The sequence below is a fragment of the Mesorhizobium sp. M0991 genome, assembly GCF_040318915.1.
In the GTDB taxonomy this organism is placed as follows: domain Bacteria; phylum Pseudomonadota; class Alphaproteobacteria; order Rhizobiales; family Rhizobiaceae; genus Mesorhizobium.
The window spans coordinates 57,341-109,271 of the sequence record NZ_JAMYNE010000022.1 but is presented as its reverse complement, the minus strand read 5'-3'; the positions used below and the strand labels follow the sequence as shown (position 1 = coordinate 109,271).

46 protein-coding genes and 3 pseudogenes (1 of these 49 only partly in view) are annotated in these 51,931 nt (G+C 59.2%); 33 read left to right on the top strand and 16 right to left on the bottom strand.

Annotated elements, in window-relative coordinates:
- Positions 1-48 precede the first annotated feature (48 nt).
- Complete coding sequence (locus NKH70_RS26215) at positions 49-2,301, bottom strand: DUF4011 domain-containing protein (protein ID WP_353026416.1); 2,253 nt, start codon at positions 2,299-2,301, stop codon at positions 49-51.
- Positions 2,302-2,836: 535 nt separating this feature from the next.
- Here NKH70_RS26215 and NKH70_RS26210 point away from each other — a divergent pair.
- On the top strand, positions 2,837-3,664 hold the full coding sequence (locus NKH70_RS26210) for a thermonuclease family protein (protein WP_353026414.1): 828 nt from the start codon (positions 2,837-2,839) through the stop codon (positions 3,662-3,664).
- Positions 3,665-3,693: 29 nt separating this feature from the next.
- Here the strand turns inward: NKH70_RS26210 and NKH70_RS26205 are convergent, their stop codons facing one another.
- The 10 genes from NKH70_RS26205 to NKH70_RS26155 all read right to left on the bottom strand — a co-directional run bounded on the left by NKH70_RS26205 (position 3,694) and on the right by NKH70_RS26155 (position 14,664).
- Positions 3,694-4,332, bottom strand: a complete 639-nt coding sequence (locus NKH70_RS26205) for a hypothetical protein (protein ID WP_353026413.1) — start codon at positions 4,330-4,332, stop codon at positions 3,694-3,696.
- Positions 4,333-4,334: 2 nt separating this feature from the next.
- Positions 4,335-4,844, bottom strand: coding sequence for a DUF4236 domain-containing protein (locus NKH70_RS35860; RefSeq protein WP_502908399.1), 510 nt, complete (start codon positions 4,842-4,844; stop codon positions 4,335-4,337).
- Between the two features lie 58 nt (positions 4,845-4,902).
- Positions 4,903-5,943 carry an OmpA family protein gene (locus tag NKH70_RS26190; RefSeq protein WP_352979427.1) on the bottom strand — a complete coding sequence of 347 codons (1,041 nt, stop codon included), beginning with the start codon at positions 5,941-5,943 and terminating at the stop codon, positions 4,903-4,905.
- Complete coding sequence (locus NKH70_RS26185) at positions 5,940-7,253, bottom strand: coiled-coil domain-containing protein (protein ID WP_353026411.1); 1,314 nt, start codon at positions 7,251-7,253, stop codon at positions 5,940-5,942. The genes NKH70_RS26190 and NKH70_RS26185 overlap by 4 nt, the downstream gene beginning before the upstream one ends.
- Positions 7,253-8,071 (bottom strand): hypothetical protein, encoded by an 819-nt coding sequence (locus tag NKH70_RS26180; protein WP_352517088.1) that lies wholly within the window; start codon positions 8,069-8,071, stop codon positions 7,253-7,255. The genes NKH70_RS26185 and NKH70_RS26180 overlap by 1 nt, the downstream gene beginning before the upstream one ends.
- Positions 8,064-9,497, bottom strand: coding sequence for a hypothetical protein (locus NKH70_RS26175; protein WP_353026419.1), 1,434 nt, complete (start codon positions 9,495-9,497; stop codon positions 8,064-8,066). Before NKH70_RS26175 ends, NKH70_RS26180 begins: the two co-directional genes overlap by 8 nt.
- Positions 9,498-10,351: 854 nt before the next feature.
- Positions 10,352-10,963, bottom strand: coding sequence for a nitrogen fixation protein NifQ (locus NKH70_RS26170; protein ID WP_353026418.1), 612 nt, complete (start codon positions 10,961-10,963; stop codon positions 10,352-10,354).
- Positions 10,964-11,286: 323 nt separating this feature from the next.
- Positions 11,287-11,487 carry a ferredoxin gene (locus NKH70_RS26165; protein ID WP_352491466.1) on the bottom strand — a complete coding sequence of 67 codons (201 nt, stop codon included), beginning with the start codon at positions 11,485-11,487 and terminating at the stop codon, positions 11,287-11,289.
- Positions 11,488-11,527: 40 nt separating this feature from the next.
- Entirely contained in the window at positions 11,528-12,745 is a 1,218-nt protein-coding gene (locus tag NKH70_RS26160; RefSeq protein WP_353026409.1) for a cytochrome P450, read from the bottom strand.
- A gap of 851 nt (positions 12,746-13,596) precedes the next feature.
- A complete protein-coding gene (locus tag NKH70_RS26155; protein ID WP_352591396.1) occupies positions 13,597-14,664 on the bottom strand; it encodes a hemin-degrading factor in 1,068 nt (355 codons plus the stop codon).
- 721 nt (positions 14,665-15,385) lie between these two features.
- Between NKH70_RS26155 and NKH70_RS26150 the strand changes: the two genes are divergently transcribed.
- The 18 genes from NKH70_RS26150 to NKH70_RS26065 all read left to right on the top strand — a co-directional run bounded on the left by NKH70_RS26150 (position 15,386) and on the right by NKH70_RS26065 (position 32,425).
- The gene (locus NKH70_RS26150; protein WP_023678237.1) at positions 15,386-15,706 is read left to right on the top strand and encodes a HesB/IscA family protein; all 321 of its coding nucleotides are present in this window, start codon (positions 15,386-15,388) and stop codon (positions 15,704-15,706) included.
- A gap of 264 nt (positions 15,707-15,970) precedes the next feature.
- On the top strand, positions 15,971-16,216 hold the full coding sequence (locus NKH70_RS26145; RefSeq protein ID WP_352472419.1) for a NifU family protein: 246 nt from the start codon (positions 15,971-15,973) through the stop codon (positions 16,214-16,216).
- Positions 16,167-17,384 carry a cysteine desulfurase NifS gene (nifS, locus tag NKH70_RS26140; protein WP_353026408.1) on the top strand — a complete coding sequence of 406 codons (1,218 nt, stop codon included), beginning with the start codon at positions 16,167-16,169 and terminating at the stop codon, positions 17,382-17,384. The genes NKH70_RS26145 and nifS overlap by 50 nt, the downstream gene beginning before the upstream one ends.
- On the top strand, positions 17,381-18,589 hold the full coding sequence (gene nifV / locus NKH70_RS26135; RefSeq protein ID WP_353026407.1) for a homocitrate synthase: 1,209 nt from the start codon (positions 17,381-17,383) through the stop codon (positions 18,587-18,589). Before nifS ends, nifV begins: the two co-directional genes overlap by 4 nt.
- Complete coding sequence (gene nifW / locus NKH70_RS26130; RefSeq protein WP_353026406.1) at positions 18,586-18,966, top strand: nitrogenase stabilizing/protective protein NifW; 381 nt, start codon at positions 18,586-18,588, stop codon at positions 18,964-18,966. Before nifV ends, nifW begins: the two co-directional genes overlap by 4 nt.
- Positions 18,967-19,156: 190 nt before the next feature.
- Entirely contained in the window at positions 19,157-20,008 is an 852-nt protein-coding gene (locus NKH70_RS26125; RefSeq protein WP_352466656.1) for an electron transfer flavoprotein subunit beta/FixA family protein, read from the top strand.
- A gap of 18 nt (positions 20,009-20,026) precedes the next feature.
- The gene (locus NKH70_RS26120; RefSeq protein ID WP_352776721.1) at positions 20,027-21,136 is read left to right on the top strand and encodes an electron transfer flavoprotein subunit alpha/FixB family protein; all 1,110 of its coding nucleotides are present in this window, start codon (positions 20,027-20,029) and stop codon (positions 21,134-21,136) included.
- Positions 21,137-21,145: 9 nt separating this feature from the next.
- Positions 21,146-22,453: an FAD-binding protein gene (locus tag NKH70_RS26115; protein ID WP_352591524.1), complete on the top strand. Its 1,308-nt coding sequence runs from the start codon at positions 21,146-21,148 to the stop codon at positions 22,451-22,453.
- Between the two features lie 11 nt (positions 22,454-22,464).
- Positions 22,465-22,764: a ferredoxin family protein gene (locus NKH70_RS26110; protein WP_023678245.1), complete on the top strand. Its 300-nt coding sequence runs from the start codon at positions 22,465-22,467 to the stop codon at positions 22,762-22,764.
- Between the two features lie 181 nt (positions 22,765-22,945).
- A complete protein-coding gene (gene nifA / locus NKH70_RS26105) occupies positions 22,946-24,709 on the top strand; it encodes a nif-specific transcriptional activator NifA (RefSeq protein WP_036238852.1) in 1,764 nt (587 codons plus the stop codon).
- 238 nt (positions 24,710-24,947) lie between these two features.
- The gene (gene nifB, locus NKH70_RS26100) at positions 24,948-26,426 is read left to right on the top strand and encodes a nitrogenase cofactor biosynthesis protein NifB (RefSeq protein ID WP_353026404.1); all 1,479 of its coding nucleotides are present in this window, start codon (positions 24,948-24,950) and stop codon (positions 26,424-26,426) included.
- A gap of 32 nt (positions 26,427-26,458) precedes the next feature.
- A complete protein-coding gene (locus tag NKH70_RS26095) occupies positions 26,459-26,653 on the top strand; it encodes a 4Fe-4S dicluster domain-containing protein (RefSeq protein WP_023678248.1) in 195 nt (64 codons plus the stop codon).
- 99 nt (positions 26,654-26,752) lie between these two features.
- On the top strand, positions 26,753-27,073 hold the full coding sequence (locus NKH70_RS26090) for a nitrogen fixation protein NifZ (protein WP_352450751.1): 321 nt from the start codon (positions 26,753-26,755) through the stop codon (positions 27,071-27,073).
- Positions 27,070-27,282: a putative nitrogen fixation protein NifT gene (gene nifT, locus NKH70_RS26085; protein WP_023678250.1), complete on the top strand. Its 213-nt coding sequence runs from the start codon at positions 27,070-27,072 to the stop codon at positions 27,280-27,282. Before NKH70_RS26090 ends, nifT begins: the two co-directional genes overlap by 4 nt.
- Positions 27,283-27,320: 38 nt before the next feature.
- A complete protein-coding gene (locus NKH70_RS26080; RefSeq protein ID WP_353026402.1) occupies positions 27,321-28,226 on the top strand; it encodes an SIR2 family NAD-dependent protein deacylase in 906 nt (301 codons plus the stop codon).
- A 72-nt stretch (positions 28,227-28,298) separates the two neighbouring features.
- On the top strand, positions 28,299-30,167 hold the full coding sequence (locus tag NKH70_RS26075; RefSeq protein WP_353026401.1) for an ABC transporter ATP-binding protein: 1,869 nt from the start codon (positions 28,299-28,301) through the stop codon (positions 30,165-30,167).
- Positions 30,167-32,062: an ABC transporter ATP-binding protein gene (locus tag NKH70_RS26070; protein WP_352752967.1), complete on the top strand. Its 1,896-nt coding sequence runs from the start codon at positions 30,167-30,169 to the stop codon at positions 32,060-32,062. Before NKH70_RS26075 ends, NKH70_RS26070 begins: the two co-directional genes overlap by 1 nt.
- A 159-nt stretch (positions 32,063-32,221) precedes the next feature.
- Positions 32,222-32,425, top strand: a complete 204-nt coding sequence (locus NKH70_RS26065) for a hypothetical protein (RefSeq protein WP_353026399.1) — start codon at positions 32,222-32,224, stop codon at positions 32,423-32,425.
- A gap of 253 nt (positions 32,426-32,678) precedes the next feature.
- Here the strand turns inward: NKH70_RS26065 and NKH70_RS26060 are convergent, their stop codons facing one another.
- The 3 genes from NKH70_RS26060 to nifA (NKH70_RS26050) all read right to left on the bottom strand — a co-directional run bounded on the left by NKH70_RS26060 (position 32,679) and on the right by nifA (NKH70_RS26050) (position 36,960).
- Positions 32,679-33,719 (bottom strand): LLM class flavin-dependent oxidoreductase, encoded by a 1,041-nt coding sequence (locus NKH70_RS26060; RefSeq protein ID WP_353026397.1) that lies wholly within the window; start codon positions 33,717-33,719, stop codon positions 32,679-32,681.
- Between the two features lie 91 nt (positions 33,720-33,810).
- A complete protein-coding gene (gene hisC, locus NKH70_RS26055; RefSeq protein ID WP_353026396.1) occupies positions 33,811-34,950 on the bottom strand; it encodes a histidinol-phosphate transaminase in 1,140 nt (379 codons plus the stop codon).
- 237 nt (positions 34,951-35,187) lie between these two features.
- The gene (nifA, locus tag NKH70_RS26050; protein WP_352615324.1) at positions 35,188-36,960 is read right to left on the bottom strand and encodes a nif-specific transcriptional activator NifA; all 1,773 of its coding nucleotides are present in this window, start codon (positions 36,958-36,960) and stop codon (positions 35,188-35,190) included.
- 997 nt (positions 36,961-37,957) lie between these two features.
- Here nifA (NKH70_RS26050) and NKH70_RS26045 point away from each other — a divergent pair.
- From NKH70_RS26045 to NKH70_RS35855, 3 genes and pseudogenes are all read left to right on the top strand, one after another.
- Positions 37,958-39,286, top strand: a complete 1,329-nt coding sequence (locus NKH70_RS26045) for a dicarboxylate/amino acid:cation symporter (protein WP_352615322.1) — start codon at positions 37,958-37,960, stop codon at positions 39,284-39,286.
- A 302-nt stretch (positions 39,287-39,588) separates the two neighbouring features.
- A complete protein-coding gene (locus tag NKH70_RS26040) occupies positions 39,589-40,620 on the top strand; it encodes a LacI family DNA-binding transcriptional regulator (RefSeq protein ID WP_352466665.1) in 1,032 nt (343 codons plus the stop codon).
- A 445-nt stretch (positions 40,621-41,065) separates the two neighbouring features.
- Positions 41,066-41,303: pseudogene (locus NKH70_RS35855) on the top strand (IS1634 family transposase); the annotation flags it as partial.
- A 117-nt stretch (positions 41,304-41,420) separates the two neighbouring features.
- Here NKH70_RS35855 and NKH70_RS26035 read toward each other — a convergent pair.
- Entirely contained in the window at positions 41,421-42,350 is a 930-nt protein-coding gene (locus NKH70_RS26035; protein WP_352457033.1) for a LysR family transcriptional regulator, read from the bottom strand.
- Between the two features lie 268 nt (positions 42,351-42,618).
- On the opposite strand from NKH70_RS26035, the gene NKH70_RS26030 reads away from it, so the two are divergent.
- The 9 genes and pseudogenes from NKH70_RS26030 to NKH70_RS25990 form a co-directional block, all read left to right on the top strand.
- On the top strand, positions 42,619-43,212 hold the full coding sequence (locus tag NKH70_RS26030; protein WP_352457034.1) for a NodA family N-acyltransferase: 594 nt from the start codon (positions 42,619-42,621) through the stop codon (positions 43,210-43,212).
- Positions 43,209-43,868, top strand: coding sequence for a chitooligosaccharide deacetylase NodB (gene nodB, locus NKH70_RS26025; protein ID WP_352466666.1), 660 nt, complete (start codon positions 43,209-43,211; stop codon positions 43,866-43,868). Before NKH70_RS26030 ends, nodB begins: the two co-directional genes overlap by 4 nt.
- Before the next feature lie 14 nt (positions 43,869-43,882).
- A complete protein-coding gene (gene nodC, locus NKH70_RS26020; RefSeq protein ID WP_352466667.1) occupies positions 43,883-45,208 on the top strand; it encodes a chitooligosaccharide synthase NodC in 1,326 nt (441 codons plus the stop codon).
- An 80-nt stretch (positions 45,209-45,288) separates the two neighbouring features.
- On the top strand, positions 45,289-45,885 hold the full coding sequence (nodS, locus tag NKH70_RS26015) for a nodulation methyltransferase NodS (protein WP_352466712.1): 597 nt from the start codon (positions 45,289-45,291) through the stop codon (positions 45,883-45,885).
- A 35-nt stretch (positions 45,886-45,920) separates the two neighbouring features.
- A pseudogene (locus NKH70_RS26010) lies at positions 45,921-46,166 on the top strand (carbamoyltransferase N-terminal domain-containing protein); the annotation flags it as partial.
- A 43-nt stretch (positions 46,167-46,209) separates the two neighbouring features.
- Positions 46,210-47,121, top strand: coding sequence for a nodulation factor ABC transporter ATP-binding protein NodI (nodI, locus tag NKH70_RS26005; RefSeq protein ID WP_023719311.1), 912 nt, complete (start codon positions 46,210-46,212; stop codon positions 47,119-47,121).
- A 3-nt stretch (positions 47,122-47,124) separates the two neighbouring features.
- Positions 47,125-47,913, top strand: a complete 789-nt coding sequence (locus NKH70_RS26000; RefSeq protein WP_352483783.1) for an ABC transporter permease — start codon at positions 47,125-47,127, stop codon at positions 47,911-47,913.
- 67 nt (positions 47,914-47,980) lie between these two features.
- Positions 47,981-48,943, top strand: a complete 963-nt coding sequence (locus tag NKH70_RS25995; RefSeq protein ID WP_352516375.1) for a LysR family transcriptional regulator — start codon at positions 47,981-47,983, stop codon at positions 48,941-48,943.
- 8 nt (positions 48,944-48,951) lie between these two features.
- Positions 48,952-49,214, top strand: a pseudogene (locus NKH70_RS25990) (hypothetical protein); the annotation flags it as partial.
- Between the two features lie 99 nt (positions 49,215-49,313).
- On the opposite strand, the gene NKH70_RS25985 reads toward NKH70_RS25990, so the two are convergent.
- Positions 49,314-49,547, bottom strand: coding sequence for a hypothetical protein (locus NKH70_RS25985; protein ID WP_352491482.1), 234 nt, complete (start codon positions 49,545-49,547; stop codon positions 49,314-49,316).
- 545 nt (positions 49,548-50,092) lie between these two features.
- On the opposite strand from NKH70_RS25985, the gene NKH70_RS25980 reads away from it, so the two are divergent.
- On the top strand, positions 50,093-50,884 hold the full coding sequence (locus tag NKH70_RS25980) for a calcium-binding protein (protein WP_352450736.1): 792 nt from the start codon (positions 50,093-50,095) through the stop codon (positions 50,882-50,884).
- A gap of 396 nt (positions 50,885-51,280) precedes the next feature.
- Positions 51,281-51,931 carry the 5' end (the start) of a type I secretion system permease/ATPase gene (locus NKH70_RS25975; protein ID WP_353026417.1) on the top strand. It continues 1,119 nt past the right edge of the window, so only the first 651 of its 1,770 coding nucleotides appear in the window; its start codon is at positions 51,281-51,283; its stop codon lies beyond the right edge, outside the window.

Sequence of the window (51,931 nt, the reverse complement as noted above, 5' to 3'; positions counted from 1 at the left end):
CGCTTGAATATGCAACCCGATCCGTCAAGGATCACAACGTGAACAGGGCTAACTTATAGACGCGGACAAAACGGGGAGCACGTCACTGCCCTGAAGCTCGGCTCTAGCAGTCTCTAGCGTTGCTACGCTGTCGGCAAGGTCACCAGCCTGTTCCAGCCCGGAGTCCCAAACTGTGGCTGCGAATGCCTCAGGGCTCGCATCGGGGGCTGCCGCAACTCTCTCGCCGGTCATCACTAGCCTGAGGAGTCCTGCAAGCGTGTCCGGTAAAACCGTAGACCCCAGTTCTTGATTTAGCCGCTCAGCTTCTTCCCGTAAGCGTGGGAGCAACACGGTTAGCTGGCGCGCACGAACGAAACCATCTTTCGGAAAGTCTGAAGGAAGCTTAGCAAGCTCTGTCTCGAGACCTTCGATTGGCGTGTCGATAGCCGTCGCCACCAACTGCTCCGACAGTTCCTCGGATTTGCGGTTGAAATCCGTTCCTGACCAGAGAAGCGATGAAGTGTCTTTCGGACGCTCATCCCATACCGGCGAGACGAGCGCCTCGGCAGGAAGCCCAGGCGCGGACGCAAGAAGTTCAGCGCGATCTTCTATCTCACCGCTGTCGCTGAGAATTTGCGGAGGCTCGGCCTCGATCCGCTCAGCAATATCGACCAGTTTGGCGTGCAGCGCCTTGGCTTGATCCAGCAACGCCGCGATGCGTGGGACGAGCCTCTCAATGGTCGTTGGAAGAACGACATCCAGGCCAACTCCCCTCCATGGGTGGTGGATGGGCAAGCCGATCTCGTTGATCCGTTGAGAGACCTCATCGAGCAATTTGCGACGTTGCGAAACGCCATCATTTGTCCAGCTTGTGGCGTCCGTAAGTTCGATGTCCACGGGTTTCTGACCGGCCTGCCTTAGGCGGGTCAGCTGACCTAGAACCTGATAAGCGGTGAGTTCGGAGGCTCCATACGGAACATGCATCCTTGTAGCATGTGCATTGAGTTTATCCCTAGCCTCCAGCAGGCGTTCAGTCAGGGAAGAAGGAAGCTGTCCCCTAGGCGATCCGAGTTGCCAGGTGCGCCGCAGCTCCTCCAGCATCATGCGCTTGTTCGCCTTGTTACTATGGAGCTCGAGGCAGGCGTCCCCCACTCCGGCAGTATCAAGCCGTCGCTTCACGACTTCCAGCGCAGCCATTTTTTCGGCCACGAACAGCACGGTCTTTCCGTCGGCAACGGCCGACCCGATAATGTTTGCGATCGTCTGCGATTTTCCTGTCCCAGGCGGACCTTGGATAACGAGGTCGCGACCTTTTCTTGCATCATGGATCGCCAGCGTCTGAGAACTGTCACTGTCGACGATATGCAACATTTCGGCAGGCGCAATATGCGGATCAATCGCATTGTCGTCCGACATCAGCGGTTCGCGTGCTTCGAAACCATCTGAAAGAAGCGAGCGGATCTTCGGTTGTTCGATAATCTTTGCGCCATCCGGCCAGAGATCCGGATCCAGGTCACGGTACATCAAGAACTTAGCGAACGAGAAGAAGCCGAGCACCATATCATCGGCAAGCACCTGCCAACCCTCTTTCGTCGACACTGCTTCGGCAACGGCATCGAGATAGGCCGAGACGTCGAAGTCGTCTCCCACTTCAAAACGCGGCAGGGCGAGCTTGCGGATGCGGTCGAGATAGAGTTCCAAGGAGAGGTTTGCGGTAAGATCTTCCGGACGAGCTCGCAGCCGAAACTTTTCTCCAGCGGCCCCTCGCTCAAGCCGTACCGGCACCAAAATGAGAGGAGCCTGACGGATGTTTTCTTTGTTGTTCGGGTCAATCCACTTCAGCATGCCAAGGGCCAGAAAGAGGATATTGACGCCCTGCTCTTCCTCAAGTGTGCGGGCATCGTGGTAGAGATCAAGGAGCCGGCGCTGCAGCCCCGTTGGGGTCATCCTCGTCTGAAGCTTGGTGTCAGAATGTCGCGCAGATACCCCTCTATCGTCGAATCCTTCGTCCTCAGGCTGAGCAAGAGCAACGGGGGAATAGTCGATTTCCTCGTCTGGAGGGCTGCTTTCAACCTGGCCTGCCTTCGGCCGATCCGGCTTGCCGGCCAGGAAGGTAAAAGCCTTTCCTTCGCTCACCAGCAATCGATAGATCTCAGACGACCTCTCGTCGACAATATCGATCGTCTTCGCGCTCTTTGAAAACCGTGGCACATTCAAAAGTCGGTTGCGAGCAGAAAGGTCGAGCAATTCCATCCTGGCTCGCTCGAGCTTTTCCTTTAAAGGCAGATCGCTTTGGAAGACCGATTTTTCAACTTCCGACACTCACACCCCCCTGATAGGCTGGACACATAGAGCCTACACAAGGGCTGTCCGCAACATAAAATGCTCGTTTTTCAACTTCGAATGGCTGCCACCAACACTTCAATCGTTTTAGTATTGTGAGCACCGCGGCTTAGTGGAAAATTGCGGATGTTTGTTTAATGTTCCGGACACTTCGCATCCCCACCTTGATCTCGAGGTTCCCTTTCGGACAAAATGCCATCATACCTCTGGACGAGGTGTTGGCAGCTCTGGCATCTGCCTCGCCGGCCACGACCAACTGGCGCAAGCCGACTTCTTTTTCAATCGGCCCTCCTAATTGCATTCCGAGAAAACTTGTAGGCTCCAGCGCGGAAAGATGGTCGTGTTCACGAAAAGGGCAACTACAAAGTCGTGACTTCGGGCTGATCTGCGAAGGCACCATGGTGTTCAAAGCGCCGAACTACAAGGCAAACCAGCGCCAGCGAAAAAGGCGCCTACGAAGCGTGCAGAGGCACGTTAGAAATCATGCAGCCTGCGTTTCGCAAAGGATCGGAAATTGAATAACAATCGCTATTCTCATCGTCGCCGCGCGCGACCAAGGCGCGGCGCGGAACCAATCGTCCGCAGACGTTTCTTTCCAGATGTGCCCTTGCCTCTGATCCTGGTGATGGTGGTGGCCTTGGCTGCTTACGCGACCCACTATTTTACAGGCTCGGGCGACCAGTTACGCGGTCTGGATATAGCAAACTCGACCGGGTCGAGACCGGCGCCGATTGTAGGCATAGCATCGGTGATTGATGGAGACACGATAGAGATCCACGGGCAGCGCGTCCGCTTCAACGGCATCGATGCACCCGAAAGCCGCCAATACTGCAATGACGCTAGCGCACATCAATACCCCTGCGGGCGCCAGGCGGCCGAAGCACTGGCGAATTTCCTTGCGGCTTCGCAGCCTGTCCAATGCACATTTGTTTCATGGGATCGGTACCGTCGCTTCGTCGGTGATTGTCGGCGCGCGGACGGTGTCAGCGTCGCGTCCTGGATGGTCGAACATGGCCGAGCCTTGGACTGGCCCCGCTATAGCTACGGCGCCTATGCGCAACAGCAAACTAATGCTGAAACCGCAAAGGTTGGAATCTGGATTGGGACTTTTGACAACCCTTGGGATTGGCGCGAACAACATGCCGAATCTGCGAGCCCAACCAAAAGCCCCCTTGGGCTTGTCAGCCGTCGCCAAGTAGCACAGAGCTACTCATGCCAACCTCGCCGCTTTTGCACGGAGATCTCATCTTGCGAAGAAGCGCGTTGGTATCTCGCCAACTGCTCATGGGGGAGCAAGTTGGATCGAGATAGCGATGGGATTCCATGCGAAGGCGTTTGCTGACCTGGCCATGCTTTGAGCCATCGCCACTATCAGTCCCTTGAGTGCGCGTTCAGCGTTATGGATTGGCGGTCGGAGCTTCGATGCAATTGCGCGAGTGCCGATAGAGCCTGGCAAAAGGGCTGGCTGACGTTTGTCTTGGAAAATTCCACCAGCTCGTTAAGTCCGGACGGGCTAGAAAACCGCAACGCTTCGTAGCGGCAGACAGGGATCTGCCGATTGTCTTTGAAGCGCTTGTCGGGCCCGCCGTTTTTGTTTGGGTGAGCCCAGGTGTAGCTCACGATCTCCGCATCAGATGGAACTTTGCCGGTCTCGATGAAATTACTCGGGGCGAATTGGGTCTGCAGATCGGCATATCCGACTGCGCCGTATCGGTTTCCGTCCTTCACCAAGACGAGGTCTGGCATGAAATAAAGGACTTGCCGGCCGACATGGAGCGAAGGTGGAGTGACGTTGCTACGAACAATTTTAGGCAAGGAGCTTTCAAGCGTGGTCGGCTTTTTGTCGACCAACATCGTCGCGCCCGCATTTCGCTTCCAAGCCGTCAGTTCCTCTATTTTGCCGCCGGCGGCGACATGCCATTTCCCTGCGCAGCCAGTGAGAGTTTCGAACGCGCCGACAAGTCGCCCGTAGGCAGCCTCCGCGTCTTTTTCCAGATCGTAATAGAGCACGCTTACCCGGCGGTAGCTGTCAAACTGCCAATGAGCATACCCGGCACAACGGCACCGACGCCCAGCGCCGGTGCGGCACCTCCGAGCTTGGTCCCCACAAGGAAACCTGCAATCCCGAACAGAACCGCGAGTGCTACGGACAGCCGCGTCTGCGATTGCCTTGCATTGATTTCATCGAGCACATTGGCAAATGTCTCATCAAGCATCTCCACCACATCGCGGGACTCGATTTCCCTCATTACGACGCCGTCAGAGACGTACTCCGGGGGCGACGATTGTGGACGGGGTTGCGGCGCGGATGGGGTTTGAGAGAGCTGGACTACCTTCTTGGCGCTAGCCTTGCCTAAAGTGCCACGATAGTAGAGCCCACCGACGCCGGCGTGGATGTAGTGACCTCGTGGCCCAGTGCCGATGCGGAGGCCCTTCACGCCAACGGAAGCGCCAACCCCGCCGGACGAAAAGTTAAAGCGGAATGGTCCCGCACTGATCGATTTTCGAACGTAAAACCCCATAGCCCAATCCCCCAACTCAACTGCCGTACCGGCTAAGGCGCCAGTCTCTCGTCCCCATTCATGGCTTGGCGCCACCAACCGGCGCCAATTTTGATCGCTGCCTCACCCTAATCTCGATGCGCCTTCGAGCCCGCACATCGCCCATCTGCGCTCCGTCGGTGAGATGATCGCCGGGCAGGATGAGCTGACCACCAGACATCGGCAAAATCGTAAACCCCTTTAATGCGGGCATGTCACTGAGCACACTTGTAACTGAAATCGCGCGCGCCAGCCCAAGGCCGGCATTGTCGGCGGGATGGAGTGAGCCGATTTCCACTTTCCCTGACAGGACCGGTTGGAGCCCCTTGTCCATGTTGGAGGATTCGCCCGCCATTGCCTGTTCGTCCGTGTGTCCAATCACCTCAATCACGTCGACACCGTAAGAGGTCGCAGTGCCGGCGATTGTCTTCGCAAGATCGCGCAACTTTGTTTTGAACGGATCCGAAAGCTCTGCGCTTCCGGTATCGAAATTATAGCCATCCAGTTCGCTAAGACTAATTATCGGCGGCCAGTCGTGAGGTTTTGCTGCTTGCGTCTGCTCTGCAGCCTTCTTGAGCGCGTCAGTCAGATCCTGCAGCCCTTTGTCGGAGCCGATGTAACCAAATTCTTTCAAGACCTTCGCCGCATCTATCATGGCCTTAGCCTGGTCAACGCTTATGTCGTTGTTCGCAAGGACCTTCGCGACAGGGGCATTTCGCACGACCTCCTCCAGGGAAATACCTGCTTCCTTGACCGACCTAACAGCATCCTTGGCCAGGACCAGCTCGCGCCATTCTTCGTCGGGAACGGTTCCTCCGCTCGCGGGCTGAAACACCGCTTTTATCTGAGCCAGAAGCCGCTTGTTTTCGGCTTCGAGCCTCTGCACGTTTTCCTTGTTTGATTGAGCGGCTCGGAGTGCCTCATCGGTCTCTCTCTGCTTTTTCGTGATGATAGCACCGGCTGCTAGCAGCAGGCAGAACACCAAAAGCAGCATCGTCTCGGCCATGGTCAGGCCCAGTATCAAACCGCGGCCGTAACCCTTGCGCTCGAAGGCGACCGAAGTCCCACCAGCGTCGCTCACCTGCCCCACCAACTGGTTCGCTTACGCGGTTCCGTTCGTTCGGCGGGAGGCTCGCTTCCCAGAGATTGGAAAGCGTCTGGTTCGGGCGCAGGCTCGACCCTAATCGGTGCGCTCTCGACGGTGTCATTTGCGACCAGATCTGCCAGGTGCTGTTCGATCGCGATAGGAGCGTTGAGAGGGGGAACAGGCCTCGGCGCGTGAAGGGTTCTTCCTGCCAAGGTTGCGACAAGGTCTCCGGTGTCCTTGCTTTGCTTTTGCACCACTGCAGCAAGCGCCTGGGTCAAGCGCTGTTGTGCCTGAACGCTCTCCGCTGTTTGCTCTGCGGCTGCCACAGCCCTTTCCACACCTGCGGCCACTTTAGCCACAGCATCCACGATGCCAGCCATGCGGCCTTGCTGTTCCTGCGAAGCCGTCTCTGTTTTGACAGCATACTGAGCGACCGCGCTGCCAAGGAGTTTTACTATCGGCACCAGATCGTTCTTAAGGACCTCATCGGGGACGACAACCTTTTCCAACTTGGTGGCTACGCTGTCGGCCTGTTCACCCAGTCTGCGAACTGAAGAGGACATTGAGCTGTTGGCTTTGTCGAGCAGATCGGCTGCCGCCTCGAGGCGCTGTGCGATCGAGGAGAACTGACTTTCGATCTGCCCAAAATTATCGCTCAAAGCGTTGCTGAGCTTTCCCGAGGCCTCTTGAACCGGTTTGATCGATTCCATCGCGATTTTATCCAGTGCCGATCTTATGTGCTCTCCGTTCCGCTCCGCTTGGACGGCAATTTCGGCAAAACCCTCCTCCAACATCTGATTGCTGACGCGGCGAAAGTCAGCGAATTCCCTGGTTACACTTTCCATCTCAGCTCTTACACGCCGCGTCATATCCGCGAGTTCGTGCCTGGCCGTCCGTTCGATGTCGGCAGGATCGCGGCGCATCTGATTGTAAAAGATCCGTAGAGCAATGCCGGTGATCGTCGACGTCACGGCGATGCCAAAGTTCCGCACGATTGTGTCAGTGGATCCTTCGGACCCAAACTGAAACAGCGATACGCCGAGACTCGTCAACGTAAACAGGAAACCCATGTAGTAGAGATTGTCGCCAGTTTGCTCATCGTGGAGCCGTAGCTTGCCGGTGAAGACGGACGCGGCAAGATAGATGAGCATCAGGCACACCGGTGCGCTCGCCGCCATTATCGGGTCTACGCCCGACAGCTTGGCTATTGCGATGAACACGCAGCCACCCAGGGTTAGCGTCGCAAAGACGACAAGGGGCAGGCTCGGATGTCCTAAGAACGACTCCCCTCGCTTCTTGGCCATCAGTTTAACCCCTCCAATCCTACCAGCTTCTCAAAATCACCATGATGGCTTTGAACCCACCGGGTCCAGAACTCTGCATGTTCGTAAGAGCCAAATGGCTTCTTCGCCCTGTCGACGTAGAGTAACGTGACCCCAACGCCATCAAGCGATGTCCCGTAAGTCCTGTCAGCCGCGCTATCAAGGTACTTCTGATAATCGAGGCCCGAACGATATTGTGAGTATAGCGCCGTATGTTCAATCATATCTGACGCGACTATTATTCGCTTTGCGGTCTTCTCTTTCGCCAAACCGCTATCGAATAGCGACAGTTTGATTTTCTGAATTCCGGCCATGATCGGAGATTGGCTCGCGGATTCTCCATTGGGAATCTGGTCGGGAAGCTTCGTCAACGGGTCCTCGAACGCATCTTCCCATTTCTTCTGCCGCCGAGACGGATTGTTCGTCCAGCTATCGACCGTCGAGCCATCGCCCGGATTGCATCCATCAAACATCACAGTCAGGTCGCCGGGCGTCGCGCCCAGCGTCAATATCTTCAGATAGCCGCCAGGCTCGACGCGCCCAATGGTCTTGCGGAATTCATTCTTCAGATCCGCCATGGTTATTGGCGAAATCGGGTCGGTGGCGTCGATCAAGACCGCCGTCAGGCTTACAGGACCGCCCAACGGGCAATTCGTGCTGGCGTCGATTTGGTCCTTCCCGGATCTCGACCACATCCAAACAAAACCGGCCAGCATCGCAGCCGACAGCACGGCCAATCCGACGGCTGCGACAATGGTGCCGCCACTGCCTTTCTTTCTTCTGCGGCCCCGCCTAGCCATTCACGCTGTCCGGATGAAGCTTGTCGAGATCTCGGTACTGTTCGATCCCGCGCTCGCATTCCAGCCCGATGAGCCGCACCTGAGCGTTGAGTTCTTCCTGCGCGTCACGAATTGAGGCGCTCAGGTCCTTCTCGCTCCATTCATCGTCGGACGATATCAGGGGTTTTATGCGCTCGAGTCTGGAGGGCGTGACAAAATGTCTTGGCGCTGGCTCTGTGCGGGCCTGGATATTGGCCTCCCTGTACTTTGCGAGAAGCTGGTTGCAGGCTCGCTCTAGCTGGTCTTGATGCTGCGCAAAGAGCGTCAGCAGCCTCGACCGATGATCGATGATCGCCCGATGCTCCCTGCGTCTGCTCCCCAGCCGCTTGACGATGTCCTCCACCTTCTCGTTGTGCTCATCGCGCACCTCTTGCAGAGCCTCGATGAGCTCGCTCTTGCGCTCGATGTAGTCTTCCCTGCGAGCGACCAATCTGTTTTCGACACCCGCATAGCCCGGGTATGGATCTAGAACGAACCAGCCATCGATAAACGCAAAGATCGAAAACATGAGGCCGATCGCGAACAGAAGCCAGGATTTCACGTCCATAAGGCCGGCGGGATTGGCGAGCATGCTGCGCACGACCTCGACGCCGGCTCCGTCTACAAAGGATCCGCTGACTTCGCGGTAATGCGCAAGCGCTAGGTTTATGGTCAACGCCAAGCCAACATAGGCCACTATCGACAGCGCGCCGATCAACTTCACAAAAACCGATCTGTGAGTCACCAGGCGTGCACAGAATATTGCGAACAGCAGTGCGGCGCCGATGTTCAAAAACGAGAACGCGGCGGCTTCGAGGAGCCCGCCAAAGAATCCCTGTTCATTTCCCTTGGCAAGGAAATTTCCGTTCATCGCCGTTTCAATCAGAAACAGGAAAATCAGCAAGGAAATTCGGAAAACGTAGGCTGCTCCGTGCTGAATCCTAACGGCGCGCACAAGCCCGTGCTTCTGTTTGAACCAGGCGTGCTCCTTCTCCGCGTCGTTGAGCGATTTTCGCAATCCGTGAAGTTCGTCCAGGCCTACCGCGATCGAGGCCTTGAAATCAGAAACACTGGCGGCGTTCGCCTGACGGATCAGACCAAATTGCTCTTCAAAGTCGAGGCCCGCCAAACGTCCGGAGAGAAGCTGCAGGCTATCCTCGAGGGTGTGGTGTGCCGCCTTTTTTTCGTCCTCGACCCTCTCGATGACTGCATGCTCAACGTCGTCGAAATTCTTGGCCGCCTTCGGAGGTTGGTTCGCCTCGCCCCGCTGCTTTCCGCGATCTCCAAGATCCATTTCGCGATCAATTTTCGCGACATCCAAGCTATTGAACAATTGGGTGCTGGCGCGGAAATCGTGATTTGCCTCTAGCAGAGACTCTCGCAGTTTATTTAGCTTTTCGAATTTTATTCCCACAGCACCGCACCCAGATTTTGTACCTCTGCCCGCACAAATGGCTTCTATGCACAGTAGAAGCAAAGGGCAACTGCGTCTTCGCAACTCTGCGGTCCACTGCTCACGAGACGATCGTCTGATGTAAAAATGACAACGATAGCTGCCGTGGCAAGCGGGCTTGGGCGAATGAATAGGCCAGGCAGCATACTCTTCTCCGCCGGGCTTTGTGGCGAAGGAACTGAAGATCACGCCAATGAGCTGATAAAATCGACTCCAGAGGCGTTTGCGCAGTAGCAGAAGCGCGCGCCCTATTTGGCTGGGACGAGACTGCCGACCGCAATGTCCGCCGTCCTGTGAAACCGTCTACGACCTCGATTGCTTCGTCGGCGACGTTGATTCGTTTGAGGCCAACAGAATTAGTCTTGAGCTTGATCGCCAACTTTTCTGCATCCTTCAACCGGGCCAACTGCTGCTCCAACTGGGCTTGCAGCTTTGCAATTTCCGGTTCAGGTCGAAAGTCGCCTTCTCTTCGAGCGCCTTTCTTATCGGCCCGCTGAAAATCGGTCGAAGTCTGGCGTTACCAGGTATAATGCTGACGTCAACAATGGACGCTTCGATATACCCGTCCACGTGGCCAGTTCCGTTCGTTCTTGCCGACTGGTTCTGCTGGGTGCAGTTATTTATGGCGCCTTGCTTGCCGCAGGGGCCATTCGCAGGTCGCGGCCAGTCATCTTGCCCAGGAGGCCGAAAAGAGGGCTATCGCTGCCGAAATGGCCGTCTCAACGATGGCGTCCGTCGAGATTTGACAACAGACATATGGCGCGGCGCGAGCGCTGACGCTGTACGACTGACGCAAGCGGCTCTCAATCCTAGGCGTTGTCCTTGGTCCGTGTGAGGCGGCTTTCGCCTTCCTCCGGGCCGAAGCAGCTTTCGAAATCATTGCAGTCCCGGCAACTGGGGGCGCTGCACAGCGAAAAACCTTCGGCCTCGCAGAGCTTTCGGTAAAAGTATTTTTTCCATTTCATGTTTTGGGTGTTGCCGGCCGCCAGCGTCGGAAAATGCGAGGCGAGCAGGCGGCCGAGGTCGGTTCGATTAAAAAGGCCAAGGTCCTGCCAGAGGTGGTCATTGCGCATGGCACGCCGGGCGATGATCTTGGCGAAGCGGGCGCTCGCCGGGTCGCCATGTCGGGCATGCGCCAGCAGCAGTCCATGCAGAAGTTCTTCTTCCAGATCCGGCTCGGGCTCGCTCACCTCTTTCAAGGCAAACGCGTTGATAGGAAAAGCAGGGAAACAGCGGACCAGGACATCGCGCAACTCGGCGCGCGAAAGTCCGGTTGCCTCCGTCGCCGTCGCCTCGCCGGCCTCGATCTCCTCGAGCGCACGTGAAAGCACACAGGCAAGCACATGCTGGTCGAACCTCCTCTCCAGCTCGATGTGCGGCCATTGGCCGGTGCTGAGCCGGGCATAATGTTGGGCAAATATGGTGCGTTCTCCTGGTTTCGTCCTATCAAATCATGCAGAGACCCGGCCTGCCGCAACATGGGTCGGGCAGTTCTTCGGTATGGCACTCCGGGTCGCCTCGCGTCGAGTAGTTCGGCAATTCTCGTCTGGTCCATCGGCTCTGACGCAAATTCTGTGATTGGAAGAGGTGTTCGCGAACCCCTGCCCTGCCGTTTGCGCCTCACGGGGAACACTGGCGCCGGAAATGCCCCTGCAGAGTTGGACGTGAACCGTGCGGGACAGAGGTCGCGTGCTGAGTGCGGCCACATGGTTCAAGCCCGCCAGACTCTCGGTTGAATGAGTCCTCAAAGCGCGCAGCGGGTGAGTTCCAGCGCACGTTCAGGACAGGATCGCGCGCCCCGCGATGCAGGCAGTTCCTCCCCTTCCGCAACTTCAATGTCACCAGGCAGGATGTAGCCCTCGTCATCAAGCTTGAAGATGTCCGGCGCTTGCGCCGCGCATCGCGCGTGACCCTGGCATTTGGCCTTTTGGACGATGATGCGCATGGCGCTGCCTCCATTGTCTGTGCCCCGGGTCGGGGCGGGCCTAAGACCAGTCCAGGATCAAATTTTCGATCCCGAACACATGGCCGCCAGAAGTTATCGGTGCCGTACCCTGCTTGATCCTGAAAGTCGGGATGCGCGCCAACCACTCCTCCAGGCCAATGACAATCTCCCGCCGGGCAAGGTGTGAGCCAAGGCAACGGTGGGGACCATAGCCAAACGCTGCGTGGCGGTTGTCCTCCCGCTCCAAATCGATCGTGTTGGGGCATTCGAATTCCGCCGGGTCACGATTGGCAATCATCGTGGCGCAGGAAACATAGTCCCCCTTCCGGATCGGCGCGCCTTCGAAGTCGATATCTTTCGTAGCCACGCGGATCAACTGAATGGGCGGATAGGCCCGCAGCAATTCTTCGGTTGCGAGCGGGATGCGGTCCGGTTCGCTCCGCAGCAATTGCTGATCTTTGAGGTTGCGCGCGAGGTACGCCAAGTCAAAGCCTATAGCTGCTGCGACCGTGTCGAGCCCAGCGACGAAGACAAGCACGCCGATGCCGCGGACTTGGGTGTCCGTCAGCCGGCGGCCCTCGACCTGTGCCTGCACGATAAAGGTCATGAAATCGTCAACCGCCTCCTGGCGGCGCATGGCTGCAAGTTCGTCGATGAATGCCACGATCGTCCGGGCAGCCACAGGTCGTTCCTTATCGTCGCCGTGGAGCAGATCTTTCCCCCAGCCGACGAATGTATCGAGTCGGTCATCGGGCAACCCCAGAAAGCGAAGAAAGGTGCTCACCGCGAAAGGAAAGGCAAAATCCTTCATCGCGTCGCAGCTTGTGCCCGATGCGACAATTCTATCGATCAGCATGATCGCTTGTTCGCGGACAGCCGGCTCCAACACCCTCACCCGCTTTGGCGAAAGCAGCGGACTGAGCAGTGAGCGAAAGACGCCATGGGCCGGTGGATCGAGCTCAAGCGGGATCGTCGGCCAGTTTTCACCCAGTATGGAGGAGAAGATGCTGCGATGGCTGGAAAAAGTCTCTGCGTCCTGCAGCACCTTCCGCTGGTCCGCGGCACGGGTGATGACCCAGGTACCCCGGCCATCTTGCGTGTTGTAGCGGGAGTAAAAGATCGGAGGCCCGTCATGTACGCAAGCGACAGCTGCGTGTGGATCCCCGTTGGGTGTTGGTGGCATCCCTGGCGATGTAAACAGGCTGAAGTCCCTCACCATTTCGGGCGGGACATGATCTGGAACGGGGTTGGTCGCCATTTTGTTTTCTCTACATTGGCGTTCATGGCTCGATTGAGATTGCACCGCTGTTCATAAAGTCGATTTCCAGCATGGGCACGTCTCTTGTCGGGCGCCTTCTAGATTCTGTCGCCTGATACAGCCCACCTGCACCAGCGCGGATGAGATCGGTTGCGAAGTCGATCAGAAGGGGCATCTCCGCCGCGCTGCGGTCATGAAGCAAAGCCGCCGCTTATCCCCGTTAGGGTTGAGAGGCTGGTCAATCACCTCTGAGCTCCGTGACGCACTCATGATGCCCTGCTGATCAAATTGTCGAAGCAAGTCGCGTGCCGGATAGGCGTACCCATGGCGCTGCACCAAGCAATGCCAGCCTGCACTAGGCCCGCCGCTGATGATCACCTGTCCACCATTCTTAGGACAACGTCCGACAACCGACATCCGTGGTCGGTTTTGTCGAGTCCGCGACATCGGGCTGTTCGGCTTGGCTGCTGCTGCACAGCCTTCCGGTCGACGAGCGAGGAGATCGCTCGCACGGCCCCGATTGAGCAACGACGCGATGCAGCGCAAGGTTCGGGTGCGGTCCGACAAGACCCGGCCGCGCTTCCGCTTCGGTTCGGCGCTGATGGCATATGCGTTGTTGTAGCCGCTGCAAGGATTTCCGGTCAGACGAGCGATGCACTCGTGCGCAGCGATCCGGCCGGCGACGAGCCTGACTGTATCGATGCGGTCAATTCCGGCGTGCACACCTGACCGTGCGTATGCGCTAACACGGCAAGCTCTATCGCACATGGACCTATATTTCCTCGCGAGCCGCTGTCGGAACGTGGTGCCGAGTCCTATGGCGGCCGGTTCAATCCGAGGGCCTGTCGACTCTACACATCCCTGTCGGTCGGACCGGGAACGCGTGGCAGACTCTCGGCCAGAAACCGCCAGTCGCTGCGCTCGCGTTCGCCTTCCTTGCGCGTGCCGAAGAACTGGATGATCATCTTGCCGTCGGCGCCATAGGCTTCAATGGACGTGACGTGACCGTCCCTCGTCGGCTTGCGCACGGCCCAGACCTCGCGGATGTGATGGGTCCTAAGATGCAGATGGAAGGTCTCGTCGAGCACATTGATCCGCGGCCCGATCTGCTTGACCGACTTGATCGGGCCGGAATGGATCTGGATGCAACCATGATTGCCGACAAAGCACATGATCGGCATCTCGTCTTCGGCCGCCTGTTGGAACAGGGCGCCAACGGCATCATTGTCGAGCAGCCAGGCGTAATCCTCGTCGGCCATACGCATCGCCTGGCAGCGGCTGAGCTTCAGTGCCTTCAACATATGGTAGAACTGATGCACGTCGCTCAGCCGGCTCCAGTGCTCGCGTAGGTCGTCGACCGTGGCGGCTTGGTCTGGACTCACTGCGTTATCGAGCGCCCCGCTCGCCTCGACCGATATGATCGGCTCCTGGTCGGAGGATGCGAGCTCTGCCGCCAGATTCTGATAGGCCTGCAGGTTCGAGGCGGGCCCGAGATGTACTTTGTGCATCGCCTCGCCGGTGGCATCAAAGAATTGCAGGCTGCGGCGGATCTCGGCTCCCTCGCGCTTCTCGACGGCGAAGCCATACGCCCACGCTTTCGGGAAGATGCGCAGGTCGATCTCGTCGCCGAGCACCATGGCATGCGGGTTGCCGGTGACCACTTTGTCGTAGACGCCGATCTTTTGGTGCACGGCACTTTGATTGCGGGTGACCGCCATCACCTCGCCGACCGCTTCGAGGCCGGTCAGCAGATCATCGACGCGCGGCTCGATGCGCACCGCGCCGTGACCACAATGCGCCGCGACCAATTCGGCTTCCGAAATGCCCAATCGAGCGGCGAGATCATGCTCCCGGATTTTCGGATTGTCTTCGCACGCCCGCCGGATTTCGTCCGGCGACGGTTTCTCGCGCTGGTCCATGTCTTACCCCTGCTTCCACCTACGTGTGAGGATCAGCTGCCCTGCCGGTGAGTCTTCAGCCGATAGGGCGCGCCGCGATGCTCGACCCTGATCTGCTGCTAGCCCGTGAACAAAATGTCGCTGGACAGCGTGCGCACGTCGTCGCACCCGCGCGAAAACCGGGGGTGCTATCGGAGCGGCGAGACCCGAGTGACACGAGCAGGCACATGCCGATGGAATCTCATCGAGCCGGTCGGTGGCCACCGGGCGGTGGTGAGCGATTGTGGGTGTTGTCGCAATCGGCCAATCGGTCATTCGGATGCCACGGGCGGCGCTGCTTCGCCAAACCAAGCGTGTCTGACCCAGTCCTGACATGTTGCTCCCTTGCTTCGCCGCATCGTTCGCGAGGGCACCCACGACAATTGTGGATCGGCAGTCTCTTGCCGCCTCGCCAGTGGAGCTTCAAAAACCGTGCCAATTGCGCCCAAGCAAGCTCAGAAGGAGTCTTCTGTAATGGTCATTGGTTTAATGTGAGTTCAGCCAACAACTCAGGCCCAACATCCCGCGTGGCGGACCCGACAAACCCGACGTACGTGTCGGTTGGCCGACACCTTCGCAGCAATGGACTCACAAGAACCACCGCAGGGTCAGAGATGCCGCGCTGCGTTGAAACGGTTTTCGCTTTGGCACGGTGCATGCAGCGTGATGCGCAAGCAGGTCCCGGACTGAGGAGAATGGAGCCATGATTACGCTCACCGACAACGCTGTTGCCGCCATCAAGACTGCTCTTTCCCGCGCCAGCGAGCCGGCGGAAGGCTTTCGCATCATGGTCCAGGCCGGCGGCTGCGCCGGCTTCAAATACTTAATGGGCCTGGAGAGCGTGTCGCGCGAGGGCGACGCGATCACCGAGACAGATGGGATCAAGCTGTTCGTGGACGCGGGCTCCCAACCGCATGTCGCCGGCATGACCGTCGACTTCCTCACCGGGCTCGAATCTTCCGGCTTTGTCTTCGATAACCCCAACGCGCGCGAGAAGTGCGGCTGCGGCAAGTCCTTCAGTTGATCGCCCGAAGCGCCTGTGCGGGTCCATGAAGCGATTGCCGCCGACGGACTCATATGCGGCAGAGGAGGCTTATATGGCCGGCACAACAGATGTCCCTGTCCTCAAGAACAAGGCAAGGTCGAAGCCGATCTTGGGACCGGCAATCGCTTCAGGTAGGACGCAAAGAACGTCGCCTCCCGAAACAGTTCGGTTCCTGGTGGCACCCAAGCTGCTGGCCGCCAAATCGCGCCGCTGCGCCAAATTCGGCTTATCGATAACGTTGTCGTGTTCGGGCGTCCTTACCTGCGGGCTGACGGCGGCGACTGCGGACTTGTCCATGTCGACGCCGATCCGGTCTACGTCAAACTCTCGGGCGTCTGCGCCGGCTGCCAGTTTGGGCCCATCATCATCAACGGCATACGCCAGAGGCTCAATGAGGCGGTCGCGCGCTCGCGTCATTCCGGTCAACTGAGGATCGCACATGAAACCTGTCTACCTCGACAACAACGCAACCACACGGGTCGATCCTGAGGTCGTGCAAGCGATGTTGCCGTTCTTTAGGGATCAATTCGGCAACCCTTCGTCGGCGCACGCTCTTGGCGCCTCAGTCAGTGCGGCGGTGAGAAAGGCGCGGAGGCAGTTGCAAGCTCTGATCGGCGCGGAGTTCGACGATGAGATCACCTTCACCTCGGGTGGGACAGAAAGCGACAATGCAGCGCTTCGTTCGGCGCTCGAGGCGGCGCCCAACCGAACCGAGATCGTGACGTCCGCGGTCGAGCATCCCGCCGTGCTGACGCTCTGCGCGCATCTTGAGAAGACCCGCCGCGTCAAGGTGCACAGGATCCCGGTGGATTGCCGTGGCCGGCTCGACCTCGACGCCTATATGGCCGCCCTCACCCCACAGGTGGCAATCGTCTCGATAATGTGGGCGAACAATGAGACTGGTGTGATCTTCCCCGTGGCCAGGCTTGCCGAGTTGGCCAAGGAAGTGGGCGCCCTTTTCCATACCGATGCTGTGCAGGCGGTCGGCAAGCTTCCGATGGACCTGAAGTCGACCGCAATCGACATGCTGTCGCTCTCCGGCCACAAGCTGCACGGGCCGAAAGGGATCGGCGCGCTTTTCGTAAAACGTGGCGTCAATTTCCACTCGCTGATCAAGGGGGGCCACCAAGAACACAACCGGCGTGCTGGCACCGAGAATACGCCCGGCATAGTCGGGCTCGGCATGGCGGCCGAACTCGCCTTGAAATTCATGGACGACGAGACCACACGGGTAAAGTCGCTCCGCGACCGTTTAGAGGACGGGATTCTCCAGCGCATCCCAAGCACCTGTGTCACTGGAGATCCCCTGGAACGGTTGCCCAACACCGCAAACATCTCCTTCGAACATGTCGAAAGTGATGGAATTCCACTCCTCCTCAGCCGCGTGGGCATCGCGTGTTCCTCCGGCTCTGCCTGCACCTCCGGCTCTCTGGAACCGAGCCATGTCCTGAGCGCGATGAAAACGCCACACGCGGCAGTCCGCTTCTCCTTGGCGCGGGACAACGGCGAAGCGGACGTCGACCGGGTGCTCGAGGTCATGCCGGCAATCGTGGAGAAGCTGCGTGGCTTTCCCAGTTCTGGGCCGGGTAACCGAACCTCCGAAGACGGTCAATCCGGTCTATGCCTGAGCGGCAGCAGAACCGGCTACCGTTCATGACCCGTCATGTCTTTCTCAACGATACGACCTTGCGCGATGGCGAGCAGGCGCCCGGCGTCGCCTTTACCACGACGGAAAAGCTGGAGATCGCCGAGTCTCTTGCGGCGGCCGGCGTCACAGAGATCGAGATCGGCACGCCGGTCATGGGCGCCGACGAGATCGAAACAATTCGCGCCGTGGTCGCGCGGTGTCTCCCGGTTCGGCTCATGGCCTGGTGCCGGATGACGTCGCTGGATCTCGATGCAGCGATCGAGAGCGGCGTCCACGCCATCAATCTATCGCTGCCTGCGTCGGACATCCAACTTGCCGCCAAGCTCGGCCTCGATAAGGCGGGAGCGCTCCAGGTCATCGAACATATGGTGAGGCGCGCAGCCGCCGCCGGCTTCTTCGTCGCGGTGGGCTGCGAGGATGCCTCGCGGGCCAATCGGGATCATCTCGCCCGCATCATCGAGACGGCTGCACGCGCCGGCGCAAGCCGCGTCAGGCTAGCCGACACAGTCGGCGTTCTCGACCCGTTTTCGACCTTCGAACTTGTCGCCCAGCTTGTGGCGCAGTCTCCAATCGACCTTGAATTTCATGCGCACAACGATCTCGGACTTGCTGCCGCCAACACGCTGGCCGCGATCCGCGCAGGCGCGCGCCATGCGTCCGTCACCGTCCTGGGGCTCGGCGAGCGTGCGGGCAATGCCGCGCTGGAAGAGGTGGCCGCCGCGATGGCGGTCTTCGACGGCGCGGATACCGGCATCGAGCTGACCGCATTGCCCGACCTCGCCGCCCAGGTGACTTGGGCCGCCCGCCGGCAGACCGCGGCCATTAAGCCGGTCGTCGGCGCCGATGTTTTCACCCACGAATCCGGCATTCACGTCGCAGGGCTGCTGAAGGACTCGCGTACTTATCAAGGGCTCGATCCGGCTCTCGTGGGCCGCTGCCGGCGTATCGTCATCGGCAAGCATTCCGGCGCCACTGCGATTGCCCATGTGCTGAGCGAAAGCGGTCGCGATCTCGACCCGGATCTGGCAGCCGCGATGGTGGCCCGCGTCCGGCGCGAGGCGGCCGAGACCAAATCGACCGTCACTGCAACTCAACTGGTCGAGCTCTACGATGGAATGTGCAGCGAGGCATCCCTCGCGGAGCTGTGCGGGTCCAGGTCAGCCGTGCGCGAGCGCACCGACACCACAGTTTTCCGACCAGGGAGAATGCAATGAATTGTTCCGCTGACAGCCGCCCCATCGATGTCACCGACATCCTCGCACGACTGAAACGCCTGTCGGCTGCGGAGGAGTTCTTCGCAGTCCTTGGCGTCTCCTATGATCCGAAGGTGCTGAATGTCTCGCGGCTCCATATCATGAAGCGCGTGGGCCAATACCTTGCCGAAGAAGATTTCTCCGGTCTGCCCGACCAGGTGATTGCCGCGCGGGTGCGCGCGACGCTCGAACGCGCTTACGAGGACTTCGCGGTTTCCTCGCCGCTCACCCATCGGGTCTTCAAGGTGCTCAAAGACCACGATCCGAACAAACCTGCCACGCCGGGCCGCACCTTTGTCCCGTTCGACTCCGTACTGAAGCGGTTCGGACAGAAATGACCGCGACACTGGTTGCGACGCGACAATGTCGAGAAGCCGACAAATGGGGTCATCACCACGGTACGGCGCCTTCAGAAGCAACCAACCGAAGTTCTAGGAATAGGGGGCAGCAAAACAGTTGGCACGAATGATGCAAACCTAGGAGATAACCGCCAAGCCCGCATCCGACAGGAGCCTGGAGAAACCGCCAATGCACATCGTAATCTGCATCAAGCAGGTGCCGGACTCGGCACAGATAAGGGTCCATCCGGTGACGAACACGATCATGCGCCAGGGTGTTCCGACTATCATCAACCCTTACGACCTGTTCGCCCTCGAAGAAGCCCTCAGACTGCGCGACGCCTATGGTGGCGAAGTCACCGTGCTCACTATGGGCCCGCCCATGGCAGAGGACGCGCTGCGCAAGGCGCTCGGTTACGGCGCCGACCGAGCGGTGCTCTTGACCGACCGCTATTTTGCCGGCTCCGACACGCTGGCGACCTCGTTCGCCCTTTCCCAGGCAATCGCGAAGGTTGGCGAGACGTTCGGCACGCCAGACCTCGTCTTCACCGGCAAGCAGACGATCGATGGCGACACCGCCCAGGTCGGGCCCGGCATCGCCAAGCGCCTCGGACTCCTGCAACTGACCTATGTCGCGAAGATCGCCTCTATTGACCTTGCTGCACGCGAGATCAAGGTCGAGCGCCGCTCCGAAGGCGGCACACAGATGCTGAAGAGCAGGCTCCCTTGCCTCATCACCATGCTGGAAGGCACAAACGAGATCCGCCGGGGCTCGATCCAGGACGCCCTGTGCGCCGCGCGCAGCCAGGTCTTGAAATGGAGTGCGGCCGACGCCGGCATTGAGGATCTCACCAAATGCGGCCTGCGCGGTTCACCGACGGTCGTCAAGCGCGTTTTCGCCCCTCCTGCGCGGGCGGAAAAGGCGGCAAAAATCGACACCGCCGAGATGGCTTTGCGCGATGTCGCTGACGAACTCATCACGGCAATCTTCACCCGCCAGCCGGCATTGGAACATGAGCTCGCCTTCAACGGCGGCGCGTGAGAGGGCAAGGATCAGACGATGTCGAACGCGAACCGAGAAACCCCTCGCCCTGCCGCCGGCCGTGCCGGAATAAAGAAGGAGCTGCCCGCGCATTTCAAGGACTACCGGCACGTTTGGGTTTTCATCGAGCTCGAACGCGGCCAAGTCCATCCCGTATCATTCGAACTGCTCGGCGAAGGCCGCAAGTTAGCAGACAAGCTTCAGGTCCAGCTTGCGGGCGTCGTGCTTGGACCGCCGGGAGAGGCCATCGGGAACGCCGTTGCCGAAGCGTTCGCTTATGGCGCCGACCTTGTCTACATCGTCGAGGCGCCGCTGCTCGCCGACTATCGGAACGAGCCATTCACCAAGGCGATGACGGATCTGGTCGATACCCACAAACCCGAGATCCTTCTTCTCGGTGCCACCACACTCGGCAGGGATCTTGCCGGCTCCGTGGCGACGACCTTGCAGACAGGGCTCACGGCCGACTGCACCGAACTCGATGTGGATACCGACGGTTCGCTCGCCGCCACCCGTCCGACTTTCGGCGGTTCCTTGTTGTGCACGATCTATACGCTCAATTTCCGCCCCCAGATGGCGACAGTGCGACCGAGGGTCATGCCCATGCCGCAGCGGGCGGATAAACCGGTCGGGCGTGTCATCCGGCACAAGCTCTCGGTAGCCGAGGACGAGATCGTTACCAAAATCCTCGGCTTCCTGCCGGATAGTCAGTCGGCAAAGGCAAATCTTGCCTATGCCGACGTCGTGGTTGCGGGAGGCCTCGGTCTAGGCGCGGCGGAGAACCTGCAGCTTGTGAAGAATCTCGCGCGAGCAATCGGCGCCGAGCACGGCTGTTCGCGCCCGTTGGTCCAGAAGGGCTGGATGCCAGCTGATCGGCAGATCGGCCAAACTGGCAAGACCATCCGGCCGAAGCTTTACATAGCGGCCGGGATTTCCGGCGCCGTCCAGCATCGGGTTGGCGTCGAGGGGGCGGATCTCATCGTGGCCATCAACACCGACCCGAACGCGCCGATTTTCGATTTCGCTCACCTCGGGATCGTCACCGACGCGATCCGCTTCCTGCCCGCACTGACGGAAGCCTTCACCCGGCGGCTGTCGCCCCACAGTCGCGACAAGCTTGCGAGCTAAGGGATGGACATGATTGAGGAACAATTCGACGCCATTGTTATTGGGGCCGGCATGTCCGGAAACGCAGCTGCTTACACCATGGCCAGCCACGGCCTGAAGGTGCTGCAGTTGGAGCGGGGTGAATATCCGGGCTCCAAGAATGTCCAGGGTGCCATCATGTACGCGAACATGCTGGAGAAGATCATCCCGGATTTCCGGGACGATGCGCCTCTCGAGCGGCATTTGGTTGAACAGCGGCTTTGGGTGATGGACGACACATCCCATACCGGGATTCACTATCGGTCGGACGACTTCAATGAGGCGAAGCCCAACCGCTACACGATCATCCGTGCCCAGTTCGATAAATGGTTTTCGCGTAAGGTGCGCGAGGCCGGCGCGACGGTTCTGTGCGAGACCACCGTGACGGAACTCATCCGTGACGCCAAGGACAGGGTGATCGGCGTCCGCACAGACCGGGCCGGCGGAGCCATCTACGCGGACGTGGTCGTCCTCGCAGAAGGCGTATGCGGACTGCTTGGCACGCGGGCCGGCCTGCGCGAGATGCCGAAGCCGCAAACCGTGGCGCTCGCCGTCAAGGAAATGCATTTCCTGCCCGAAGAGGTCATTGAGCAGCGGTTCGGCCTCAAAGGCGATGAAGGCTGCGCGATCGAGGCGGTGGGCACGACCTCCCGCAGCATGGCCGGGCTCGGCTTCCTCTATACCAACAAGGAGTCGATCTCACTGGGCATTGGCTGCCTCGTCTCCGATTTCGCCGCGATGGTCGAGAGCCCTTACGTCCTCCTCGACGCCTTAAAAACCCATCCTTCGATCCGGCCGCTGATCGCCGGCTCGGAAGTGAAAGAATATTCCGCGCATCTCATTCCCGAAGGCGGCTACAAGGCTATTCCGCAGCTCTTTGGCGACGGTTGGGTCGTGGTCGGCGATGCCGCGCAACTGAACAACGCCATTCACCGCGAGGGTTCGAACCTCGCCATGACCTCCGGCCGCATCGCGGCTGAGGCAATCATCGAGGTCAAGAGCCGCAACGGTCCTATGACCAAACGGAATCTCGCCCTTTACAAAGCCATGCTGGACAAGTCCTTCGTGGTCAAGGACCTAAGGAAATACAAAGACATGCCGGCCTTGCTCCACACCAATTCCTGCAATTACTTCACGGCTTATCCGCGGTTGATGTCGCAAGCCGCGCAGAACTTCATGCGTGTCGACGGCACGCCGAAGATCGAGAAGGAAAAGGCGACCACGGCGGCCTTCATCAAGGCGCGCTCGCGCTGGGGGCTGGTCAGCGACGCGGTCCGCCTTGCATTGGCGTGGCGCTGAGGGGAGACGAAATGACGATCGCAGTGACGAAGTCACGTGTCGAGGACAAGCTTTACCAGAACCGCTACTTGGTGGATTCTGGCCGTCCGCATATCAAAGTGCGACCGCACGAGAGGCCAAGCGCGAACTTGCTCGCGCTGACCCACGTCTGCCCCGCGAAATGTTATGAGTTGAACGACAAAGGTCAAGTGGAGATCACTGCCGACGGCTGCATGGAGTGCGGCACCTGCCGGATTTTGTGCGAGACCAGTGGCGAGATCGAGTGGAACTATCCACGCGGCGGCTTCGGAGTCCTCTTCAAATTCGGATGAGGACGCACGCACCGTATCAAGAGGGTCAATCTTGGTACACCTGAGGTCGCGACCAACGCCAAGTCTATCTTTGCTTGAATTGCCGCGCCACGAAGAGAAGCTCGTGAATACTGTGCTTTCACAATTCAGACTCAGACACGAAAGGAGGAGCACTCTGGACGACAACCGCTGAGGTGTTTCCATGGCTCACGTACCGCAAGATCGGGTCGACGAGGTAGCACCTCGGGATACCCGCCCTGAACCGCCCATCAAAAGCATGCCCCAAGCAGATATCGCGCTCAGGGGACTCTACGAGATATCGAAGGTGCTGACCGCCCCCAGCGAGCTGGAGATTACGCTCGCCAATGTCGTGAACATCCTGCCTTCGTTTCTGCAGATGCGTCACGGAGCAATCGTCGTCCTGGACGCTGAAGGAGAGCCGGAGATTGCCGCAACTGCCGGCAATACCCACGCACCTCAATCAGGCACTCGCCGCGTCATACCACAGGCCATAACAGATCAAATCGTCGCTACGGGGACGCCGCTCTTCATACCGGACGTCCGCAAGTCCCAACTATTTCAGGCTGACCTTCAAACATCTTCGAGCAGCGGGACCATCCCAATTGCCTTTATCGGTATCCCGCTAAAGGCTGATCATAAAATCCTTGGGACATTGTCGATCGACCGCGCCGGAGACGGCGCCACCGACTTTCGCGACGACGAGGACACATACTTCCTGACGATGGTCGCCAACCTTGTCGGCCGGACGATCCGTCTCCATCGCATCCTGAGTACAGATCGTCAGCGGTCTGTCCATGAGCAATGGAGACCGGAGAAATCGCCCAACGAGGGGAGGACCTACGACCCTGCCCGGCATGCGGATGTCAAAATCGACGGGATCATCGGGGAAAGCCCCGCACTCAAGCAGGTGCTCGAAACCGTCTCGGTCGTAGCAGGGACCAATTCCACCGTGCTACTGCGGGGTGAAAGCGGCACCGGCAAGGAATTCTTTGCGCAAGCCATCCATAAGCTCTCACGTCGGAGGAAGAAGTCTTTCGTCAAATTGAACTGCGCCGCACTGTCTGAAAGCGTTCTGGAGTCAGAACTGTTTGGGCATGAAAAGGGCGCTTTCACGGGTGCTATCTCCCAGCGCGCCGGTCGTTTTGAATTGGCAAATGAGGGAACGCTGCTACTTGATGAAATCGGCGAGATTTCGCCGGCCTTTCAAGCCAAGCTGTTGCGTGTCTTGCAGGAAGGCGAGTTGGAGCGAGTCGGCGGCACCAAAACGCTACAGGTCGACGTGCGCCTCATATGCGCCACCAACAAGGACCTCGAGACGGCCGTCATAAAAGGGGAGTTCAGGGCCGACCTTTATTACCGCATCAATGTGGTGCCAATTATCCTGCCTCCGCTCAGAGAGCGACCCGGCGATATTCCACGCCTTGCGAACGCCTTCCTCAATCGATTCAACAAGGAGAACGATCGCGCACTCGCCTTCGCGCCGTCGGCGCTTGACCTGATCTCGCAATGCTACTTCCCTGGTAACGTCCGCGAGCTGGAGAACTGCGTCCAAAGGACGGCCACACTTGCGCGTTCAAGGACGATCACGCCATCCGATTTCGCCTGTAAGAAGAGCCAGTGCCTTTCCTGGCTCCTCTGGAAGCGAGCCGACCGCTCGAATGGCGGCAATACCATCGACGATCTCGCACGGGTCAACGCAGTGCCGGTCGGATTGCGGCTGCCGGCCAGTCGCATCGGTGCCTCCGCAGGCAACGTATCTCCCCTTGCGGCCGGCGATCCAAACGATCCCGCTTGTCCCCCGCGTCTGACGGAACGCGACCGGCTGATCGACGCGATGGACAAGGCCGGTTGGGTTCAGGCCAGGGCGGCTCGTATCCTCGGCCTCACGCCGCGGCAAATCGGCTACGCGCTGCGCCGATATGGCATCGAGGTGAAGAAATTCTAGACGTCGTGATGACGTCAAACGTAAGCCCGGAGTAGTCTCCCTCACACCCTTCGCGCCCAAGGCTGGTAGCCTTCGCGACCCGATTTGCTTGTCCACTGTCGGAAGCCCGACAAAGGTGTGTCGGAGCAATCCGACGGAATCCGACACGAAAGCCAATTCGTGAACCAAAACCGCTCTTTGAGCTGGCATAGCTCTTGCGGTTTGAACTGCGACATTCACCTAGCAACGGAGCCGTTCGATGTCCGCACCGGCAATTTCGCTTGAGAGCCTCAGCACGACATTCGGTGACCAGTTGCTTGCCACCGTGAAAGCCGGTGGCTGCGCGTCTTCGTCCTGCGGCTCGTCGATAAAGCCGGACGACACGGATCCGGCTATCTGGGAGAAGATCAAGGATCACCCCTGCTTTTCAGAAGAGGCGCATCACTATTTCGCGCGCATGCACGTCGCGGTCGCGCCCGGCTGCAATATCCAGTGCAACTACTGCAATCGCAAATATGACTGCGCGAACGAAAGCCGGCCTGGGGTGGTCTCCGAAACGCTGACACCCGACCAGGCGCTACGCAAGGTGGTCGCGGTCGCCAACGAGGTGCCGCAACTCTCCGTGCTCGGCATCGCCGGACCGGGCGATGCCTGTTACGACTGGAAGAAGACGAAGGCAACGTTCGAACGAGTTGCCAGGGAAATCCCAGACATCAAGTTTTGCATCTCCACGAATGGGCTCGCGCTGCCGGACCATGTCGATGAGCTTGCCGACATGAATGTCGATCACGTGACGATCACCATCAACATGGTCGACCCTGAGGTCGGTGCAAAGATCTATCCTTGGATCTTTTACGACCATCGCCGCTACGTCGGCATCGAAGCCGCCCGGATCCTGCACGAGCGGCAGATGTTGGGTCTGGAGATGCTGACCGCGCGCGGCATCCTCACCAAAATCAATTCAGTGATGATCCCCGGCGTGAACGATGAGCATCTGATCAAGGTGAATAGATGGGTGAAGGAGCGAGGCGCGTTCCTGCACAACCTCATGCCCCTGATTTCGGACCCGGCGCACGGCACGCACTACGGACTGAGCGGGCAACGCGGCCCAAACGCAATGGAGATGAAGGCTCTTCAGGATCGTGTCGAAGGCGGCGCCCAGTTGATGCGCCACTGCCGGCAGTGCCGGGCAGATGCCGTCGGCCTGCTCGGTGAGGATCGTGGCCAGGAATTCACACTCGACCGGATTCCCGGCGAGGTCACCTACGATGCCAGCAATCGCAAGGCCTATCGGGAGCTGGTCGCGGAGGAGCGCCGTGATCACGTGGCGGCTAGGAGAGAAGCGATCGGATTGGTCAAGGCAGCGAGCCCCGGCAAGTCCCTTCTCTTCGCGGTGGCGACCAAGGGCGGCGGCCGCGTCAATGAACATTTCGGCCATGCGAAGGAATTCCAGGTTTATCAAGCCTCGCCGAGAGGGATCAGCTTTGTCGGGCATCGCAAGGTGGAGCAGTATTGCCTCGGCGGCTGGGGCGGAGAAGCCGCCCTCGATGGCGTCATCGCAGCGCTTGAAGGCATAGATATCGTGCTGTGCGCCAAGATCGGAAATTGCCCCGAGGATCAGCTCGCGGACGCTGGAATCCGAGCCACCGACGCTTATGCCCATGACTATATCGAGACCGCAATCAGCGCGATTTACGCGGCCGCGTCTGGGACCCCCGCACTCGCGGCGACAGCCTGAGCGCGTCTCATCCATTCGGACCAGGAGTTAAAATGGCTTTCAAGATCATCGCATCCCAATGCACCCAATGCGGCGCCTGCGAATTCGAGTGTCCCTCCGGCGCGATCAAGTTCAAAGGCGAGAGCTATGTGATTGAGCCGCAAAAGTGCACCGAGTGCGAGGGGGTCTTCGATGCGCAGCAATGTGCCTCGGTATGCCCGGTGCCGAAGACCTGCGTTCCTGCGTGACGAACATTGGGCTAGCGACATGGTCGGGGATGCCTTCGCAGGACGCCTGGAACGCCTTTGTTCACAATCTGCAGCCTCAAGAGAAATCAGGGAACGGACATGTCGCTCGGACGCGAAGAGGAGGTCGAAATCCGCAGGCCTCCACGATTCATGCCGGGAGAGCGGGTACGTGCCACTCGCCACATAAAGAATGACGGCACCTATCCTGGCAGGGAGATCGGCGAAAATCTCGTGCGGAAGGGCGACGAGGGATATGTGCGCGACATTGGCACCTTTCTCCAGCAGTTCTTCATCTATGCGGTCGAATGGATCGACCGTGGCACAGTCGTCGGCATGCGAGCGCGTGAACTGATGAGCCTCGACAAAGCCGAGGTGCCCTGCAGTGCTGATAGCAATACCAATGAAGGGACGGCCAGATGAAAGTCATGATCCGCAGGACCGATGCTGGCTTGTCGGCGTATGTCCCGAAGAAGGACCTCGAAGAGCCGATCATCAAGCTCGAGAAGGAAGAGTTGTGGGGCGGAACTGTGACGCTCAGGAACGGGTGGCGGCTCCTCCTACCCGATCTTCCACGGGATACGCGTCTGCCGATCACCGTCGAGGCAAGGAAGGTTTCCGAAGAGGACTGATGCTGCCCGTTCATAAGGTGCGTCGCGAGGAAACGAGCATGAACACGATCCTGACATCGGGCCACCTGGTCATCGTGCGGGACAGTTTTGCCGAAAAGCTGCTTGACCTGGCGAAGGAAGCGCTCGCCGCCGATCAGGTGATCCCCTATCTCGGTCCGGGTCTTCTTGGGTTCAACTGTGCGGAACCGCCTGTGCCGCATACGCCGGAGGTCGTTGCCGCGGCACTCAATGCACGGGCGCCAGCCCCTTCCAGGATCCGCACCAATATGTGGTCGGTTGCGCAGTTCATCGAACAGCGCCGGCATCGCCGGACGCTTCAAGCTTGGATGACCGACATATTCGCAGCGCCGGTGGCGCCTACCCTCCTCCACGCCTGGCTCGCAAGGCTGCCGCTCTCCCTCTTCGTCGACAGCTGGTACGACGGCGCGATGCGCACGGCTCTCGTAGAGACCGGCCGAACGGACGTCGTCGAGATCCAGGGCGTAACGCGGGCGAACGAAATCGGTAACATTTGGACGAAAACCTACGATTTGTCCGGGAGGGAACTCGACCCCCGATCGGGGGCGAAGACGGTTCTCTATACACCTCACGGGAGTATTAGGCCGGCGCAAAACTTTCTCGTCGCAGATTCCGACTATGTCGAAGTCCTGACCGAAATCGATATCCAGACACCGATCCCAGACGTGGTGAAGGAACGGCGCATCACCCGTGGATTTTTCTTCGTTGGCTGCCGCTTCACCGATCAGATGCTGCGCACCTACGCCAGGCAGATCATGAAGCGCTCCCGAGGTCCACATTGCGCGGTAATGGACGCGGAAACGCTGTCCAGAAACGAAGCGCGTTTCCTTGCGGCAAGCGGAATCACGGTGATCGACATGCCAGTAGGTGAAGCCGCGGCTCGGCTTATAGGAACGCGCCCTGCTGCAGGTGGTGGACAGGATTAACAATGGCGGGCCCCTTTGATGATTGGTCCTTCGCTTGCCTCGAAGGCGCAAAATGCAGTCGGGAATAGACCCGTGAGCAGTGATGCTATCGGCAGCGCAACGAACGCTCTGAATTCGTTGACCCATGTGGAAGCGGCGCGCTGGGGCCGGGATTTGAGTACGCTGTTGCGCATCACGCGTATGAATTTGCGGCATCCCTGGCAGGTCGCCTTCGCTATGGGCTCGACGGTCCTGGCGGCAATCCTCCAGTTGCTCATTCCCCAGCTTCTCGGCCGGGCCGTCGACCTGACCCAGACAGCCATCGGGGGCGGTGTCGCGGGGACCGCGGCAGGACAAGCGCTCTGGATCCCGGCTCTCCTGCTGCTCGCCGTCAGCGCGCTACACGGCCTTTTCACGATGGCGCAGAACTATTTTGCCGAAGCCGTCGGGCATCATGTCGCGTACGAACTGCGGCTCGCCTACTACGACAAGATCCAGCGTCTCAGCTTTTCCTTTCACGACCGGGTCCATTCAGGCGATCTGATCACCATCGGAATGCTCGATCTCCAAGGCGTGCGGATGTATTTTTCCACCGCGCTCGTTCGCGTGCTCCTGCTCACCATGCTGATCGGGATCGGCGCCTACATGATGATCTCGACCGATCCCATGCTCGGCCTGGTCGCGCTGAGCTTCGTGCCTTTTGTCGCCTGGCGCTCATCGGCCACACAGCTTAGGCTGCGCGCCACCTGGCTCGACCTGCATGAGCGGCTTTCAGTACTAAGCCGCGTGATGGAGGAAAATCTCGCAGGCATCCGCGTGGTCCGCGCTTTTGCGGCTCAAGCCTATGAGATGCTGAAGTTCGACGGCGCTTCCAAGAACGCGCTCGACCTCGCCCACGACCGAGTTGACATCTACGTGCCCAGCACGTCGGCGATGACCTTGTCCTTCTTTTTCGCAATGGGATTGGTGCTCTGGATCGGTGGCAGCAAGCTCGTCGCTGGCGAGATAAGCGTCGGAACGGTGGCGACCTTCCTGACCTTCATGACAATCCTGCAAATGCCAGTCCGCCAGATCGGCCTCATGGTCAATGCCTTTGCCCGCGCTTCTAGCTGCGGTTCGCGGCTTTTCGGTCTCCTCGACCAGGAGATCACAATCAGGGATGCTCTCGAGGCCAGACCGCTCGAGATAAGCGACGGCACTCTGCGCTTCCACAATGTCTCGTTTGCGTACCCCAGCGCCGAAAACCGCGCCATTCTGAAGAACCTCAGCTTTGAGGCCCGTAGAGGCGAGACGATCGCGATCGTCGGTCCGCCGGGTTCGGGCAAATCGACGATAGCTCATCTGGTCCCCCGCTTTTATGACGTGACCGGTGGCGCCATCACGCTGGACGGCCAGGACATACGCAATGTCACCCTCGCGACGCTTCGCAAGGCGGTCGCCGTCGTACAGCAGGATGCATTCCTATTCACCACTACGATCGAGAACAACATCGCTTATGGCGATCCCTGGGCGAAGAGACAGCGAATCGAACGCGCCGGCGAATTCGCCCAGCTCCACAACTACATCCTCGGGCTCCCAGCGGGCTACGAGACGGTCGTGGGCGAACGCGGCGTCTCTCTCTCTGGCGGCCAGCGCCAGCGTCTCACGATTGCTCGCACCATGATGCTGCGCCCCTCCGTCGTCGTTTTCGACGACTCAACGGCCGCGATCGATGCCGGCACCGAGCAGCGCATCCGCGCGGCGATGCGGCGCTTCGCCAAGGATCGGGTGACGATCATCATCGCGCACCGGCTGAGTGCGCTTGTGCATGCCGATCAGATCCTTTTTGTCGATAACGGCGAAATCGTAGAACGCGGCACGCATCAAGAGCTTTTGGCGAAGCGGGGACGCTACAGGGCCCTTTACGATCTCCAGACGCGCCCGGGTCATGACAATATGACCCAGTATGGGGGCGCCCGCTGATGGCGCAGGGCCGCGCCGGCGAAGTCGAAGCCGAACGTGACGACGGTAGACGCCCTCCGCGCGCGGTTGTCGGCTCGCACCGCATCGAGGAGGAGATGTTCGGCCGGGCTTTCGACAAGAGCATCCTCCGGCGCATCTGGGCTTTCGTCCGTCCCTATCGGGCCAGGGTAGTCATCACGATTGCAGCAATGCTGATCTTCACCGGGACGCAGCTTCTCATCCCGTTGATCATCCGCTACGCGCTCGACCAGGGCATGAACCCGGCAAGGACCGATCGCTCAGCCCAGCTCGCGGCCGTCGGCGCGTTCGTTTTGGCGATTTTGGTCAATTTCGCTGCCGGCTACATGCAGGAAACCGTGGTTGGGAAAGTGGCCGAAACTGTCCTGTTCGACATCCGCCGCGCCATGTTTGGCCATCTGCAGAAGGTTTCGCTCTCCTTCATGGACAAGACCGAGGTCGGACGCCTCATGTCGCGCCTGCAAGGCGACGTCAACTCCATACAGGAATTCCTCGAAACCTCGGTATATTCCGTAGGCGATGTTGCGCTTCTCTTCGGCATCGTTTTCGTAATGCTGTGGCTCGACTTCCGCCTCGGCCTCCTGACGCTCTCGGTTCTGCCGGTCCTGGTGATCGTCCGCATTGTCTGGCTGCCGCGTGCCCGCGACGCCTTCATGGCCGCACACGAGACTAATTCCGTCGTCAACGGCGCGCTGGCCGAAGCCATTCACGGCGTGCGCACCGTCCAGTCAATGGACCGCCAGCAGGTGAATTTCATCCTTTTTGACGACAAGGCCCATGCCAACCTCAGGACCCACCTGATCGCTGCCAAATATGCACTGGTCATGGTGCCTATCGTCGATGGCCTCACCGGCCTCGCCATGGCCGCCGTTATTGTGGTCGGCGGCTCGATGGTCATGAATGGCCGCATAGATGTGGGCGTATTGGTTGCCTACCTATTTTACATCCAGCGCTTCTTTGACCCGATCCGCTCACTCACCCTGCAATATTCGGTCATGCAGCGCGCCATGGCCTCAGGCAAGCGCCTGACCGATGTGCTCGACGTCAAGATCGATGTTCAGGACAAACCCAATGCCGAGATGCTTTCGCCCGAAATGGACGGCTCGGTCGAGTTCAGGGACGTCACCTTCGGCTACAATCCGAACCGTTCGGTGCTGAAAAATGTCTCCTTCCGGGTCAATCCCGGCGAGACGGTCGCACTGGTCGGGCCGAGCGGTTCTGGCAAATCGAGCGCGATGGCCCTGGTCCACCGCTTCTATGATGTTCAGCAGGGCCAAGTGCTGGTCGGCGGACATGATGTGCGCGATCTCACCCAGGAATCGCTCGGCCGCCAGGTCGCCATGGTGCTGCAGGAGCCGTTCCTGTTCACCGGGACGGTCTTCGAGAACATTCGATACCACAAGACGGAAGCCACGCGCGACAAGGTGATCGAGGCCGCCAAGGCGGTCGGCGCCCACGACTTCATAATGAGCCTCGCCGACGGGTATGAGACCCAACTTGGCGAACGCGGCGACAACTTATCTCTCGGCCAGCGCCAGCTTATCAGTTTCGCCCGCGCCCTCGTCGCCGACGCCAAGATCCTCGTGCTCGACGAAGCTACCGCCAACATCGACAGCTACACGGAAATGCAGATTCAGAAGGCTCTGATAAAGCTGCTTGAAGGGCGCACTGGCCTCGTCATCGCCCACCGTCTTGCCACGATCCGGGGTGCCGACCGCATCATCGTGCTTCAGAATGGCCAAGTTATTGCGACTGGCAACCACGATCAGCTAATAGCCATGGGGGGCCTGTATTCCAAACTCTACAATCTCAACTACGCCTCCTTTGACGATATTCCAGAACACGATACGACCGTACAAGCCGGCTCCCAGACCTGACGTCTTGGCGGCCTTGTGGTACTGACATTGACTTCGGGCGTGCCGGCGGACACTCAGGCCGCCGCAGACGAGGAAGCAGGCAGCATTCATGCAAAGCACTCGCGCGGATCGTGAAGACCGGCTGCGAACGATTTCCTCCAGCGTCGTTATCCGACCGCGGTGCACGCCGCGACATCGGGCGAACTCGCTCCAGGTGGTGTCGCTCGGCGTAGCAAAGCCGCTCGCGAGCGCGCCCTCAACAGCGCCGTAGCGAGTGACGGCTTTGCTACCGCCGAGCCGCTGATGAAGCTGGATGCGGGAGCCGCCACCGGCGCCGCCCCGGTCGAGAAGAACCTCTGCGGCGGGCTATGTGCCAACGACTAGCGCGAGCGCGACGAGCAGACGCGTGCCGGCATCGTGACGCGCTCGGCCATCATCTCCTTAGGATCGTGCAGGTTCACACGATGGCCCAGACGCCAGCCAACGCACAAACCCCTGGTAATCTGTGCCGCCGGCTCGTGGTCAGTTTGGCCTCCCTCCCGATTGCCCGCCCCACCACGTGCACGCTCGAGCACGTGGATGTGAGGGAGCGCTGTTACAACGATTTAACCTTCAGATCAGACCGCGAATTTCACGGTCAGACAAGTCGAGCCATGATTTCGGATTGAATGGTCCTCGCGGTGTACAGGGAAGCATCTAGCGGCAGATTCCCAAATGCCAGTTGACAAAGAAGGTAGTTAGCACCTGCCTCTTCCAACTGACCAAGCAGAGCTTCTCGCACAGACGCTGCTGATCCTACCACGCACAATTCACTCTCGACTGCCGCATCGAAGGTCAGCGGCAGGTTGGGTGGAGTGGGGATAGCGTTAAGCTCATAAAGGAATTGGAAGCTCTTGAGCCATCGATCGTAAGCAGGTGCCGCGAGCGAATAGGCATGTGTGTCACAACGCCCAACCACGACCATGCGGAGCAATCCAATAAATGGCGCTCGATCGCCCGCGCCAGTGTTGTCCTCTTGATAGGCGCGGAACGCATCAGTAGTTTTGCGAACAGAAGAGGAAGGTCCTACACACGCGATATTTGCTCCATTCGCAGCGGCCCAGGCTGCGGACTCGGGTCGATTGGCGGCGACCCATGTCGGCGGATGTGGACGCTGATGAGGTCTTAGCGTCAAAGGAACGTCATTGAGCTCAAAATGGCGGCCTTGATAGCACAGCGTGCCAACCTTCATGGCATTAACAAGTATTTCAACAAGAATTTCGCTGGCTTCCGCATAGCGGCCCGGCACCGCGTCCGCACCAATCCCGAAGTAACCCAATTCGATCGGGAGAGCACCGCGCCCTATGCCCAGTTCGAGCCTGCCACCGCTCAACTGGTCCAGCATACAGATCTCTTCGAACGCACGCAGCGGATGATAAAGCGCAAGCAGCATCACCAAGGGTCCGAGACGCAGGCGCCGGGTGCGCTGGGCGACGCTCGATAAGAACAGATTCGGCGATGGACCTCTCCCATGGGGGGTACAGTGGTGCTCTGCGAGATGATAGGCATAGAACCCTAGCTGATCGCACGCCTCTGCTAATATCAGGCGATCTTCGTACTGCCGGGCGATATCGAGGCCGTCCTCGTCCAGATGATCGAAGATGCCGAAGGCTAGGTTTGAAGGAAAGACGTTTGTCACTCGATATTGTCCCCGATTTTAAAGAAAAATGTTGTCGTGCTTGGGTGACCAAGCAAGTCTCAAGATAGCAATGTGTGATATCGGATTAGCGTCAGCGTACCGAACGAGCAGAGCCTGACGCTCCCCTGCCTGTGGTGCTTGGTATGCTTAAGCTTCCAACTATATCGCGAGCGGCAGCAAGAAATGCATCCAATTGCTCTTTTGTGCCGATGCTGACGCGGATGCAATGTTCCAAACCATTGTCCGGAAAGTATGCAACGAGTATCTTTTGCCTTTCCAAGGCTGCTTGCCACCATGAGCCGTCCTGTCCCGCTGGCACACGGGCTAGCAAGAAATTTGCGTGGGAGGGCGTTACGGAAAATCCAAGTTGCGACAGTGCGGCTGTCACTCGCTGTCGTTCATGTCTGATGTGCTTGTGGTTCTCTGCGTAGGCGCCGCGATGCGCAAGCACGCTGATACCAACCGCATGCCCGATCACGTTCATGTTGAAGACGTTCTGGATGTTGCGCAGCCTGCCAATAATCTCAGGGTGACCGAAACCGAAACCGACGCGAATGCCGGCGGCGGCATAGCTCTTCGAAAATGTTCTCAAGATCAGAAGGTTCGAATAACGGTTGATGAGGCGCAGCCCGTGATCGGGTGCAAAGTCGACATAGGCCTCATCAAGGACGACCAGGCGATCCGATTGTGCCACGAGGCGTTCGATATTGCTTATCGAGAGGAATGTTCCGGTCGGATTGTTTGGATTGGCCACCAGAATGAACTTGGCGTCTTTTGCCGGACCGGAAAGCAATTGCTCCATTGGCAGCGAATGAGTTTGACATCCGATCTCGAGAAACTCAGCACCATGCAACATGGCAAGTTTGCGGTTGAACGAAAACCCTGGCGATATCATCGCCACCTTGTCGCCAGGGGCGAGGAAAGCTCTGTAGATGAGTCCGAGCAGTTCAGACGACCCGTTGCCTGCGATGACCTGATCCGTGGATACGCCATAGGTATTGGACGCTGCTTCCCTCAAGCTGATGTTATCGTCGTCCGGATACAGATACTGGCGCTGGAGGGCCGCCACTGCACTTTGCATTATGATTGGCGGCAACGGAAACGGGTTCTCATTCGTATTCAGCTTGACAAAACTTCTGTCCGGCGCTGGTCCGTTGGACGGCAGAGCATCTAACTGTCGCGTCCCTTGCGGAAGAGACGAAAGCACAGCTTGCAGTTTTGCATCGGACATATTTTATCTCCGTTTCAGTCGCACAGGGCATCCGTATGAGCTCGCAATGAGAGCAACATGGCGGACGGATTGACGATGGCAGCGTCGCCTTTCACAAGATGGTCGCAACGCCGGCTGCCACGACGGGAATTCGGCCAGGCTGTCCTCGGTCGGATCGACTTGACGCGGACGCGGATCTGCATCCCTGCGCGGGCCAAGCCGCTAAGCGGTCTCAGCTAATCCGCCTGAGTCATGCTTTCACAGACGCTTGACCTCGATGCCGTATTTCCTCAGCACGTAGCCAATCTGGCGCGGGGTCAGTCCAAGCAGGCGCGCCGCCTTTGCCTGCACCCAGCCACATCTTTCCATGGCAGCAATGACGCGCTCGGCGTCGGTGGTCCTCGCGCCCAATGAGTGGGTTGCTCCGGCAGGCGGGACTGTGGTGGCGGCCGAACGAGCGGCCGCATCCGGAGGCGTGGCCGGATTCACTGCCTCTGGCAGGATTGGCGCTGGTTGCAGCGCGGCCTTGCCCGATCTGCTCTTCCGCAGCGCCTCGGCAAAGCATTGGTCGTGGGAGCACGCAAAGTCGTTTCTCCCGATTGATCGTCCCTCCGCCAGGATCGCTGTCCGGTGCACGCAATTTTCAAGCTCGCGAATGTTGCCGGGAAATTCACATTTCATCAGTACTTCAATCGCACGCGGATCGAAGGTCAGCGTACGGCCGTTCTCATCGTTGAAATTCTTGAGAAACTCAGCTGCGAGGAGCGGAATATCGCTGCGCCTTTGGCGTAATGCCGGCACCAGCAAGGGAACCACGTTGATGCGATAATATAGGTCGGCGCGGAACTCATTCCTTGCAACCGCCTCTTCAAGGTTCCTGTTCGTGGCGGCAATCACGCGAACGTCGACCTTGATGGTCTGGTTGCTGCCGACGCGCTCAAACTCCTGCTCCTGCAGCACGCGCAGTAGCTTTGCCTGGAAGGAGGCCGAGATCTCGCCGATCTCATCCAGAAACAACGTCCCCTTGTCGGCGAGCTCAAAGCGACCCTTGCGGGAATTGAACGCGCTTGTGAAGGCACCCTTCTCATGACCGAACAATTCGGATTCCAGGACTGTCTCTGGCAGCGCTGCACAATTGAGTTTGATGAAGGGCCGCTTGGCGCGCGGCGACAACTCGTGAATTGCCTTGGCGACCAGCTCCTTCCCGGTACCGGATTCGCCTCGCAACAGAACCGTGGTCTTTGCCTTAGCTACAACTGCGATCTTCTCGAGCAGCGCGCTTAGCGCCGGACTATCGCCAATCATTCCCTTGACGTGAACCTTCTTGCGCTGCGGTGCAGGGTGCTTGACATCAGAGAATTGCGTTTGCAGCCCATCTTCCACCTCCGTCGGTCGTTCGCGGTCGCCCGCGGAGAAGCGGTGCAACTTGACTGTCTGTCCCACCATGTTGGCTATCATGGTGAGCAGCCGGACATCATAATCGAGCCGATACGTTGACCTGCTGTCCAAGGCGCGGTCGATAGTCAGCGTGCCTACGGCGTTCCCATCAACACGAATGGGAACGCCGATGAAGGACACGGTGTCGGAGGCCCCAAGCACCTCTATGTCAGCGGCAGTGAAGGCCGAATGCACCGCTATGTTCTCGGCGACGAGCGGCGTGTCCGTCGTCACAATCAGATCGATTGCCTTGCGCGGCAGGCGCATCCGGGAGCGCTCATCGCTGTTCTCGTCGCAGCCGGTGACTACGGTGATGTCCAGTACGCCCTCAGCGTCGAAGAGAGCGATGATGCCGTGCCGCATCTGCACAAACGAGGGCAGGAGATCGACGACCTTGGCCAACGTGACTTCGAGCCGGGCGGGGTCGGTGAGTACTTTCGATATTTCGAAGATGCCGGTAAGCGCGTGCTCGTGCGATGGCACAAAAGGGACCGCGGTGTTCATCTCGGACTTTGGGTAAGCCCTTTTCGCATCCGGAAGCGAAATGCGGCACTCGCTGGCATTTTGTTCTGATTTGGGAATGTTGTGGTGCATATGATCCTCGATCTCGCGCCATGAAATGCATGCCGGCGGCATGTGCGCCCGCGACGTCGCGGGCAAGCGCGAAAATGCTCTGACGTGAACTCGTGCCACCGCCGTGTGGTCGAGTGCAAAGCGGGTCGACCCCTGACGCATCGCTTGGCTCTCCCTCCACGAAGCTTGGCCACGTTCTCGGCTTGCACGGGGGCAACCACACGTTGATTTTCAAAAGACTGGAGCGAGGCGGGATAGTCAATCGAGCTTTCTTTCATTCGTGAAAGGAAACCTCGCGGCCTATGATAGAATTCATCAGTTCTAATTTTTGTCGGCGATGTTGAACGACAGAAATACGGCGCCGGCGATGCGGTGCCCGAGCGGCTGACCGCGCCGAGTTGCCGGGCCGTGCCAGTCACCAGCGCCTGCGAACCAGGGGCGGGAGCGATAATCACTGCCGACGACACTGGTCGGTCGCGGCAACCGCCATTTCCTCGATATTGATGACACAGATAAGGCGGCGGCGTCGCGTGTGAAGGCGCGAAGGTGGCGGTCGAGCGCGGCTTTCTCGGCGGTGCTCGGAACTTCTGAACCGCATCGTCGCGGTCAGCACCAGCGGCGTCAATCCCTACGTCTCGACGTCGCTTTCAAGCTGTCGCTGCAGCGGGAGCGCGGCAAAGAACACGGCAATTCTGCGCCCTCGTGCCAGCGATGCGGCCCTTCCCAAAGTCGGCAAACCGAGGAGCCCGCCACGATGTGCAGCAAAACCGCAAGCCAGAGAGATCGACCGGCAATCTGCCGGAGAACATCAAGCGCGTGCTGGACGGCGGCCTTGTCATTCCCGTCTTGTGCCACCGCTCATCCCATCATTGGCGAGCCCAACGTCAGTTCAGGTCATGCGGATCCATTTGGCATGGGTATTGCGGCGGCCTTGGTGCAGCGTTCGACCGGAGCGCCGCGATAGGGAGAAGCCCGGGAGAAGTCACGCCACCTCGATCCGGTCAGGGAGAGAGAAACAGTGTCAGCTGCACAAGTCCGCGGCGCGAGTCCCGCGCCCCGCAAACCCTTCTATGCCAAGCTTTACGCGCAGGTGCTTGCCGCCATCGCCCTCGGCGTCGCAATTGGCTATTTCTATCCGGGGACCGGCGAGAGCCTGAAGCCGCTGGGTGATGCCTTCATCAAGCTGGTCAAGATGATCATCGCGCCTGTCATCTTCCTGACAATTGCGACCGGCATTGCCGGCATGAACGATCTTCACAAGGTCGGCCGGGTCGCCGGCAAGGCAATGGTCTATTTCCTCACCTTCTCGACGCTGGCGCTGATCGTCGGCCTCATCGTCGCCAATGTCGTCCAGCCTGGCGCCGGCCTCAACATCGATCCGGCCTCGCTCGATGTCCAGGCCGTGAATACCTATGCCGCAAAGGCCCACGAGCAGTCGGTCACCGGCTTCCTGATGAACATCATCCCGCCAACGATAGTCGGCGCCTTCGCGGAAGGCGACATCCTGCAGGTGCTGTTCTTCTCGGTTCTGTTCGGCATGGCGCTCGCGATGGCCGGAGAGACGGGCAAGCCTGTCGTTTCCTTCCTTCAGGCGCTCATCGCGCCTGTCTTCAAGCTCGTCGGCATTCTGATGAAAGCCGCGCCGATCGGCGCTTTCGGCGCAATGGCCTTCACCATCGGCAGATATGGCATCGGTTCGGTCGTCAACCTCGCGATGCTGGTCGCGACGTTCTATTTCACCGCCTTCCTCTTCGTGTTCGGGGTTCTCGGCGCGGTCTGCCGCTACAACGGCTTTTCGATCTGTTCTCTCATTCGCTACATCAAGGAAGAGCTGCTGCTTGTCCTCGCAACGTCCTCCTCGGAGGCCGCGCTCCCCTCGCTCATGCAGAAGATGGAGAAGGCGGGCGCCAGGCGTTCGGTTGTGGGTCTCGTCATCCCGGCCGGATATTCGTTCAATCTGGACGGCACGAATATCTACATGACCCTGGCGGCCCTCTTCATCGCGCAGGCGACGAACACTGATCTGTCAATCGGCGATCAGGTGCTGCTGCTGCTCGTTGCGATGCTTTCCTCCAAGGGCGCTGCAGGTGTGACAGGTGCGGGCTTCATCACCCTGGCTGCTACGCTCGCCGTAGTTCCGAGTGTTCCCGTTGCTGGGATGGCCCTGATACTCGGCATCGACCGCTTCATGTCCGAATGCCGGGCGTTGACGAATTGCGTTGGTAACGCAGTGGCATCCCTCGTCGTCGCCCGCTGGGAAGGAGAATTGGACCAAGCGCAGATGAAAGCCGCCTTCTGCGGTCATCAGCTTGCCGAGGCATCAAACCGGCTATCCTCCGCCGAGTAAGGGCGACGCACCGCGACCGGTTTCGCCAAGCTGGTCACATGACCTGAACGATCGACTCGCAGGCTCTAAACGGCGCCTCACGGACCATGTATCAGAAGCGCTAAATGTGTGAGTGCAAATCATCGCCGCCCTAAGCGAATGAACCTTCCGTTATACCCGGCCGGTCTACGTCTGGAGTAGTCCAATACGCTGTCGATCATTCAGTATGCGGGCGTCTTCACTTTGCCCACCCGAAAGCATTGTCGAATCGCGCTAGGTGACAGAGAGCCAGCCTGCGTCAAAAACCAATCAGAATAGGACCCATGACCAAGCGCCCCACAATTACCGATCTCGCCCGCGAAGCCCGAGTCAGCGTAGCAACGGTCGATCGGGTTCTGAACGCCCGCCATCCGGTGCGCGAGGAGACCGCGCGGCGGGTCCACGACGCCGCCCACGCGATCGGCTATCATGCTGCCGGGCTCATCAAGCAGCGCTTGCGGCGAGACCTACCGTGCTACCGTCTGGGCTTCATCTTGAGAAAACCGGCCCAGCATTTCTACCAAGACTTTGCGCGCGAGGTCGAAGCGTCGGTCAATTTGGCCCAGTCCTTCCACGGCATTCCGCTCATCCAATTCGCCCCGTCACATATGCCGAGCGACCTAATCGCACCGCTCAAGGATTTGGGCGCACGCTGCCATGCGATCGCGATGGTGGCACCGGACCACCCAAAAATTACAGCAGCGGTTGAGGACCTCAAGGCCAAAGGCATTCCGGTTTTCTCGCTGCTTTCCGACTTCGCCGCCGGCGTGCGACAGGGCTATATCGGCCTCAACAACCGCAAGGTGGGGCGCACGGCCGCTTGGATGGTGTCCAAGGTCGCAAAACGGCCCGGCAAGGTGGCGGTGTTTGTCGGTAGCCATCGTTTCCAGGGGCACGAGCTCCGTGACGTCGGCTTTCGCTCCTATTGCCGTGAGAACGCGCCGACGTTCGAGGTGCTCGATCCGCTTGTGAACCTGGAGAAACGGCAGGTCACCTACGAGGCAACGCTTGATCTCATGCAGCGGGAACCCGAGCTCGTCGGCTTCTATGTCGCCGGGGGCGGCATGGAGGGCGCCATCTCCGCGGTCCGGGAAGAGGGTAAAAGTCGCGATCTCGTCGCGATCGTGAATGAAATCACGCCGGAATCTCGGGCGGCACTCGCTGATAACATCATCACGATGGCGGTCGCCACGCCAATGCGCCGGCTTTCCCAGGAGCTGATAACGCTGATGACGCGGGCTATCGAGACCGGCACTGCTGAAACACCAGGACAGACATTTCTGCCGTTCGACATCCATCTGCCGGAAAATATATGAAACTGATGGCTTCTATCGTAAGCGGGGAGTTTCCTTTCATGAATGAGAGAAAGTTGATTGATTATCCCATCCACGCGGGGTAGCCGCACCCCACAGGCCTCAGCCGCGGCCCAGGATGAAGCGCCGATTGGGTGAACGGATCGGCCGCGCGTTCAGCCCGAAGCGCGAGGTAAATTGCCTACATCCGCAGCGTTGACCTCGACCGGCTTCATTGCCAACATCTCGACGTTGTCGGTGCAGGGCGGTGTCATCAAGGATGCCTCACGCCAGTAGCCGAGCGAGGCCGGCACAGTCCATTGGTATCGACCTCGTCGACCGCCATCTCCTCGCCTGGCCGCGTGAAAAGCCGCGGCATGGCCGGCAAAGTTGGCATTTGAGTGGGGCTAAACACCTTCTGGGACTTCGCACGCGAAATCGGAGGCGGCAGTCAATTCAGTACCAACCCGGACATGTGTTCTGCTCGTTCCTGGCCCTCGTACTCAGCAAGGAACTGCGCCGCTCTGCCGGGCCAAAGGCCTGACGCCCGAATGGCAACCGTTCCTACGCGATCGCGACCGCCTCCAGGAAGCCACCATCGAAAAGGATGCTCGCGTCGTCACCACCACGTCACGGCCAAAGTGGGCAACGTTTTGAAGGCAGCTGGCATCGCTCTGCCACACAACCTCGACGAACAACTCGCCTGAGATCACCCCCAAAACGTAGTGGTAACACGCGCCGGAGCGCGCCTAACATGCTGATTAATGACATATTCTTGCGGGCGGTGTTTAAACTGCAAGGTCGGATGGTCGTGCCCGAGACGCTCAATAGCTTTCAAGCAAAGGCGCCAGGCGAGATGCCTCCTGCAACATCATTTCCCGCATCCACAGGCTTGCCGGATCAGTGTTGTGAAGCGCAGGCCATTGGACGGCCTCCGTGAATGCGGGATGAGGAAGTGGCGGCGGAAGTCCGACAATCCGCAGGGGTGTTGTTTTTGCGAAATGCTGCGCCAGCCGTAAGGGCATGGTCCCGATGCGGTTGGTGCCTGATAGGACCGGCGCGATCAGGCTAAAGCCCTGTACGACGACCTCGATACGTCTCTCGAACCCGTGCTCGAGCAAATACCATTCCTCCATGGTGGGCTGCCGGGTGTGCCTGAATTTGAGCACGACATGCCCCATCGACAAGTATCGCTCGAATGTAAGTGGCTCTGACAGCTGCTTGTTCGTGCCGCAGCCTACGCATACGAGCATATCTTCGAACAGGGCTGCGCGAGGATGTTTCGACATGAACACTTCCGGCATAATCAGAAAATCAACGTCGCCGCGCCGGAGAAGCTCCTCGGGGTCGTCGCAAATAGGGAGACATTCGAAGCGGACGGCGGGAGCTTCCCGCGCAGTACGCTCTACGATCCTCTTAAAAAGCACGAGCGTGAGGTAATCGGAAAGCATGATTCGGAAGAGACGATCCGATTGGGCTGGGTTAAAGGCGTCGGAGGAAATAATCGATAGCTGGATGTGCAGCAATGCGTCCCGGACTGCTGGGGCAAGCCCCTCCGCGCGCGGTGTCAAAATGAGCTCGCGGCCGTTCATCGTAAATAGCTCATTGCTGAAGTAGGCGCGTAACCGAGCGACGGCGGCGCTCATGGCCGGCTGGCTCAGATTAATACTGTTGGCCGCGGCAGTGACTTTACGCTCCCTGATCAGAGCGTCCAGCACAACGAGGAGATTCAGATCCAGCCCCTTAAACCGCATATCCTGATCTATCCAGCGTGTGGATGGGCATCATCTAAACAATCAATTTTACGAATTTACGAACCATGCATTAGAGGAACGTAAATGACCGACGTCAAGCTCAAATCGACGGCGCCGCCACACGGGCGGGAACATCGAGAGAGCTCATTGGCGAGCCCCACCGGCTGGCTCACCGTCGCTAACGACAACGGTTGAGTGCAGCCAACAACGCCGCCGCTTTGGCCGGGTAATGCGGCCCGCAAGAAACCATTTTGAAGAGAGGTCCTGAATGCGCCCTCAGGTGCAGTGGAAATTGTGCTGGGAAAACGAGTTGCAGCTCTCGGACCACGTCGAGCTCGCCCAGTTCTTTCGTAATACCTACGGGCCGACTGGGGCGTCCAACGCAGAACCGTTCGAAGGTAGTCGAAGCTGGGCCGGAGCCAGGCCTGAACTCCGCGCAATCGCCTATGATTCGAGCGGTGTAGCGGCTCACATGGGCATACTGCGCCGTTTCATCAAGGTTGACGCGGTCGATCTGTTGGTGGCTGAGCTGGGCCTGTACGGGGTACGTCCGGATCTTGAGGGTCTCGGAATCGCCCATTCAATCCATGTCATGCTTCCAATACTGCAGGAGCTTGGCGTTCCATTCGCTTTCGGAACCGTCCGGGACGCGCTGCGGAATCATGTTGAGAGGTTCGCGCGGCGATACAGCCCTTTGGCCGTTTTGTCGGGAATTCGCGTGCGCTCCACCCGACCAGAGGCGCGCCTCGACCTGCCGCCCACACGCATCGATGACGCACTCACCATTGTTCTGCCAGTTGGACGGCCGATCAGCGAATGGCCCACGGGCACGATGATCGATCGGAACGGACCAGAGCTATGAGCCGTCCCGATTGCTTGTACGAAGTGCGCCGTGAGTGCTCTGACGGCACCGGCCGTCGCAGCGTTTATCTGACGTTTGACGACGGTCCCAATCCACTTTTCACACCGGAGATTCTCGATGTGTTGGCAGAGCAGCGGGTGCCGGCGACTTTCTTCGTCATCGGCGCCTACGCCTTAGAGCACCCGGATCTAATCCAACGAATGTTTGCAGAAGGGCACGAGCTAGGCAACCACACGATGACTCATCCGGATCTGTACAAATGCGGCTTCGGCGAAGTGCAACGTGAGATTTTTGAAGCGAACGGCGCCATCATGAGGGCGTGCCCTCAGGCCTCGGTGCGCTATATTCGCGCGCCCTACGGCGCCTGGAGCGAAGAAATCTTCACAGCGTCACAGATCGCCGGGCTGACGGCCCTCCATTGGTCCGTCGACCCTCGAGATTGGTCTCGCCCTGGGGTCGACGCGATTATCGATACCGTGCTCGCCTCTGTCCGGCCGGGCGCAATCGTACTCTTGCACGACGGATGCCCTCCCGGCGAGTTGAGCCAGGGCGCTCACGCCGGTCTGCGCGACCAGACGGTCACGGCGCTGTCCCGTCTGATTCCAGCACTTCATGAGCGCGGATTTGTAATCCGCTCACTTCCTCAACATCACTGAACAAACGAGATCCCATGACTCTTCTTGGTACAACCAGCACTGTGGCCATTTCGCTTTATGCACTGCTCTCGACTGCTTATAAGAGCATGCAGGGGATTTATGCTCTGCCGACAAACGACTCATCGGCGTTGGAGGATCTCGTCGGCTCCGATCAACTGCCCAGCGTGGATGTCATCGTCCCCTGCTTCAACGAGGATCCGCGCACGCTTTCAGAGTGCCTGGCGTCCATTGCAGACCAAGAATACGCCGGAAGACTTCGGGTCTATGTGGTTGATGACGGTTCTGGAAATCGCGAAGCCGTAGGAACTGTCCACGAAACCTACGCGCGCGACCCTAGGTTCGACATCATTTTGCTTCCCGAGAATGTTGGAAAGCGCAAGGCGCAGATCGCCGCGATACGCCGCTCATCCGGGGATTTGGTGCTTAACGTTGATTCAGACACGATACTCGCGTCCGACGTCATCACCAAGCTTGTACCGAAGATGCGAGATCCAGCGGTCGGCGCAGTCATGGGTCAGTTGATTGCCAGTAACCGGAGCGAGAGCTGGCTGACAAGGCTGATAGACATGGAGTACTGGCTGGCTTGCAACGAGGAGCGCGCGGCACAGGCTCGCTTCGGTGCCGTTATGTGCTGTTGCGGCCCATGTGCCATGTACCGTCGGTCTGCGCTCCTTTTGTTACTGGACCAGTACGAGTCGCAATTTTTTCGGGGCAAGCCAAGCGACTTCGGGGAGGATCGCCATCTCACTATCCTCATGCTGAAAGCAGGCTTTCGAACCGAGTACGTTCCGGGCGCCATCGCGGCCACAGTCGTTCCGAACAGACTCGGACCGTATCTGCGCCAACAACTCCGTTGGGCACGAAGCACATTCCGGGACACGCTGCTTGGGCTGCGCTTGCTGCCCGGCCTCAATAGCTATCTCACGTTGGACGTGGTCGGACAGAATCTCGGGCCGCTACTCCTCGCCCTATCGGTACTAACGGGCCTCGCACATTTCGCACTGACAGGCACTGTGCCTTGGTGGACAGGACTGATGATTGTGTCCATGACCATGCTCCGATGCAGCGTGGTAGCATTTCGTGCTCGACAGTTTCGATTTCTGGGCTTTTCCCTGCACACGTTCATCAACATCTTTCTCTTACTTCCCTTGAAGGCCTACGCGCTGTGTACATTGAGCAATAGCGATTGGCTGTCGCGAAGCTCTGCTGTCGCTACATCGAACACTGGGGGAAAACAGGCCCCCACCCAAACTCCGATCACTGGATCAAGCAGGGCAGAATTCTCACCGCATGCGGCTCCGCTTCGCAGGCTCAATCTTGCGCGGATTCTTCGGGATTAGCGCTGTCGAGCAACATCTGCGGCGACGAGTGATCGCTAATTACCTAGGTAGACGAGAGGTGGACGAGTTTGACCCAGAACATGAATCATCAGTTGCTCGATCGGGAATTGGCCGCAGACGATCCGTGGCGCCTCGACGGCAATCCGTTCGAGCGGGAGCGCCACACGGAAATGCTCCAGCTGGCGCTTGCCCAAGGCTCCATTACAAATGCCCTCGAAGTCGGGTGCGCTGCCGGCGCATTCACGGAAAAACTAGCCCCCTACTGCCAAGGGCTCACCGTCATCGATGTCGTGGCGCAAGCGATTGCTCGAGCACGTCAACGGATAAAGGAGCCGTCGCGCATCAACTGGATAGTCTCCGATGTTCAACAGTTTTCGACCGACGAGTTGTTTGACCTGATCGTTGTGGCGGAGGTCCTATACTACCTCGAAGACATAGCCGAGATGCGCGCGGCCGTCAAAAACCTGGTGCGGGTGCTTGCGCCAGGCGGGCATCTGATCTTCGGATCGGCAAGGGATGCTAATTGCCGTCGCTGGGGTCACGCCGCTGGTGCTGAGCCGGTCATCGCCATGCTGAACGAAACGTTGATCGAGGTAGAGCGTCTTGAGTGTCGGGGCGAGTCGGTCAACGAAGACTGCTTGCTCGTCCGTTTCCGGAACCCGCTTTCCGCTTCCTGATGAATCGAATCTATCGCCGTTAACGTGGAGACACTATGCGCATCTGTGGTACCAAGCTGACCCATGATGGGGCGATCGCCCTTGTCGAGGATGGACGGCTCGTCTTCTGCGTTGAGCAGGAAAAGCGGCACAACAATCCGCGTTATCAAACCATCGATAATCTCGACGTAATTGTCGCCGCTTTGGCGGAACAGGGGCTAAATCCTTGTGATGTCGATCAGTTCGTTATCGACGGCTGGGATGGCGAAGACGAGTCACAGTTTCAGGTCCGGCAGGCAACCAAGCAACCGCCAGTCTTGGCGTCCCTCTCGGTAAAATGAACCCATGTCCATGGTAGCGATCGATCTTACTGACGTAAGCAAAACTTATGACAAGCTCGTTGTCGACAGACTGTCGTTCCGCGTTGCGGCGGGGGAATGCTTCGGGCTCTTGGGACCGAACGGTGCGGGCAAAAGCACGATTGCGCGTATGGTCCTCGGCATGACATCGCCTGATGCGGGGAAGATTACTGTGCTCGGCGCTCCAGTGCCGGCGCGCGCGCGTTTGGCACGTATGCGCATCGGCGTGGTCCCGCAGTTCGACAATCTTGATACCGCGTTCACTGTACGCGAGAACCTGTTGGTGTTCGGGCGCTACTTCCGGATGAGCAGACGCCAGATCGAAGCGGTCATACCGTCGCTGCTTGAGTTCGCCCGCCTCGAGAACAAAGCGGATGCGCGCGTCGCCGAACTGTCCGGCGGCATGAAGCGGCGCCTGACGCTCGCGCGTGCGCTGATCAATGACCCGCACTTGCTGGTGATGGACGAGCCGACCACCGGCCTCGATCCGCAGGCCCGCCACCTGATCTGGGAACGGCTGCGATCGCTGCTGGCGCGGGGCAAGACTATTCTTTTGACTACCCATTTCATGGAAGAGGCCGAGCGGCTGTGCGATCGGCTGTGCGTTATGGAGGAGGGGCGCAAGATCGCCGAAGGCCGCCCGTCCGCACTCATTGACGAGCAGATCGGCTGTGACGTGGTCGAGGTCTACGGCGGCAATCCGCATGAACTGGGTGCGCTGATCCGGCCGTACGCACAGCGCATCGAGGTGAGCGGTGAGACGCTTTTTTGCTATGCACCCGATCCGGAGCAGGTGCTGGTGCAGCTACGCGGGCGCGCCGGTCTGCGCCTTCTGCAGCGTCCCCCCAATCTCGAGGATGTGTTCTTGCGGCTAACCGGGCGCGAGATGGAGGACTGAACAATGGGCGAACGTTATGCGGCGGCCATGCCCGCCAATGCGTGGAATTGGGTCGCGGTTTGGCGCCGCAACTATCTTGGATGGAAGAAAATCGGGCTTGCATCGGTTCTCGGCAACCTCGCCGATCCGATGATCTATCTGTTCGGTCTCGGCTTTGGCATCGGAACAATGATAGGTCCTGTTGAGGGCACTTCGTACATTGCGTTTCTCGCGGCTGGCATGGTTGCCACAAGCGCGATGGCATCGGCGACTGCTGAAACGGTTTACGGGAGTTTCGGCCGCATGGACAACCAGCGCACCTGGGAAGGAATGCTATGCACTCAGCTGACGCTCGGCGATATCTTACTCGGCGAATTGGCGTGGGCAGCCACCAAGGCCCTGATGGCGGGCACAGCAATCACTATTGTTGCCACCACGCTCGGCTACACATCGTGGCCATCCATCCTCTGCTTGCTGCCAGTCATCGCTCTCAGTGGCCTCGCCTTCGCGAGTCTAGCGATGGTCGTCACGGCGCTTGCGCCCAGTTATGAATATTTCATATTTTATAATACGCTAGTTGTAACACCCATGCTGTTCCTTTGCGGCGCGATGTTTCCGGTCAACCAATTGCCCGGCGCTTTTCAGGACGTCGCCTCCTTGTTGCCGCTCGCACATGCAATTGACCTCATTCGTCCGGCGATGCTTGGCCGTCCGGCCGGCAGCATGGGCCTGCATATCGGCGCGCTTTGCATATACACGGTTTTGCCGTTCTTCCTATCGGTTGCTCTATTTCGTCGTCGGCTGATGCGTTGACGCTACTCACCATTCTTAAAATTGATTCTTTGGGCGATACCCATCCACGCGTCGGATAGGTCAATACATGCGTTTTAAGGGACTCGATCTAAATCTCCTGGTTGTGCTGGACGCTTTGATCAGGGAGCGTAAAGTCACCGCCGCGGCCCGCAGTATTAACCTGAGTCAGCCGGCCATGAGCGCCGCCGTCGGTCGGTTACGCGCCTATTTCAGCGATGAGCTATTTACGATGAACGGCCGCGAACTCATTTTGACACCGCGCGCGGAGGGGCTCGCCACAGCAGTCCGGGAGGCATTGCTGCACATCCAGCTGTCGATTATTTCCTGGGACGCCTTTAACCCGGCCCGATCGGATCGTCGCTTCCGCATCATCCTTTCCGATTACCTCACGCTCGTATTTTTTAAGAAGATCGTAAAGCGTGCTGCGCGGGAAGCTCCCGCCGTCCGCTTCGAATGTCTGCTTATTTCCGACGACCCCGAGGAGCTTCTCCGGCGCGGCGACGTTGATTTTCTGATTATGCCGGAAGTATTCATGTCGAAACATCCTCGCGCAGCCCTGTTCGAAGATATGCTCGTATGCGTAGGCTGCGGCACGAACAAGCAGCTGTCAGAGCCACTTACATTCGACCGATACTTGTCGATGGGGCAGGTTGTGCTTAAATTCGGGGACACCCGGCAGCCCTCCATCGAGGAATGGTATTTGCTCGAGAACGGTTTCGAGAGACGTATCGAGGTCGTCGTACAGGGCTTTAGCATGATCCCGCCCCTTCTATCAGGCACCAACCGCATTGGGACAATGCCCTTACGGCTGGCGCAGCATTTCGCAAAATTAACACCCCTGCGGATTGTCGAACTTCCGCCGCCACTTCCTGCCGCATTCACGGAGGCCGTCCAATGGCCTGCGCTTCACAATAATGATCCGGCAAGCCTATGGATGCGGGAAATGATGTTGCAGGAGGCATCTCGTATGATTACCCCGCCTAAGAGCACCGGACGTCTCAGTTGTCGGCCGACGACCCCTCGGTTATGAGAGGAGGCATGGATGGCGATTGGGATTGGGCGATTCCTGCATTGTCGAGAACGATGCAGGGAGAGCAGATCCTTCAGCTTGAAGAGGTGGCAGCGATGCTGCCGCTGCATGAGCTTGGCTGGGGAACCGACGGGCGAACGAATTCGGGTGCGCTCGCAACACGGTGCCTCGGTATCTAAGCGAGGGCGGGACTGTTCCGTTTCGCAAGCCTGTGCGGCCGACCGCGTTTGACGGACTGGACGATTGGCTGCGGGAGCGCTTCTTCCCCCATGGCTCGATCTCGACCCGCTCCAGATGCGCCGGGAACGCCTTGCGCGGTCGCGCAGCACGTCGCGGCTCGCCTGTCGGTCTTGCGGCCTCGAGCTCGGACTCAATCGCGCCGAGCCCGGTCTGATTTCGAAGGCGAAGGCCTGCTGGGCACGTTCGAGCTTCTCGGAGCTGCGACCGAAGCGGCGCGCTCCAGCTGCTTGACGATCCCATGAAGGTCGGCGATCCTCTCCTGGGCACGCTCGTTGAGTGTCGCCATCCGGACGATCTCGGCCTTGAGTGTTTCGCTCCGGAGTTGTTGCAGTTCGGCCTTCTCCGCCGCCATGGCGACGAACATCGCCTTGAGCGGATCGATTTCGTGGGGACGGGCCGAGCGCTTCTCGTCACTGACGCCGACAGGAGCTTATTTTGCACGGCCTGAGGCCCGCCTTTTGCGCCTGAGTCACTTCGCCACCGCCTTCCGGCCGGACGCCGTCGCCGTTCGGCTCGAACGCGTGTCCAGTCCATGCCTTCGACGAGCGCCATCAGTTTCGGCGCGGCAAGCCGATCACGCCGTTCTCCGCCAGCGGAACTTGTCCTCGTCCAGCGCTCACGGTGCGGGTATGCCGGCGTCGAGCAAACAGAGAGAAGTTTGGGGCCCAACCAGGACGGCCCCGTTACGAAGTTCGTCCTGGTCCCGGTTTGAGTGTCGAATCTTCATCGATTGCTTGGGCGACCAGCGTCCCCGCCGCCAGCGAGCCCGCAACTGCTCAGCAGAAGGGCGAAGTGAACGTGAATGCATCCATTTCGTAAATGTGTGTCTATCCAAGCAATCGATTTCTCTAATTATCCGATGAGCAATATGAACGCGTCAGGCAGGGTGCATCATTAGGAGTATTTTCGATGGCAAAGATTATCGAGGGTGGCCCGGGTGCCGAAACACTCATCGGCACCGAGCTTGACGATTGGATGGAGGGTTTCCAGGGCGGTGACTGGATTGACGGTCGTGGCGGCAACGACGAGATCTCGGGTGGCCCGGACAGTGACCGACTCATCGGCGGCAAGGGTAACGACCGCATCTTCGGCGGAGATGGCTGGGACGATCTCTCCGGCGACAACGGCCGCTTCAACCCGCGCGTCTCCGGTGAGGACAATGACAGGCTCAGCGGCGGTCCCGGCCAGGATGTCCTCTACGTGGGTGACGGCCAGGACACGTTGACCGGGGGCACCGACAGTGACACGTTCGTGTTCCAGTTCCACAATCCGGTGCCTGGGGTTGTCGGGTCGAAGTCGGACATTACCACTATCACCGATTTCAACCCGGCGGAGGACAAGTTCGCCTTCGATGCGGTGGGCCTCTACAATGACGGTTTTGGCGCGAACTTCGTCAACAACGCCAGCATACAGTCCGGCTACCCGGTGAGCAGCTTCTACAGTGGTGCGGCCTCGGGTGCGAACGGCGAACACGTCGTAGTAATCACTGGCGAATCTTTCAACTCTGCTTCTGAAGCCGCGAGTGCGATCTCCGGCGAGCACGCCGGCGACATCATTGTCTACCAAAGCAGCTACACCGACAGAGTCGCAACTCTGGCCTATGTCACCGCCGACAACAGCGCGCATGAATTCGTCCACCTGGGCGGTGTGGTCACCGTGGCCGACCTAGGCCTGACCGCGTCGGACTTCACCTTCGTTTGATCCAGAAAACCCATACGGAACAGCGCCCCGCCCCCCGGGGGCGGGCGCTTTCCGTTTCCGCTACGTGCGATGGGCCGGGGCGCCCGGGAGCAGTCGCAGCGTGTACAGCTTGACGAAGCCCTGCACGTCGCGCTGGTCGTACACCGAAATCTCCCTGAAGGCGTGGAGGCGGAAGCCTGTTCGGGCCCTTGCGGCCGGCCACGATGACGTTGCCCTTCCAAACCTTCAGCCGGACGGTGTTGTTGTTGACCCGCTCCATTAGATGCCAAACCAAACATATTCGGCGGGAGCACTGATCCTGAAGCAGCGAGCGGATGCAGTCGGTCGCCGCTCGGGGAGCAATATGGGGAGCTGGGTCGCCAGATCCTCACGGAGACCTACGTGAGTAACCATTCCTTGAAGGATTCAGCTTTGAGACCTTTCCCTCTGAGTTCCGCTATTTGGGGAATTCTGTTGATCAGCGGCGTGGTGAACGTGCTTGCGCTGATCTCGCCGCTGTTCATGCTTCAGGTCTACGACCGCGTTCTGGCAAGTGGCAGCGTATCGACGCTAGTGGGGCTCGTCGTGCTTGCTACAGGGCTTTATGCGTTCCAGTGCCTGCTCGACATTTTGCGCGCGCGCGTGCTGCTGCGGATTGGCGAGCGTTTCGATGAACAGTTTTCCGGACGCGTTCACGATGCGATCGTTCGCCTTCCGCTTTCAACGCGCATGCCGGGCGACGGCTTGCAGCCGCTACGCGATCTCGACAATGTTCGCGGATTCTTAGGTGGAAACGGCCCGACAGCGTTCTTCGATCTGCCATGGATGCTGCTTTATCTTGGCATTTGCTTCCTCTTTCATTTCTGGATCGGCATGACGGCACTTGTCGGGGCGATCGGTCTCACATCTCTGACACTTCTTGCCAACACTCTCTCGCAACGACCGATACGCGATACCATTGCCCACAACATGGCACGCAATGGTCTACTGCAAGCAGCGCGTTGCAATGCCGAGGTCGTGCAAGCTCTCGGTCTCGGAAAGCGGATCGCTGCCCGATGGCACAAGGCC

Coding starts and splice junctions, on each gene's coding strand:
- NKH70_RS26160 (WP_353026409.1), bottom strand. CDS start 12,745: ATGGCGACCAACCCCGTTCCAGATCATGTCCCGCCCGAAATGGTGAGG.
- NKH70_RS26030 (WP_352457034.1), top strand. CDS start 42,619: ATGCGCCCTCAGGTGCAGTGGAAATTGTGCTGGGAAAACGAGTTGCAG.
- nifV (WP_353026407.1), top strand. CDS start 17,381: ATGACCCGTCATGTCTTTCTCAACGATACGACCTTGCGCGATGGCGAG.
- NKH70_RS25980 (WP_352450736.1), top strand. CDS start 50,093: ATGGCAAAGATTATCGAGGGTGGCCCGGGTGCCGAAACACTCATCGGC.
- nifS (WP_353026408.1), top strand. CDS start 16,167: ATGAAACCTGTCTACCTCGACAACAACGCAACCACACGGGTCGATCCT.
- NKH70_RS26095 (WP_023678248.1), top strand. CDS start 26,459: ATGGCTTTCAAGATCATCGCATCCCAATGCACCCAATGCGGCGCCTGC.
- nifW (WP_353026406.1), top strand. CDS start 18,586: ATGAATTGTTCCGCTGACAGCCGCCCCATCGATGTCACCGACATCCTC.
- nodB (WP_352466666.1), top strand. CDS start 43,209: ATGAGCCGTCCCGATTGCTTGTACGAAGTGCGCCGTGAGTGCTCTGAC.
- NKH70_RS26070 (WP_352752967.1), top strand. CDS start 30,167: ATGGCGCAGGGCCGCGCCGGCGAAGTCGAAGCCGAACGTGACGACGGT.
- NKH70_RS26000 (WP_352483783.1), top strand. CDS start 47,125: ATGGGCGAACGTTATGCGGCGGCCATGCCCGCCAATGCGTGGAATTGG.
- nifB (WP_353026404.1), top strand. CDS start 24,948: ATGTCCGCACCGGCAATTTCGCTTGAGAGCCTCAGCACGACATTCGGT.
- NKH70_RS26120 (WP_352776721.1), top strand. CDS start 20,027: ATGTCGAACGCGAACCGAGAAACCCCTCGCCCTGCCGCCGGCCGTGCC.
- NKH70_RS26115 (WP_352591524.1), top strand. CDS start 21,146: ATGATTGAGGAACAATTCGACGCCATTGTTATTGGGGCCGGCATGTCC.
- hisC (WP_353026396.1), bottom strand. CDS start 34,950: ATGTCCGATGCAAAACTGCAAGCTGTGCTTTCGTCTCTTCCGCAAGGG.
- NKH70_RS25995 (WP_352516375.1), top strand. CDS start 47,981: ATGCGTTTTAAGGGACTCGATCTAAATCTCCTGGTTGTGCTGGACGCT.
- NKH70_RS26080 (WP_353026402.1), top strand. CDS start 27,321: ATGAACACGATCCTGACATCGGGCCACCTGGTCATCGTGCGGGACAGT.
- NKH70_RS26180 (WP_352517088.1), bottom strand. CDS start 8,071: ATGGCTAGGCGGGGCCGCAGAAGAAAGAAAGGCAGTGGCGGCACCATT.
- NKH70_RS26035 (WP_352457033.1), bottom strand. CDS start 42,350: ATGCGGTTTAAGGGGCTGGATCTGAATCTCCTCGTTGTGCTGGACGCT.
- nifA (WP_036238852.1), top strand. CDS start 22,946: ATGGCTCACGTACCGCAAGATCGGGTCGACGAGGTAGCACCTCGGGAT.
- NKH70_RS25985 (WP_352491482.1), bottom strand. CDS start 49,547: ATGTTCGTCGCCATGGCGGCGGAGAAGGCCGAACTGCAACAACTCCGG.
- NKH70_RS26040 (WP_352466665.1), top strand. CDS start 39,589: ATGACCAAGCGCCCCACAATTACCGATCTCGCCCGCGAAGCCCGAGTC.
- NKH70_RS26150 (WP_023678237.1), top strand. CDS start 15,386: ATGATTACGCTCACCGACAACGCTGTTGCCGCCATCAAGACTGCTCTT.
- NKH70_RS26110 (WP_023678245.1), top strand. CDS start 22,465: ATGACGATCGCAGTGACGAAGTCACGTGTCGAGGACAAGCTTTACCAG.
- NKH70_RS26155 (WP_352591396.1), bottom strand. CDS start 14,664: ATGGACCAGCGCGAGAAACCGTCGCCGGACGAAATCCGGCGGGCGTGC.
- NKH70_RS26090 (WP_352450751.1), top strand. CDS start 26,753: ATGTCGCTCGGACGCGAAGAGGAGGTCGAAATCCGCAGGCCTCCACGA.
- NKH70_RS26185 (WP_353026411.1), bottom strand. CDS start 7,253: ATGGCCAAGAAGCGAGGGGAGTCGTTCTTAGGACATCCGAGCCTGCCC.
- nifA (WP_352615324.1), bottom strand. CDS start 36,960: ATGCACCACAACATTCCCAAATCAGAACAAAATGCCAGCGAGTGCCGC.
- NKH70_RS26165 (WP_352491466.1), bottom strand. CDS start 11,487: ATGCGCATCATCGTCCAAAAGGCCAAATGCCAGGGTCACGCGCGATGC.
- nodI (WP_023719311.1), top strand. CDS start 46,210: ATGTCCATGGTAGCGATCGATCTTACTGACGTAAGCAAAACTTATGAC.
- nodC (WP_352466667.1), top strand. CDS start 43,883: ATGACTCTTCTTGGTACAACCAGCACTGTGGCCATTTCGCTTTATGCA.
- NKH70_RS35860 (WP_502908399.1), bottom strand. CDS start 4,844: ATGGGGTTTTACGTTCGAAAATCGATCAGTGCGGGACCATTCCGCTTT.
- nifT (WP_023678250.1), top strand. CDS start 27,070: ATGAAAGTCATGATCCGCAGGACCGATGCTGGCTTGTCGGCGTATGTC.
- nodS (WP_352466712.1), top strand. CDS start 45,289: ATGAATCATCAGTTGCTCGATCGGGAATTGGCCGCAGACGATCCGTGG.
- NKH70_RS26125 (WP_352466656.1), top strand. CDS start 19,157: ATGCACATCGTAATCTGCATCAAGCAGGTGCCGGACTCGGCACAGATA.